47 protein-coding genes and 5 riboswitches (1 of these 52 only partly in view) are annotated in these 57,396 nt (G+C 74.0%); of the genes, 21 read left to right on the top strand and 26 right to left on the bottom strand.

Annotated features, from left to right (window positions below):
* From ACFCX4_RS04760 to ACFCX4_RS04740, 5 genes are all read left to right on the top strand, one after another.
* On the top strand, positions 1-583 hold part of the coding region annotated (locus ACFCX4_RS04760; RefSeq protein WP_376138992.1) for a FecCD family ABC transporter permease (this coding region is incomplete at its 5' end). Its footprint begins 473 nt before the window's first position; 583 of 1,056 annotated nt are visible.
* A complete protein-coding gene (locus ACFCX4_RS04755; RefSeq protein WP_376138991.1) occupies positions 580-1,398 on the top strand; it encodes an ABC transporter ATP-binding protein in 819 nt (272 codons plus the stop codon). The genes ACFCX4_RS04760 and ACFCX4_RS04755, both read left to right, overlap by 4 nt.
* Positions 1,395-2,135: a ferredoxin gene (locus ACFCX4_RS04750; RefSeq protein ID WP_376138990.1), complete on the top strand. Its 741-nt coding sequence runs from the start codon at positions 1,395-1,397 to the stop codon at positions 2,133-2,135. The genes ACFCX4_RS04755 and ACFCX4_RS04750 overlap by 4 nt, the downstream gene beginning before the upstream one ends.
* A 494-nt stretch (positions 2,136-2,629) precedes the next feature.
* Positions 2,630-3,082, top strand: a complete 453-nt coding sequence (locus ACFCX4_RS04745; RefSeq protein WP_376138989.1) for an NUDIX domain-containing protein — start codon at positions 2,630-2,632, stop codon at positions 3,080-3,082.
* Positions 3,083-3,191: 109 nt separating this feature from the next.
* Positions 3,192-3,938 (top strand): DUF5131 family protein, encoded by a 747-nt coding sequence (locus tag ACFCX4_RS04740; RefSeq protein WP_376138988.1) that lies wholly within the window; start codon positions 3,192-3,194, stop codon positions 3,936-3,938.
* Here the strand turns inward: ACFCX4_RS04740 and tcmP are convergent.
* From tcmP to ACFCX4_RS04705, 7 genes are all read right to left on the bottom strand, one after another.
* The gene (gene tcmP / locus ACFCX4_RS04735) at positions 3,928-5,079 is read right to left on the bottom strand and encodes a three-Cys-motif partner protein TcmP (RefSeq protein ID WP_376138987.1); all 1,152 of its coding nucleotides are present in this window, start codon (positions 5,077-5,079) and stop codon (positions 3,928-3,930) included. The genes ACFCX4_RS04740 and tcmP overlap by 11 nt on opposite strands.
* A 170-nt stretch (positions 5,080-5,249) precedes the next feature.
* Positions 5,250-5,540, bottom strand: coding sequence for a hypothetical protein (locus ACFCX4_RS04730; protein WP_376138986.1), 291 nt, complete (start codon positions 5,538-5,540; stop codon positions 5,250-5,252).
* Positions 5,541-5,600: 60 nt separating this feature from the next.
* A complete protein-coding gene (locus ACFCX4_RS04725) occupies positions 5,601-6,422 on the bottom strand; it encodes an ECF transporter S component (protein WP_376138985.1) in 822 nt (273 codons plus the stop codon).
* On the bottom strand, positions 6,419-8,062 hold the full coding sequence (locus ACFCX4_RS04720) for an ABC transporter ATP-binding protein (protein ID WP_376138984.1): 1,644 nt from the start codon (positions 8,060-8,062) through the stop codon (positions 6,419-6,421). The genes ACFCX4_RS04725 and ACFCX4_RS04720 overlap by 4 nt, the downstream gene beginning before the upstream one ends.
* On the bottom strand, positions 8,059-9,288 hold the full coding sequence (locus ACFCX4_RS04715; protein ID WP_376138983.1) for a CbiQ family ECF transporter T component: 1,230 nt from the start codon (positions 9,286-9,288) through the stop codon (positions 8,059-8,061). The genes ACFCX4_RS04720 and ACFCX4_RS04715 overlap by 4 nt, the downstream gene beginning before the upstream one ends.
* Positions 9,289-9,298: 10 nt before the next feature.
* Complete coding sequence (locus tag ACFCX4_RS04710; RefSeq protein ID WP_376138982.1) at positions 9,299-10,504, bottom strand: hypothetical protein; 1,206 nt, start codon at positions 10,502-10,504, stop codon at positions 9,299-9,301.
* Positions 10,501-13,380 (bottom strand): prenyltransferase/squalene oxidase repeat-containing protein, encoded by a 2,880-nt coding sequence (locus tag ACFCX4_RS04705; RefSeq protein ID WP_376138981.1) that lies wholly within the window; start codon positions 13,378-13,380, stop codon positions 10,501-10,503. Before ACFCX4_RS04705 ends, ACFCX4_RS04710 begins: the two co-directional genes overlap by 4 nt.
* 103 nt (positions 13,381-13,483) lie before the next feature.
* Positions 13,484-13,615, bottom strand: a riboswitch (cobalamin riboswitch).
* Between the two features lie 89 nt (positions 13,616-13,704).
* Positions 13,705-13,782, top strand: a riboswitch (cobalamin riboswitch).
* A 128-nt stretch (positions 13,783-13,910) separates the two neighbouring features.
* Here ACFCX4_RS04705 and ACFCX4_RS04700 point away from each other — a divergent pair.
* Positions 13,911-15,335, top strand: coding sequence for a hypothetical protein (locus ACFCX4_RS04700; RefSeq protein WP_376138980.1), 1,425 nt, complete (start codon positions 13,911-13,913; stop codon positions 15,333-15,335).
* Between the two features lie 95 nt (positions 15,336-15,430).
* Here the strand turns inward: ACFCX4_RS04700 and ACFCX4_RS04695 are convergent, their stop codons facing one another.
* The 9 genes from ACFCX4_RS04695 to ACFCX4_RS04655 form a co-directional block, all read right to left on the bottom strand.
* Positions 15,431-15,904 (bottom strand): flagellar hook-length control protein FliK, encoded by a 474-nt coding sequence (locus tag ACFCX4_RS04695; protein ID WP_376138979.1) that lies wholly within the window; start codon positions 15,902-15,904, stop codon positions 15,431-15,433.
* Positions 15,905-15,933: 29 nt separating this feature from the next.
* On the bottom strand, positions 15,934-17,007 hold the full coding sequence (locus ACFCX4_RS04690; RefSeq protein WP_376138977.1) for a prenyltransferase/squalene oxidase repeat-containing protein: 1,074 nt from the start codon (positions 17,005-17,007) through the stop codon (positions 15,934-15,936).
* A 97-nt stretch (positions 17,008-17,104) separates the two neighbouring features.
* Positions 17,105-17,234: riboswitch (cobalamin riboswitch) on the bottom strand.
* A gap of 168 nt (positions 17,235-17,402) precedes the next feature.
* Positions 17,403-18,179: an enoyl-CoA hydratase gene (locus ACFCX4_RS04685; RefSeq protein WP_376138975.1), complete on the bottom strand. Its 777-nt coding sequence runs from the start codon at positions 18,177-18,179 to the stop codon at positions 17,403-17,405.
* Complete coding sequence (mmsB, locus tag ACFCX4_RS04680) at positions 18,176-19,060, bottom strand: 3-hydroxyisobutyrate dehydrogenase (RefSeq protein WP_376138973.1); 885 nt, start codon at positions 19,058-19,060, stop codon at positions 18,176-18,178. The genes ACFCX4_RS04685 and mmsB overlap by 4 nt, the downstream gene beginning before the upstream one ends.
* Complete coding sequence (locus tag ACFCX4_RS04675; RefSeq protein ID WP_376138971.1) at positions 19,057-20,130, bottom strand: enoyl-CoA hydratase/isomerase family protein; 1,074 nt, start codon at positions 20,128-20,130, stop codon at positions 19,057-19,059. The genes mmsB and ACFCX4_RS04675 overlap by 4 nt, the downstream gene beginning before the upstream one ends.
* Positions 20,130-21,278, bottom strand: a complete 1,149-nt coding sequence (locus tag ACFCX4_RS04670; protein ID WP_376138993.1) for an acyl-CoA dehydrogenase family protein — start codon at positions 21,276-21,278, stop codon at positions 20,130-20,132. The genes ACFCX4_RS04675 and ACFCX4_RS04670 overlap by 1 nt, the downstream gene beginning before the upstream one ends.
* Positions 21,275-22,774, bottom strand: a complete 1,500-nt coding sequence (locus tag ACFCX4_RS04665) for a CoA-acylating methylmalonate-semialdehyde dehydrogenase (protein ID WP_376138969.1) — start codon at positions 22,772-22,774, stop codon at positions 21,275-21,277. Before ACFCX4_RS04665 ends, ACFCX4_RS04670 begins: the two co-directional genes overlap by 4 nt.
* A gap of 206 nt (positions 22,775-22,980) precedes the next feature.
* A riboswitch (cobalamin riboswitch) is annotated at positions 22,981-23,171 on the bottom strand.
* 208 nt (positions 23,172-23,379) lie between these two features.
* Positions 23,380-24,249: a CbtA family protein gene (locus ACFCX4_RS04660; protein ID WP_376138967.1), complete on the bottom strand. Its 870-nt coding sequence runs from the start codon at positions 24,247-24,249 to the stop codon at positions 23,380-23,382.
* Between the two features lie 17 nt (positions 24,250-24,266).
* On the bottom strand, positions 24,267-24,491 hold the full coding sequence (locus ACFCX4_RS04655) for a CbtB-domain containing protein (RefSeq protein ID WP_376138965.1): 225 nt from the start codon (positions 24,489-24,491) through the stop codon (positions 24,267-24,269).
* A gap of 61 nt (positions 24,492-24,552) precedes the next feature.
* Positions 24,553-24,639, bottom strand: a riboswitch (cobalamin riboswitch).
* A gap of 175 nt (positions 24,640-24,814) precedes the next feature.
* Here ACFCX4_RS04655 and ACFCX4_RS04650 point away from each other — a divergent pair.
* On the top strand, positions 24,815-25,423 hold the full coding sequence (locus ACFCX4_RS04650) for a histidine phosphatase family protein (RefSeq protein ID WP_376138963.1): 609 nt from the start codon (positions 24,815-24,817) through the stop codon (positions 25,421-25,423).
* 606 nt (positions 25,424-26,029) lie between these two features.
* Here the strand turns inward: ACFCX4_RS04650 and ACFCX4_RS04645 are convergent.
* Both ACFCX4_RS04645 and ACFCX4_RS04640 read right to left on the bottom strand, forming a co-directional pair.
* Complete coding sequence (locus tag ACFCX4_RS04645) at positions 26,030-26,716, bottom strand: phosphatase PAP2 family protein (protein ID WP_376138961.1); 687 nt, start codon at positions 26,714-26,716, stop codon at positions 26,030-26,032.
* Positions 26,701-27,318, bottom strand: coding sequence for a phosphatase PAP2 family protein (locus tag ACFCX4_RS04640; protein WP_376138959.1), 618 nt, complete (start codon positions 27,316-27,318; stop codon positions 26,701-26,703). The genes ACFCX4_RS04645 and ACFCX4_RS04640 overlap by 16 nt, the downstream gene beginning before the upstream one ends.
* Before the next feature lie 261 nt (positions 27,319-27,579).
* Here ACFCX4_RS04640 and ACFCX4_RS04635 point away from each other — a divergent pair, with 261 nt between their 5' ends.
* The 3 genes from ACFCX4_RS04635 (at position 27,580) to ACFCX4_RS04625 (ending at position 32,277) form a co-directional block, all read left to right on the top strand.
* The gene (locus ACFCX4_RS04635; RefSeq protein WP_376138957.1) at positions 27,580-28,257 is read left to right on the top strand and encodes a response regulator transcription factor; all 678 of its coding nucleotides are present in this window, start codon (positions 27,580-27,582) and stop codon (positions 28,255-28,257) included.
* Positions 28,250-29,719 (top strand): ATP-binding protein, encoded by a 1,470-nt coding sequence (locus tag ACFCX4_RS04630; RefSeq protein ID WP_376138955.1) that lies wholly within the window; start codon positions 28,250-28,252, stop codon positions 29,717-29,719. Before ACFCX4_RS04635 ends, ACFCX4_RS04630 begins: the two co-directional genes overlap by 8 nt.
* Before the next feature lie 935 nt (positions 29,720-30,654).
* Positions 30,655-32,277, top strand: coding sequence for a DUF4157 domain-containing protein (locus tag ACFCX4_RS04625; RefSeq protein WP_376138953.1), 1,623 nt, complete (start codon positions 30,655-30,657; stop codon positions 32,275-32,277).
* Positions 32,278-32,700: 423 nt separating this feature from the next.
* On the opposite strand, the gene ACFCX4_RS04620 is transcribed toward ACFCX4_RS04625, so the two are convergent.
* Positions 32,701-34,101: an NAD(P)-binding domain-containing protein gene (locus tag ACFCX4_RS04620; protein ID WP_376138951.1), complete on the bottom strand. Its 1,401-nt coding sequence runs from the start codon at positions 34,099-34,101 to the stop codon at positions 32,701-32,703.
* A gap of 142 nt (positions 34,102-34,243) precedes the next feature.
* Between ACFCX4_RS04620 and ACFCX4_RS04615 the strand changes: the two genes are divergently transcribed.
* Complete coding sequence (locus ACFCX4_RS04615; RefSeq protein ID WP_376138949.1) at positions 34,244-34,603, top strand: metalloregulator ArsR/SmtB family transcription factor; 360 nt, start codon at positions 34,244-34,246, stop codon at positions 34,601-34,603.
* A gap of 352 nt (positions 34,604-34,955) precedes the next feature.
* Here ACFCX4_RS04615 and arsB read toward each other — a convergent pair whose 3' ends face one another.
* Complete coding sequence (gene arsB, locus ACFCX4_RS04610; protein WP_376138947.1) at positions 34,956-36,065, bottom strand: ACR3 family arsenite efflux transporter; 1,110 nt, start codon at positions 36,063-36,065, stop codon at positions 34,956-34,958.
* A complete protein-coding gene (locus ACFCX4_RS04605; protein WP_376138945.1) occupies positions 36,062-36,394 on the bottom strand; it encodes an ArsR/SmtB family transcription factor in 333 nt (110 codons plus the stop codon). Before ACFCX4_RS04605 ends, arsB begins: the two co-directional genes overlap by 4 nt.
* Before the next feature lie 158 nt (positions 36,395-36,552).
* Between ACFCX4_RS04605 and ACFCX4_RS04600 the strand changes: the two genes are divergently transcribed.
* On the top strand, positions 36,553-36,981 hold the full coding sequence (locus ACFCX4_RS04600) for an arsenate reductase ArsC (protein ID WP_376138943.1): 429 nt from the start codon (positions 36,553-36,555) through the stop codon (positions 36,979-36,981).
* A 311-nt stretch (positions 36,982-37,292) separates the two neighbouring features.
* Positions 37,293-38,096 carry a hypothetical protein gene (locus ACFCX4_RS04595; RefSeq protein WP_376138941.1) on the top strand — a complete coding sequence of 268 codons (804 nt, stop codon included), beginning with the start codon at positions 37,293-37,295 and terminating at the stop codon, positions 38,094-38,096.
* A 397-nt stretch (positions 38,097-38,493) separates the two neighbouring features.
* Here ACFCX4_RS04595 and ACFCX4_RS04590 read toward each other — a convergent pair whose 3' ends face one another.
* The 3 genes from ACFCX4_RS04590 to ACFCX4_RS04580 all read right to left on the bottom strand — a co-directional run bounded on the left by ACFCX4_RS04590 (position 38,494) and on the right by ACFCX4_RS04580 (position 42,084).
* The gene (locus ACFCX4_RS04590; protein WP_376138939.1) at positions 38,494-40,128 is read right to left on the bottom strand and encodes an FAD-dependent oxidoreductase; all 1,635 of its coding nucleotides are present in this window, start codon (positions 40,126-40,128) and stop codon (positions 38,494-38,496) included.
* Between the two features lie 178 nt (positions 40,129-40,306).
* Positions 40,307-41,197 carry a helix-turn-helix domain-containing protein gene (locus ACFCX4_RS04585; RefSeq protein ID WP_376138937.1) on the bottom strand — a complete coding sequence of 297 codons (891 nt, stop codon included), beginning with the start codon at positions 41,195-41,197 and terminating at the stop codon, positions 40,307-40,309.
* Positions 41,194-42,084, bottom strand: a complete 891-nt coding sequence (locus ACFCX4_RS04580) for a helix-turn-helix domain-containing protein (protein WP_376138935.1) — start codon at positions 42,082-42,084, stop codon at positions 41,194-41,196. The genes ACFCX4_RS04585 and ACFCX4_RS04580 overlap by 4 nt, the downstream gene beginning before the upstream one ends.
* Positions 42,085-42,280: 196 nt before the next feature.
* Between ACFCX4_RS04580 and ACFCX4_RS04575 the strand changes: the two genes are divergently transcribed.
* From ACFCX4_RS04575 to ACFCX4_RS04545, 7 genes are all read left to right on the top strand, one after another.
* Positions 42,281-42,694 carry a cupin domain-containing protein gene (locus tag ACFCX4_RS04575; protein ID WP_376138934.1) on the top strand — a complete coding sequence of 138 codons (414 nt, stop codon included), beginning with the start codon at positions 42,281-42,283 and terminating at the stop codon, positions 42,692-42,694.
* A 162-nt stretch (positions 42,695-42,856) separates the two neighbouring features.
* On the top strand, positions 42,857-43,777 hold the full coding sequence (locus tag ACFCX4_RS04570; protein WP_376138933.1) for an alpha/beta hydrolase: 921 nt from the start codon (positions 42,857-42,859) through the stop codon (positions 43,775-43,777).
* 196 nt (positions 43,778-43,973) lie between these two features.
* A complete protein-coding gene (locus ACFCX4_RS04565; RefSeq protein ID WP_376138931.1) occupies positions 43,974-44,495 on the top strand; it encodes a MarR family winged helix-turn-helix transcriptional regulator in 522 nt (173 codons plus the stop codon).
* A gap of 169 nt (positions 44,496-44,664) precedes the next feature.
* Entirely contained in the window at positions 44,665-45,156 is a 492-nt protein-coding gene (locus ACFCX4_RS04560; protein WP_376138929.1) for a hypothetical protein, read from the top strand.
* Positions 45,157-45,344: 188 nt separating this feature from the next.
* The gene (locus ACFCX4_RS04555) at positions 45,345-46,211 is read left to right on the top strand and encodes an NmrA family NAD(P)-binding protein (protein ID WP_376138927.1); all 867 of its coding nucleotides are present in this window, start codon (positions 45,345-45,347) and stop codon (positions 46,209-46,211) included.
* Between the two features lie 521 nt (positions 46,212-46,732).
* Positions 46,733-51,007: a Pls/PosA family non-ribosomal peptide synthetase gene (locus ACFCX4_RS04550; protein ID WP_376138925.1), complete on the top strand. Its 4,275-nt coding sequence runs from the start codon at positions 46,733-46,735 to the stop codon at positions 51,005-51,007.
* Between the two features lie 111 nt (positions 51,008-51,118).
* Positions 51,119-52,462 (top strand): M1 family metallopeptidase, encoded by a 1,344-nt coding sequence (locus ACFCX4_RS04545; protein ID WP_376138923.1) that lies wholly within the window; start codon positions 51,119-51,121, stop codon positions 52,460-52,462.
* Between the two features lie 48 nt (positions 52,463-52,510).
* On the opposite strand, the gene ACFCX4_RS04540 is transcribed toward ACFCX4_RS04545, so the two are convergent.
* Positions 52,511-53,824, bottom strand: a complete 1,314-nt coding sequence (locus tag ACFCX4_RS04540; RefSeq protein WP_376138921.1) for a DUF3533 domain-containing protein — start codon at positions 53,822-53,824, stop codon at positions 52,511-52,513.
* A gap of 195 nt (positions 53,825-54,019) precedes the next feature.
* On the bottom strand, positions 54,020-55,693 hold the full coding sequence (locus ACFCX4_RS04535) for a carbohydrate binding domain-containing protein (protein ID WP_376138919.1): 1,674 nt from the start codon (positions 55,691-55,693) through the stop codon (positions 54,020-54,022).
* A gap of 246 nt (positions 55,694-55,939) precedes the next feature.
* On the opposite strand from ACFCX4_RS04535, the gene ACFCX4_RS04530 reads away from it, so the two are divergent.
* Positions 55,940-57,319 (top strand): serine hydrolase domain-containing protein, encoded by a 1,380-nt coding sequence (locus ACFCX4_RS04530; protein WP_376138917.1) that lies wholly within the window; start codon positions 55,940-55,942, stop codon positions 57,317-57,319.
* Positions 57,320-57,396 lie beyond the last annotated feature (77 nt).

Raw genomic sequence — 57,396 nt, 5'->3', positions numbered from 1 at the left:
GACCACCCGGACCGTGCTGGCGGGCATCGCCGTGGGACAGCTGTGCGGGGCCTACACCTCGTTCGCCGTGCTGGTCCTCGGGGACCGCAACGCGGCGCGCGGTGTCATGGAGTGGACGCTCGGCTCGGTCGCCGGGGTGCGGTGGCCCACCGCCGTCCTGCTGACCGCGGTCGCGCTGATCGGGGTCACGGTCCTGGCCTCCTCGGCCCGTGACCTGGACGCCTTCGCGTTCGGCGAGACCGCCGCGCGCTCGCTCGGCGTCCACGTCGAGCGCACCCGCTGGGTCCTGGTCGCCACCGCCGCACTGGTGACCGCCTGCCTGGTCGCGCACACCGGCGTCATCGGGTTCCTCGGCCTGGTCGTCCCGCATGTGGTCCGCCTCGTCTGCGGCCCGCGCCACGCCCTCCTGCTGCCCGTGTCGGCACTGGTGGGCGCGTCCCTCCTGGTGGGCAGCGACATCGTGGCGCGCTCGGTCCTCCCCGACCGGGAGATCCCCGTCGGCGTCGTCACGGCCGGGCTCGGAGCACCCTTCTTCGCCTGGCTCCTGTGGCGCCAGGGGCGGACCGACGGGAGGGGACAGTGACGGCGACGCCCCCCGTCGAGCTGCGCGCCGAGGGACTCCGGGTCCGGGCCGGCGGAGCCACCCTGCTGGACGCGGTCTCGCTCGCGTTCGCCCCCGGCCGGATCACCGGCCTGCTCGGGCCCAACGGCGCCGGGAAGACCACCCTGCTGCGCACGGTCGCCGGACTGACCAGGCCGAGCGCCGGACGGGTCCTCCTGAACGGGGAGGACCTCCACGCGCTCACCGCCCGCCGACGGGCCCGCGAGGTGGCCTTCATGGAACAGCAGGCGGACACCCGCCTGTCGCTGCCGGTCCGCCAGGTCGTCGACCTCGGACGCACCCCGCACCGCAGCCGCTGGCCCGTCCCGGCGAACACCGCCGCCGACGCCCACGAGCGGGCGGTGTTCGCCGACGCCGTCGCCGCGGCCGACGTCGGCCACCTGCTCGACCGGTCCTGGCCGACGCTGTCCGGCGGCGAGCGCCAACGCGTCCAGCTCGCACGGGCGCTGGTGCAGGAGCCGGGCGTGCTCCTGCTCGACGAGCCCACCAACCACCTCGACCTGCGCCACCAGCTCGGGTTCCTCGGCACCGTGCGCGGGCTGGGCATCACCACGGTGGCCGCCCTGCACGACCTCGAACTCGCCGCCGCCTACTGCGACGACATCGCCGTCCTGCGCGGCGGCCGGCTGGTCGCCCACGGGCCCGGCTCCGAGGTGCTCACCTCCCCCATGATCGCGAGCGTCTACGGCGTCGACGCCACCGTGGAACGACACCCCCGGCACGACCGCCCGCACGTCCGGTGGAACGGACTGCTCCACGAAGGGACAACGCCATGACCTCGCCGCCCCGGGAAGTCCCCGACCGGCGCAGTGCCGTCCTCCTGGTCGGCATGTCGATCGCGGAAGCCGTCCGCCGCGACGAGCTCCTCCGGGCGGCGGCCCCGCACCGGGCCTCGATCGCGTTCCTGCAGCAGGCGGACCCGTCCCTGTCGGCCGAGCTGACCAGACTGGCCGACGCGGGCACCGGGACCGTACTCGTGGTCGGCGTCCGCCTCGCGGCCACCGGCCCCGCCCACTCCTGGCTCCGGCGGATCGCCGCGCACTGGTGGCGCGAGCGCACGGGTCACCGGCCCGACCTGCTCGTCGCGACCCGCCTCGCCGACTCGCCCGACGCGGTCGCCGCGGTGGCCGCGACGACGAAGGCGATCACCGGCACGGAGCCCGGCCTCACCTCCGCGGCCTGGGAGGACGTCCCCGGTCACCGGCACCAGGTCCTGGTGTGCCGCGGGCCCCGCTGTGCGGCCATGGGCGCGGAGGAGGGCCTGCGCACCCTGGTGCGGACGCTGGCCGAGCACGGCCTCGGGGACGACGACGTGCTCGTCACCCAGACCGGGTGCCAGTTCCCCTGCAACCAGGCCCCCGTCGTCACCGTCCAGCCGGACGACGTCTGGTACGGGAAGGTCGACCCCGTCGCCGCCGGCCGCATCGTCACCGAACACCTCACCAGCGGAAGGCCGGTGGAGTCCCACCGCCTCCCCCGCCACCGGAAGGAGCAACCGGACGGCCCCGGCTGATCACGATCACCGGCACGGGAGCGGGGTGAACCCCGTTCCCGGCCCGCGGCGATCCGCCCACGGCGCGGTGAAGCAGCCTCGTCGGCATGGTCGGCCACGGCCCCGCCATCCGCCTCCTCGACCTCGGTATGGCGGCCTGGCGGTAGGGTGACCATCGATCTACGAAGCCGATTCGTCCTCGCCGAAGCCCCGCGGTGGATACGGCGAAGCTGCTACCGCCGGCTGCCAGGACACGTTTGACCGTCTTAGGTCCGATGGCGAGGCAACAACGCGGAACTCGTACCCACCGTATGACGCCGCGCCGAAGACCACCTCGACCGCAGAAGGGATCTCCCGATGACCGAGCCCGGCTCCCCCGCACCCGGCACAGCGGCGAAGGTCCGGCCCCGTGTGCAGGTGGTGGCCGGGTTGCTGCGGTCCGGGGATCACATTCTGCTGGTGCGTGAGGCCGTCACGGACGGGGGCCGCTCGCCTGGTCACTGCCCGGCGGTGGGGTGGAGACGGGCGAGCTGCTCCACGAAGCCCTGCGCCGCGAACTCCGCGAGGAGACCGGTCTGGAGGTCACCGCTCCCGAGGGGCTGGCCTTCGTCGTGCACCACGACACCCCCGAGTACCCGTCGGCAATCCTGTGTGCGCTGGAGTACGACTCCTGGGAGGGGGACATCACCGTGTCGGACGATCCCTCCGGTGACGTCGTCGAGGCACGGTTCTTCCCCCTCGACGAGGCCGTCCAGGAGATCACCGGGACCACCGGCCCGCCGCATCACCAGCCGCTCGTCGAGTACCTTCGCGGCCGGGCGCCCGCCGGAACCGTCTGGTATGTACCGACGGGCCGCGGGCGGCACCGACGAGCTGGTCGCACGCGTCGCGCCGGTCAGCCCGTGATCGACCGGCCACACACTCGGTTGCGGCCACTCTTCGGCATTCGTGGCGCAGTGACGCTGTGACCTGCCGGGCTCGACAGGGCTCCGTTCGACGGAGCAGGGTGGTTCCGAAGACGGAACACAGGCGCCAGCGGCCGACGGTCACAGCGCGCCTCAAGGGTCGGGAGCGGCAGTGGGCGAGCGCAGCGGGATCGAGTGGACGGAGGCGACGTGGAACCCCACGACCGGGTGTGACCGGGTGTCCGCCGGATGCGACAACTGCTACGCCCTCACACTGGCGAAGCGGCTGAAAGCCATGGGGGCCCCGAAGTACCAGAACGACGGCGATCCGAGGACGTCCGGGCCGGGCTTCGATCTGACACTTCACCGGGGCGTCCTGCGCGCTCCGTACGGCTGGCGCACCCCCCGGACGGTCTTCGTCAACTCGATGTCGGATCTCTTCCACGCCCGCGTTCCGCTCGACTTCGTCCGCCAGGTCTTCGCCGTGATGGCGGACACTCCGGAGCACACCTACCAGGTGCTGACCAAACGGAGCCGTCGGCTTCGGCGTGTGGCAGAGCGCCTGGAGTGGCCGCCCAACGTCTGGATGGGCGTGTCCGTGGAAGGCGCGGCGGAGCTCGCCCGTGCCGACGACCTCCGTACGGTCCCCGCCGCCGTCCGCTTCCTGTCCTGTGAGCCGCTGCTGGGCCCGCTGGACGGGCTCGATCTGACCGGCATCCACTGGGTGATCGCCGGTGGTGAGTCCGGCCCGGGGCACCGCCCGATGGAGGCGGCATGGGTCCGGGAGATCCGTGACACCTGCCTTCGCGACGAGGTGGCGTTCTTCTTCAAGCAGTGGGGCGGGCACACCCCCAAGGCCGGCGGGCGCCTGCTCGACGGGCGGACCTGGGACCAGCTGCCGCTGCCGGTCAGTGTCTGACCGGCGGACGCACCTCCAGGTTCTTGATCGTCGACGCCCTGCCGTCCCTGGCGATGAGCCCGGCCTCGTGGAGCTGCCGGATCGCCTTGCCGACCACGGTGTCGGGGACCTGGCCGTAGTAGTCGCCGAACACCTGGACCGTGTGGTCGACCAGTTTGAACGGTCGCCCCCGCTGTACGAGCTTGCGGATGTTCTCGGCGATGGCCGGCACCGCCTCCTTCTGCACCTTCGCAGGGTCCGGCCTCCGCATGGTCGCCACCGTGAACAAGGCGTTGTCGTTCGCCTCCTCCTCCAGCTCGACGCCCTCCCACCACGTGTCACGGGCGCGTGCGTGCGCGTCGCCGAACACCCACAGTCCGTGGTTGCTCCGCGTTCCGAACACCAGGTTGTAGACGGCCTTCTGCCCCGGGCCCCTGGTGACCGGGACCGAGACCATGCGCATCCCGGTCTTCTTCCCCAGCCGCAGGCTGTACTCGGCCGCCACCCTCTCGTCCGCGTCCTGGGTGTACCCGTCGGCGAAGTAGCGGCGCCACCAGGTGCCGCCGCAGACCGCGTCCAGCCGCTCGTTGGTGCGTTCGTTGCCTTTCGGGGAGTGCGAGTTCCCACCGATCCGGCGCACGGCCATCATGCTGAAGTTGAGCAGCAGCTCGGTGGGTGGCCACCTCGCCGTGCTCCGGCGACGCGCGAGGATGTCCACCAGGCGCTCGAACGGCAACGCGAGGCCGCACGGGTCGAGGAACAGGAACAGCGGCCTGCCCACCGCCGCGGCGAGGACCTCGTCCACCAGCCCGTGGACGTCGCCGTGGAACGCCCGGGCATCCACCCCTCGGGACCGGTACTCGTTCACCAGTGTTTCGAGCTGGACGAACGACTCGGCGGACCTCTCGGCGAAGAAGCACGTCCAGCGGACCTGTCCTCGGTCCTGGTGCGCTGCCGCGACCCTGAGCACACGGTCGGCCGACCCGGACTCGCCGTTGAGATAGCGTCCCTCTCCCGCGTACCCGTCCAGGTAGACCACTTCACCCCCCGGTGAGCCGGTCATTCCGCCGAACTTCGGTATGTACCGGCTCAACAGGTCGTGCTTGAACCGGCTGGGCAGCGCCGGCGCGGTCCAGTACTCCCCCGAGGTGCCCTTCGACATCCGTCCCTCCCGGCCCGAGACCCGCACGACTCGTCGACCGTTCCAGGGTGGGCGAGCCGCAGCCCGTCCGTAAAGACCGCCGTCCGGTCCAGTACCACGTGCGACAGCCGACTCACCGGTGGTCAACGCGGTTCCGGCCGCTCCGGCTCGGCCGACGGGGCCACGCGGCGTCACTCCCCGGGCGTGTCTGAGCTTCCGGACGACGCGGCGCCGGCCGACAGTGCCGCACGGATGTCACCGAGCAGCTCGGAGAGCCCGCGACCCGGATCCATCCGGTCCTCCAGGTCCGCGAGCAGCTCGGCGGGAAGCTCCGCCAGCAGCTGCTCCACCTCCCTCAGCAGCCCGCGCCCGTGGCGCAGCTCCTGTTTCATCCGGGCGACCAGGGTCTGCAGGCCCCCGACCCTGCGCCGGTTGGCCTCCAGCCCGTCGTACTGCTCCGGGGACAGGACGACGACCTGCACACCGTCCACTGTCTCCGTCCGGGGCTTCCCGGCCTTCGGCATGGTGATGACCCTTTCCGACTACCGGGCTGGTTCCGCGGCCGGCCTGCCGGTGGCCTCCGGCTTCTCGAAGCGCACGGTGGGCTCGAAGTTGGCGCGCCGGGCGGCGCGGCGGAAGACGGTGAGGACGGCGGGGCCGACGACGAGGACGGCGGTGAAGGTGGTGACGGCGCGGCCGGTGTCCCAGCCGAGGGAGGTGGCCAGGTCGAAGAGCAGGTATCGGTGCCACTGCTCGGTGAAGGGGAGGCCGGGCAGGTAGGCGACGGAGCTGTTCGGGTCGGTGGAGAACGGCCAGAAGGAGAGGTTCAGCAGGAATCCGAAGAGGTAGCCGGAGAAGGCCCCGTAGGCGGCCAGCATCGGGACCTCCCAGCGCCGCCGGGTTCGCGGGAGCAGCCCGGCGAGCAGGCCGACGAAGGCGCAGCCGAACATCTGGTAGGGCATCCACGGCCCGACGCCCCCGGTGAGGAGGGCCGAGGCGAACAGGGAGGTGCAGCCGAGGGTGAAGCCGAAACCGGGGCCGAAGACACGTCCGGCGAGGACGAGGACGAAGAAGACCGTCTCGACCCCGGCGGTGCCGGCACCGAGCGGCCGGAGTGCGGCGTTGACGGCGGAGAGGACGCCGAGCATGGCGAGGGCCTTGGCGTCGATGCCGCCGGAGGCGATCTCGGCGATCACGACGGCGAGGACCAGGACCAGCAGGGCGCCGAAGATCAGCGGCGGGGCGTAGTTGGAGCCGAACTTCCCGGGGGCGACGACGAACGGCCAGGTGAAGGCGACCAGGCCGACGAAGGCGGCGAGGGCGACGACCACGCGGGCCCGGCCGGGGATCCGGACGGCGGTCATCGGGCGGCCTCCGCGGTCTCCAGCCCCTTCGCCACCTGGGCGACCGTCAGGTAGGGCAGTGGCGCCAGGATCTTGGCGGTCTGGGGGGAGAAGGTGGGTGAGGCGACGATGACGTCGGCGGTGGGACCGTCGGCGACGATCTCGCCTTCGGCCATCACCACCACGCGGTCGGCGGCGGAGGCGACGAACTCGACGTCGTGGGTGGAGACCATGACCGTGCGTCCCTCGGCGGCCAGGGCGTCGACGATGCCGACGAGCGCCTCCTTCGCGTGGTGGTCGAGCCCCCGGGTGGGTTCGTCCAGCAGGACCACCCGGGGTGCCGCGGCCAGCTGGATCGCCAGGACAAGGGCCAGTTTCTGGCCTTCGGAGAGGTCACGGGGATGGCTGCCGTCGGGGATCCCGGGGGCGAGACGGTCGAGGATCTGCCGTGCGGTCGCCCCGGCGGCCCGGCCGGACTCGCGGTCACCCTGGCCGAGTTCCTCGGCGACCGTCTCCAGGTACAGCAGGTCGGTGGGGGTCTGCGGTACGAGTCCCACCAGCCGGCGGGCCTCCGCCGCGGAGCCCCGTCTGGGGTCCTGGGGCCGCCCTCCGCCGGTCCCCGTGACCCGCACGCTGCCGCCCTGCCGGGGCCCGGAGCCCTGGAGGGCCCAGAGGAGGGACGACTTGCCGGAGCCGTTGCGCCCCATCAGGGCGGTGACCTCGCCGGCCCGCAGCTCCAGTCCGGCCTCCCGGACGGCGGTCACCGGACCGTGGCGGACGACCACCTTGCGGGCCTCCAGCACGGTCTCCCCCGCTGTGGCCGCCGGACGCGGCGGGGGGACGCGCACGGCGGTGAGCCGCTCGCGCAGCGGCGCGGCGGCGCGGCGGGCGTCGCGGACGGAGAGCGGCAGCGGCTGCCAGCCGGCCAGGCGTCCGAGGTCGACGACGGGCGGTGCGACCGTCGTGCGCCGGAAGACCTCGGCGGGCGGGCCGTCCACGACGGTGCCGTCACCGGGCAGGTAGGCGACCCGGTCGGCGTACTGGACGACCCGCTCCAGGCGATGTTCGGCGAGCAGGACGGTGACGCCGAGGTCGTGGACCAGCCGGGTGACGGCGGCGAGCACCTCCTCGGCCGCGGTCGGGTCCAGGGCCGAGGTCGGCTCGTCCAGGACCAGGACCCGGGGGTGCGCGGTCAGCACGGAGCCGATCGCGACGCGCTGCTGCTGACCGCCGGAGAGCTCGTGGAGCGCGCGGTGGCGCAGGTCGGCCAGGCCGAGCAGGTCGAGGGTCTCCTCCACGCGCTTGCGCATCACCTCCGGCGGGACGGCCAGCTGCTCCATGACGTAGGCGAGCTCCTCCTCCACCGTGTCGGTGACGAAGCCGGCCAGCGGGTCCTGGCCCACCACGCCGACCACGTCGGCCAGTTCACGCGGCGGATGCCGGGCGGTGTCCCGGCCGTCGACGGTCACCCGGCCGCGCAGGGTGCCGCCGGTGAAGTGCGGGACCAGGCCGTTGACGGCGCCGAGCAGGGTCGACTTGCCGACGCCGGTGCGGCCGACCACCAGGCAGAGCTCCCCCTCCGGGATGTGCAGGTCGACGTCCCGCAGGACCGGAGTGGTCGCGCCGTCGTACACCACGCCGACCTGGTCGAATCGGATCACTTGGTCACCTCGGTGGACGGGCGGTCGGCACTGCCGGCACGCGTGGGCGCGGGTGTCCCGCCCCGCGGACGGGGCACGGCGCCGGGCACCGTCGGGCGGCCGGGCGGCGGGGCGATGACACCGGCGGCGCCGGCCAGCAGCAGGGCGAACACCGGGACCGGCGGCAGCGTCGGCCAACTCAGCGGGTAGAGGGAGGGGTTGAGATCGGTGGCGTCGTAACCGACCGTGGCGAACAGCAGGACGGCGGCGGCCACCCCGCAGCCGGCGACCCCGAACTCGGCGGCCCGCCAGCGGTCCGGGCGGTAGGTGGTGCGCCGGACCCGGCGCCCTCCGAACAGCAGCCCGGCCACGCACAGCCCGGCACCGATGACGAAGGCGGGCAGTCCGAGCGCGGCGGGGGCGGTTCCGTCCAGCAACCCGTACACCCCTGCGCAGAGCCCGCACATGCCGAGCAGCATCAGGGCACCGGTGGTCCGGCGGGAGCGGCGGGTGACGGTGCCCGAGCGTCCGTAGCCGCGCGAGTCCATCGCGGCGGCCAGGTGGAGCGAACGCTCCAGGGCGTCCTCCAGGACCGGGACGACGATGCCGCGCAGGGCCCGCACGCCCTTGGCCCGGCCCGCCCGCAACCGCCGTGCCCGCGCGACCCGTTGGACGCTCTGCACCAGCTGCGGGGCGACGCTGAGCGAGACCGTCACGGCGACGCCGAGCTCGTAGAGCGCGCCGGGCAGGACACGAAGGGCGCGTTTGGGGTTGGCGAGGGTGTTGGCGGCGCCGATGCAGCAGATCAGGCAGGCGAGCCGCAGTCCGTCGAAGGCCGCCGAGAGGGTGGCCTCCAGCGAGACCGGGCCGCCGATCCGGATGCCCGCGTACCAGGCGGGGGTCGGGATGTGGGGCAGCGAGAAGAGCAGGTGGTCGTGCGGCGTGATGCCGGTGGCGAAGACGCAGCGGAACACCACCCGGATCGCCACCACCGTGAGTGCCAGCACCAGGTAGTACTTGAAGCCCCGGGCCCACGGAGCCTCCGTGCGGCGGGCGGTGACGACGTGGCCGAGGACGGCGAGGACGAGCAGGAGCAGCAGCGGGTTGGTGGTGCGGCTCGCGGCGGTCGCCAGGGCGAGCGCCCAGGTCCACCAGGCCAGGGGGTGGAGGTCGCGCGGGCTGCGCCGGCCTCCCCCGGCGCGCCCGGGGGCGGGTCGGGGGAGGCCGGTGCCGGGTGCGCCGGGCATGGTCACCCGGTCACTCGGCCCGGCGGCGACGGCGCGCGACGCCGAAGGTGACCAGCCCCAGGAGCACCAGGAGGGCACCGCCGACCACGGCGGGGACCATCGACCCGGCGTCGTGCGGGGCCTCGGCCGCCGGGGCCGCGTCCACCACCGGCGGCCCTGCGGCGTTCACGGACGCCGACGGGGCCGGTGTCTCGGTCGGGGACTCCGGCGCGGGAGCGGTCTCGACGGCCGCAGGCGTCTCCGACGGCGCCGGAGCGGGCGGATCGGTGCTCTCGCCGCTCGGGGCCGAGGGCTCCGTGGGCTCCGGTACCGGCACCACCGCTGTCGGCACCTCGGCCGGCGGGGTCGCCGGCCGGGGAGGAGCGGCGCCGGAGGTGGCGCTCGGGGCCGCGGTCGGCCGTTTCGGCGCCGTGCCGCCACCGCTTGCACTGCCGCCGCCGGAGGATCCGCCCGGTCCGGTGCCACCGCCGGAGGATGTCGAGCCGCCGGTGGAACCGCTGCCTCCGGTGGATCCGGTGCCACCGGACGAGCCGCTCCCGCCGGACGAGGTACCACCCCCGGCTGCCGCACCGCCGGTGGAGCCACCGGTGCTGCCGCCGGTGCTGCCGTTTCCGGGGTCGGTCGGCGGCGGGGGCTGGGCGGGGGTGGTGGCCGTTCCACCGCCGGGCACCGTGTTGTGGGCGCGCACGGTGTCCGGCGAGAAGGTGGGCCGCCCCTCCGTGCCCTCGATGTTCGTGCCGCCGAAGATCCACAGGTCGACGCTGCCCGGTTTCGGCTGATAGCTCATCGCGCCCAGTTGGCTGTACGACCACTCGTTCTGGCCCGGGTCGGCGTGCCAGTACGACCAGTAGGCCGTGGCCGGGGGCGTCAGCACGCACTTCTCCTGGTCCGGGGCGGGGAACTGCTTGCCGCCCTGGAACCCGCTGTAGCCGATCCGGCAGATGAACGCCGGTCCGTCGTGCCCGGTACCCGCGGTCTTCCAGCCACCCTGGTTGAGCAGCGCGTAGCCGGTGGTGGGGGTCGTGCCGCAGGAGCGCAGCAGCGGCCCGCCCCACCTGCTGAAGTCCACGGCGAGCACCGCACCGGAGCCGGTGGTGCACTGCCCGATCGGCTGCGGCGCCGCCACTGCCGGAGCGGGAACGGCGGTGAGCCCGCCGAACGCGAGGGCGAGCGTCCCGCCGGCGGCTCCGAGCAGCCGGCCGAGCAGCCGGGTCACCGGTGACGCCCCGGGGTCGATCCCGCGCGGCGGCGGGCGATCAGGACCGCGCCCGCTCCGACGGCGGCCAGCACGGCCGCGGCGGTCGCCGGACCCAGCGTCTCGGCTCCGGTGCGTGCCAGGCTTCCGGTGTTCGTCCCGGCCGGCGTGGCATCGACCGGCACCCCGCCGCCCCGGCCTGCGCCGCCTGCGGCACCCGGGACCGGGGCACCGGTGGGCACGTCCCCGGGGGTGGTGGCGGCCGCGGACGTTCCGGTCGGTGCCGGGGAGGCGGTGACCGTCGGGGACGGCGAAGGGCTGCCGCTCACGGTCGGGGTCGAGGTCGCCGTGGGGGCCGGAGAGCCGGTCGGCGTCGAGGTGGCGGTGGGGGTCGGGGTAGGGGTCGGAGAGCCTCCGAGGTCCCGGCGCAGGGTGCCGAAGGAGATCCCGGTGGCGCCTCCGACCGCCTGGGCGGAGGCCCGCACGTCCGAACCCCGCTGGCCCTCGGAGGCGACGTTGAAGCCGCCGTCGCCGTTCTGCTGTCCGGCGAGGAAGTCGAGCGCCTTCGCGATCCCGGGGGCGTACGCGGCCTGGCGCAGACCCATGCCCTGGACGGCGAGCGCGGCCGAGTTGGTGGAGTTTCCGGCCGCGCCGGGGAAGCCCCCGTCCGGCAGTTGCCGACCCGCCAGCCAGGAGATGCCCTTGTCGACCGCCCGAGCGGCCTCGGTGCCGGGGACGAGCGCGAGCGCCATGGCCGCCATCGCGGTGCTGTCCACGTCGGAGTCGCCGGTGGCGGGGATCAGGCTCGGCCAGGAGCCGTCGGCGTGCTGGAGGCTCTTCAGGTAGGCGACCGCGGAGTCGGCGTTCGCGGTGTCGCCGGCGCGCAGTTGCGCCATGATGCCGAGCGCCTGGGAGAACACCGAGGTGGCGTAGGTGTAGTTGCCGGGGCCGGCGCAGCCGGTGGCCGCGTCGGCCCCGGCGCAGACGGCTGCGGCGAGGGCGGCGATCAGGTCGTGTCCGCCGAAGGCGCGCGGGTCACGGCCGACGACCTCGGCGAGCAGCGCCTCCTTGGCGATGGAGCCGCCTCCGGCGTACTCGGTACCGATCGCGGTCCAGTCGTTGACGGTGCGCCCGCCGCCGTCCTTGGCCTGCCCGTCGAGGAAGTCCACGATCCGGCGCAGGGCCGCGTCGTCCGTGCCCGTGGCGGCGAGCGCGAAGGCTCCGTCGAGGGTGAGGCCGAAGTCCGCGAAGTCCGGGAAGCCCTCGTAGTAGTGGCCGCCGACCAGGTTCGCGGGGGCGGTGAGGTAGGCGCTGCCCCTGGCGAGGTCGGGGGTCCGGCCGGCGGGCGTGGTCGGCGGGGTGGTGACGCCGTCCGGATCGTGGCGGACCGTGGTCGGGTCGGTGCCGGTCAGGGCCAGGATCGCCTGTTCGGTGGTGGCCGGGTCGGACTCGGTCGTCGACTCGTCGGGGCCGAAGCCGCCGTCCGTGTTCTGCCGTGCGCTCACCCACGCCTTGGCGGACGCCTCCTTGGACCCCTGGCCGGTGGCCCGCAGGACCTGGGCCGCGGCGGCGGTGCTCACCGTGTCCCCGGCGGCACCGGCGTACGGGGCGTAGGAGCCGTCGGCCCGCTGGCTCGCCGTGAGCCGGTCCGAGGCCTTCTTCGCGACGGCTTCGCCCCCGGCCGTGCCACGGAGCGCGAGGACGGTGAGGCCGGTGGCCACCGGGTCGGACTCGCAGTGGCCCCCGGCCGTGATCATCGAACCGGCGGTCCCGCCGTCGGCGCACTGGAGGGCGGTGAAGCGGGCGAGCGCCTGGGGCGGCGGCGTGACACCGGCGCGCCGCAGGGCGATCACGGCCCAGGCCTGGACCCACGGCGAGGCTGCGCCGTGGAAGTCCCCGGCGGCCGTGCACTTCCCGTTCTCGCCCTGCGCGGTGCACAGGTGGTCGGTGAGCGCGGCGATCAGGTCGCGGCCGCCGAAGTCCCGGGGGTCGCCCTCGGTGCTCTCGGCGACCAGCGCCAGCAGGGCTGCGGCTTTGGCGTCGGGCTTCCCGGCGGGTCCGTCCGGGTACAGGAACGCGTCGGCGTGCGCCGCGAGGTAGCCGACGACCTTGCGCAGGGCCGGGTCCTGGGTTCCGGCCGCGGCCAGGGCGATCGCGGTGAGGGAGGTCCGGGGGAAGTCGGGGCCTTCGAAGGCCCAGTTCCCCATGTACTCGCCGTCGACCAGTCGGCCGGCCAGCCAGGACGCCGCGGCCTTCGGGTCGCCCTCGGAGGACGTCGGGGCGGTCGGGCCCGGGGAGGCGGTCGGGGTCGCGGTGGGCGACGGTCCGCCGTTCCTGGCGCGGACGGAGTCCGGGGTGAAGGTCGGTTTCCCGCTGGTGCCGCCGATGTCGGTGCCACCGTAGACCCAGGCCTCGACCTCGCCGGGCCTGGGCTTCTGGGTGGCGGCGCCGAACCGGCTGTAGGACCAGGTGTCCTGGCCGGGCTCGGCGATCCAGTAGGACCAGTAGGCCGTCGCCTGCGGGGTGTTGGTGCAAGGCTCCTCGGCGGCGGTCGGGTACTGGGTGCCGCCGTTGAAGCTCCCGTTGCCGAGTCGGCAGACGAAGGCCGGGCCGTCGTGCTCGGTGCCGGTGGTGCTGAAGCCGGCGTTGTGCAGCAGGTTCATCCCGGTCGTGGGCCGGGCGTCGCAGCCGCGGAGGACTCCGCCGCCCCAGTGGCCGAAGTCGACGGCGACGATCGCGCCGGTGGTGGCCGTGCACTCCTCGATCGGGTCGGCGGCGGCCCGGCCGGGGTGGGCGAGCAGGACGGTGCCGCCCGCGGCGACCGCGACGGCAGTGGTGGCGAGAAAGGACGTGAACCCTCTGGATCCGCGGCTCGTACGGCTGTTCCTGGCCCTCACTGGCGACTCCCCGATCGGTCACCGGGTCCGCACGGCGCAGCCGACGGCTCCCCCCAGGAGGAACCGCCCCGACCGCGTCGTAGTCCACGACGACGCAAGCACTTCTGTGACAAGGCCCCGGTACAGGCATTCCGGCTCATCCGCCGCTGGGGCGGATCTACGGTTGCGGGTCAGCGCCGGATTCGGACCGGCTTCCCCTGATGCCGAGGATGAAAAACCGGTTCATCTGACCACGTCTGCGAGTCGGAGTCAACGGTGCGTCATGTCGCCTTCCCCACCTCGTGGAACGTCCGGCGGTGCGGTAGCGTCCGCGGTGGCCGAGCGGGGGAACCCGGTGCGAATCCGGGGCTGACGCGCAGCGGTGTGGGGTGGTGTCCTGCGGCACCCCGAGCCCGAATGCCCGCCCGGCCGAGTACTACGGCGAAAGCCTGCCCACGCGATCCGGGCGGCGGCCGCTCGGGCCGTCGCGCTCCCCCGGGAGCGCCGGGGCCGGGGCCGGGTCGGCGCCCGCCACCCCAAGGAGCCGTTCCGTGACCCTCCTCACGACACCCCGCACCTCCTCCCGCCTCGCCTCCGCCGTGACCGTGTCGCTGGCGGCCGGGGCGCTGCTGCTGTCGGCCGTCCCCGCCCACGCGACCGCCACCCCGGCCCAGATCGCCACCTCGAAGAGCACCGGCGTCACCTACCTGAAGTCCCTCCAGGCCGCCGACGGCAGCTACGTCACCGGCGGCGGGCTCTCCAACGAGTGGGCCTTCAGCGCGCTGGCCGCGGCCGGCGCCGCGGCGGCCGACGTGACGCCCGGCGGCGACGTCACCAAGAACGCCCGTCTCGTCTACCGCAACCAGCTCGCCGCCGCCGGCTGGCCGGGCGCCTCTCCGGTCGCCACCGACTACCAGCGGGGCATCCTGAACGCCTACGCCGCCGGCGTCGACCCCGCGCGCGTCGGCCCCGGTCGCAACCTGATCGCCGACGCGGTCTCCTACTGGCAGACCGCCGAACCCGGCTACTGGGGCCCGTCCGCCAACTTCAACGGGACCGTGTTCGGTCTCCTCGCCCTCGGCGGCGCCAGGACCCAGGGCGGCGCCAAGCGCGTTCCGCAGGCCCTGCTGGACGCCTCCGTCACGGCTGTGCGGGCCAACCAGCACACGGACGGCGGCTGGAACTACACCAAGGCCGCCGGTGACCCCACCGAGATCGGCACGGGCAGCGACATCGACATGACCGGGGCCGCCATGGCCTCCCTGTGCGTCGGCGGCGTGCCCGGCACCGACCCGGCGGTCGTCGCCGCCAAGAACTTCCTCAAGGGCAAGCTGCTGGCCTCCGGCGCGTTCAACGCCATGTGGGGCGTCAACACCGACTCCAACGGCTGGGCCGTCTCCGGCCTCAACGCCTGCGGCATCAACCCCCAGGGAGCCGACTTCACCAGCGGCACCGGCAAGACCCCGGTCGACTTCCTGATCGCCCAGCAGTTCAAGCCCGGCGGCGGGTTCAAGTACCAGCCCACCGACACCACGCCCTCCCCCTACGCCTCCGTCGACGGCCTGCGCGCCGTCGCCGGTGCCGGGTTCACCGCCGCCCCGCCCGCTCCGGTCACGGCCGGGGAGCCGACCTGGTCTGCCACCATCGCGTTCGCCTCCGGCACCGCCGCCCGGCTCGCCCTGGTCGTCGACGACGGCACCGGCGCGCTCAAGGTCTGCGCCGTCACCGTCAACCCGACCGGCACCACCGCGACGCTCGGCGACGTCCTCGACGCGGCCGCCACCGCCACCCCGGGCGGCTGCGTCACGTCCGTCACCCCCGCCACCGGCGGCGGGACGATCACGGCGCTCAACGGCACCGCCAACAGCGGCTCCGCCGCCTGGAAGGTGAGCCTCGACGGCGCCACCGCGACCGCCGCCACCCGGGCCACCACCGTCCACCTCGGCGACACCGTCTCGCTGCGCTACGGCAGCTGATCCGGCGGCGGCCGCGCCTGACGGCCTGAACGCCCCAGGACCCACCGGTGCCCCGGTCTCCGTCGCGGAGGACCGGGGCACCGGTGCACCGGGGGTCAGGGAGCGGTGATGCCCGGCTGGGCGCCGGCGCCGAAGGCCCAGCCCTCGACGTCGCCGGGCGCCGGGTCGTAGCTGCCCGCCCCCAGGCTGCTGTACGACCAGGGGCCGCCGTGCTGGGCGTGCCAGTACGACCAGTAGGCGCTGCCGGTGGGGTTGGTGCACGTCGTCGGCAGGGCGTTGATGGTGCAGACGAAGCCGGGGTAGCGCGGGTGGAAGGTGTACGGGAAGCCGGCTCCGGTGAGCGCGGCGAGTCCGCTGGCCGGGTCGCCGGGCGCACAGCCGGTCTGGATGCCGCCGCCGACCGCCGTGAAGTCGACCACGACGGTGACGCCGCTGGTGCCGGCGCAGGCGGCGGCCCGGGCCTGCGGGGCCTGGACGGCGGAGACGCCGAGCAGGCCGGCGGTGAGGGCCGCCGCGGCGGCGATCGAGCCGAGCGTGCGGCGGGCCGGGCGGGCCGGGGTGTCGGTCATCTGGTCTCTCCTCTGCTGGTCGTGGGTCGTCAGTGGCCCGCGGGCGCGGGGCAGGCGAGGGTGGGCGCGTCGGGACGGGCGCCGGCCGCGGAGAGGGTGGCCAGCGGGGTGCCGGCCAGGCCGAGGACGGCCTGCGCGGTGGCCCGGGTGCCGGTGCCGGGGTTGAAGCCGGAGGCGTCGTAGGCGATCGCGCCGCGCACGGCCGGGTCGGCGTCGCAGCGCTGCTGGAACTTGACCAGCCGGCTCCAGCCCTTGAGTCCGGCGCCGAAGCGGGCGTTGGAGAGCAGCGCCTGGGTCGCGAGGCCGGTGGTGTTGGCGTTGGAGGTGGTGGCCCCGGCGGCCGCGAAGCCGCCGTCGGCGTTCTGGTGGGCGGTCAGCCAGCCGAGCCCGGAGGCCGCCTTGGCGGGGCGTCCGGTGGCGGCGAGGGCCTGGACGGCGAGCGCGGTGGCGTCCGCGTCGGCGGTGCAGGTGGCCTGGCCGAAGGAGACCGGGAAGCCGCCGTCGGCGCACTGGCTGCCGGCCAGGAAGTCGACGGCGGCGGCCGGGGCACCGCCGGGGGTGCGGTGGAGGGCGATCAGGGCGAGCGACTGGCCGAAGGCGTTGCTGTAGTCGCCCCACTGGGAGCGGTCGGAGAACCGGCCGCTCGGGGTCCGGAGCGAGCGGAGCCGGGCGGGCAGGTCGACGCCGCCGAAGGCGGTCGGGTCCTCGCCGCGCACCTCGGCGGCGAGCAGCAGCTTGGCGGTGGCGCCGGCGTAGGCCTCGGTGGTGCCGTCACCGAGGTAGCCGGCGAGGACGCCGGGCTCGGCCAGCCAGGCGGTCGCCCGGGCGGCGGCCCCGTCCGAGCTGCGGGCGGCGGCGAAGGCCAGTACCGCGTCGATGGTCAGGCCCTGGTCCGGGTAGGCGGTGTCGTCGAAGACGGACTCGAAGTGGTCGCCGTCGACGAGCTGACGGGCGAGCCAGCCGGCCGCGGCGGCGTCGGGGCGGATCGTGGACGACGAGCCGGTGGCCGGCGTGGCGTGCGCGGCGGTGGCGGCCGGGAGTGCGGTGGCGAACGCCAGGGCGGGTGTCGCGAGAAGTCCGAGGGTGCGGCGGAGCGGGGCCATGAGGAGCCTTTCCGGGCCTGGACGCAGGGGCCCGGAGGAGCGCCGCCGTGTGCCGGAGCAGCCCTCGGAGCTCCGGCCCGCAGACCACGACGGGAGGAGTGGACACACCTCCGCCGACGGGTACTCGGGCTCGCCTCCGACACGGGGTCGACGGCCTACCGTTGCGGGTCAGCGCCGGATTCGGACCGGCTTCCCCCGACGGCGGAGTCAGAACATGACGGTCCATCATGGCGAGGCGTGAAACGAGAGGTCAAGGGGTCGGAGCGCCCGATCGCGGGGCGCCCGGTCAGGTCGTCGACGACCGGTCTCCGGGGGGCACCGGGCCGGTCCCGGATGCCCCCCGGATGTCCCCCCGGCCGTCCCTCCGGCCGTCCCTCCGGCCGGGGGGCCGGGTCTCAGCGGTGCCTGAACTCGGGCGGGCGCTTCTCGGCGAAGGCGGCCATGCCCTCCTTCTGGTCGGCGGTGGCGAACGCCGCGTGGAAGAGGCGGCGTTCGAAGCGGACGCCCTCGGCGAGGGTGGTCTCGAAGGCGCGGTCGACGCTCTCCTTCAGCATGATCGCCGCCGGGGTGGACATCGCGGCGACCTTCTCCGCCGTGGCCAGCGCCTCGGCGAGGAGCCGGTCGGCGGGCACGATCCGGGAGACCAGGCCGGCCCGCTCGGCCTCCTCGGCGCCCATCGTCCGGCCGGTCAGACAGAGCTCCATGGCCTTGGCCTTGCCGACCGCCCGGGTCAGCCGCTGCGAGCCGCCGATGCCCGGGATCACGCCGAGCCTGATCTCCGGCTGGCCGAACTTCGCGGTGTCGGCGGCGAGCAGGATGTCGCAGAGCATCGCCAGCTCGCAGCCGCCGCCGAGCGCGTAGCCCGCGACCGCGGCGACCACCGGCTTACGGATCCGGCCGAGCTCGTCCCAGGCGGCGAACCAGTCGCCGAGGTAGGCGTCGACGAACTCCAGCGAGCGCATCTCCTTGATGTCCGCGCCGGCCGCGAAGGCCCTCTCCGAGCCGGTGACGACCAGGGCGCCGATCTCCGGGTCCCGGTCGAACGCGGTGGCCGCGGCCACGACCTCGTTCATCAGCCGGGTGTTGAGCGCGTTGAGCGCCTCCGGCCGGTTGAGCGTGATCAGGCCGACCCGGCCCGCACGCGCCACCAGGATCGTTTCGTGGTCGCTCACGCGCGGGCCTCCCTGAGAGTGGTGACGATCGCCGAGAAGTCCAGGCCCGCGCCCCCTCCGGCAGCAAACTGCGCGTACAGCTCCGCCGCCCTGCTGCCGAGTTCCGCGGGGACCGCGTGCGCGGTGGCGGCGTCGGCGGCGAGGCCGAGGTCCTTGGCCATCAGGGCGGCCGCGAAGCCCGCCGCGTAGTCCCGGTTGGCGGGGCTGGTCGGGACGGGCCCGGGGACGGGACAGTTGCTGGTGAGGGCCCAGCACTGACCGGAGGCGGTGGAGGCGACGTCGAAGAGCGCCTGGTGGCTCAGACCGAGGCTCTCGCCGAGGACGAACGCCTCACCGACCGCGATCATCGAGATCCCGAGGATCAGGTTGTTGCAGATCTTCGCGGCCTGCCCGGCACCGGAGGCGCCGCAGTGGACCACCTTGCGGCCCATCGCGGCGAGGACCGGCTCGACCGCGGCGAAGTCCGCGTCCTCCGCGCCGACCATGAAGGTCAGGGCGGCGGCCCCGGCCCCGGTCACGCCGCCCGACACCGGCGCGTCGACGGCCCGGTGCCCGGCGGTCCGGGCCAGGTCGGCGGCGACGCGCGCGTCCCCGACCGCGACGGTCGAGCAGTCCACGAACAGCGCGCCCCGGGTGACGGTGACCAGCTCCCGGTAGACCTCCAGGACATGGCGCCCGCTCGGCAGCATGGTGAACACCACGTCCGCGTCCGCGGCGGCCCCGGCGGCCGTGGCGGCGGTGCGGACGCCGTACCCGGCCGCCCGGTCGACGGCCTCCGGCACGAGGTCGTACCCCGTGACGGTGTGCCCGGCCCCGACGAGGTTGGCGGCCATCGGGCCGCCCATGTTGCCGAGTCCGACGAATCCGACGGTGAGGGTCACCAGCGCTCCAGGGGGGTGAGGTCGGCGAGGCCGAGTTCGCGCTCGCCCAGCGGGGCGAACCAGCGGGCCACCGCGGCGGGTCCGACGGCGTCCAGGGTGGCGGGGTTCCAGTGCGGAGTGCGGTCCTTGTCGATCACCTGGGCCCGGATCCCCTCGGCGAGGTCCGGGGTCGCCAGCGCCGCGCAGGAGCTCCGGTACTCCTGGTCCAGCACGGCCTCCAGCGGCCCGAGGGCACGGGCCCGCCGGAGGGCGGCGAGGGTGGCCTTGACCGCGGTCGGCGCGTTGGCCCCGATCCGGTCGGCGGCCTTCCTGGCCTCGGGCTCGCCGCTGTCGCCGAGCCGGCCGAGGATCTCCTCGACGCTGTCGGCCGCGTAGCAGTCGTCGATCCACTCGCGCTGCCGGGCCAGCACGCCGGGCGGCGCCGGCGCGACGTGCCGGGCGAGGGCGTCGTGGACACTCGATTCGGCCAGGTCGTCGAGCAGGGCGGGAAGGCGCTCGGCGGGGACGAAGTGGTCGGCGAGGCCGCAGAGCAGGGCGTCCGCCGCACCGGCCGATCCTGCCGTGAGGGCGAGATGGGTGCCGAGTTCGCCGGGCGCCAGGGCGAGCAGATAGGTTCCGCCGACGTCGGGGACGAAGCCGATGCCCGTCTCCGGCATCGCGACCCGGGTGCGCCCGGTGACGATCCGGACGCTGCCGTGGGCGGAGACGCCGACCCCGCCGCCCATCACGATGCCGTCCATCACCGCGACGTAGGGCTTGGGGTAGCGGGCGATCCGGGCGTTGAGCCGGTACTCGTCGCGCCAGAACTCCTCGACGGCGGCCGGGTCGCCGCCGGTGGCGGCCCGGTGGATGGCGACGATGTCGCCCCCGGCGCAGAAGGCCCGGTCGCCGGCTCCGGTGATGACGACGGTGGCGACCCGGTCGTCGTGCTCCCAGGTGTCCAGGGCCTGCGCGATCCGCCCCACCATGGCGTGGGTCAGGGCGTTCAGGGCCGACGGCCGGTTGAGGACGATCAGTCCGGCCCGGCCCTCGCGGTGGACCAGGACCTGGTCGGTGGCGCTGTTCCCCATCACGCGGCTCCGGTCAGGCCGCGGGCCACGATGACGCGCATGATCTCGTTGGTCCCTTCCAGGATCTGGTGCACCCGCAGGTCGCGGACGATCTTCTCGATGCCGTACTCCGCCAGGTAGCCGTAGCCGCCGTGCAGTTGGAGCGCGGAGTCGGCGACCTCGAAGCCGGTGTCGGTGGCGTGGCGCTTGGCCATCGCGCACAGCTGCGGCGCGCGGGCGTCGCCGCGGTCCAGGGCGTCGGCGGCCCGCCGGACCAGGGCCCGGGCGGCCTCCAGTTCGGTGGCCATGTCGGCCAGCCGGAACTGGAGCGCCTGGGCGTGGAGCAGCCGGGTGCCGAACGCCTCCCGCTCGGCGAGGAAGGTCATGGTGCGTTCCAGCGCGCTCTGGGCCCCGCCCAGCGAGCAGGCGGCGATGCCGAGCCGGCCGCCGTTGAGTCCGCTCATGGCGATCCGGAAGCCCTCCCCCTCCGTGCCGAGGAGGCGGTCGGCGGGCAGCCGGACGCCGTCCAGGACCACCTGGCGGGTGGGCTGGGCGTTCCAGCCCATCTTCCGCTCGTTCGGGCCGAAGGACAGCCCGGGGTCCTCCCGGTCCAGCAGGAAGGCGGAGATGCCCCGCGGTCCCGGGCCGCCGGTGCGGGCCATGACCAGGTAGACCCGGGAGGTGCCCGCGCCGGAGATGAACTGCTTGACCCCGTCCAGGACGTAGTGGTCCCCGTCGCGCCGGGCCCGGGTGCTCAGCGCGGCGGCGTCCGAGCCGGCCCCCGGCTCTGTGAGGCAGTAGCTGCCCAGTTGCTCGGCCGCGCAGAGCCCCGGCAGCCAGCGGCGGCGCTGCCCGTCGGTGCCGTAGCGGTCGACCATCCAGGCGACCATGTTGTGGATCGACAGGTAGGCGGCGATCGAGGGGCAGCCGGTGGCGAGCGCCTCGAAGGCCACCACCCCGTCCAGCCGGGTGAGTTCTGATCCGCCGGCGTCCTCCCGGACGTAGACGCCGCCCAGGCCGAGGTCGGCGGCCTTGCGCAGCACGTCGACGGGGAAGTGCTTGGCCTGGTCCCACTCCACCGCGTGCGGGGCGAGGTGCTCGTCGGCGAAGGCCCGGACGGCCCGGGCGACGGCACGCTGTTCCTGGTCGAGATCGTGCACGGCGCTCAGCCCATCGTGGGGATGGTGAAGCTGGCACCCTCCTTGACCCCGGAGGGCCAGCGGGAGGTCACCGTGCGGGTGCGGGTGTAGAAGCGGACGGAGTCCGGGCCGTGCTGGTTGAGGTCACCGAACGCGGAGCGCTTCCAGCCGCCGAAGGTGTGGTAGGCGATCGGCACCGGGATCGGCACGTTGACACCGACCATGCCGGTGTCGACGCGGCGGGTGAAGTCACGGGCGGTGTCGCCGTCGCGGGTGTAGATGGCCACGCCGTTGCCGAACTCGTGCTCGCTGGGCAGGCGCAGCGCCTCCTCGTAGTCGGCGGCACGGACGACCGTGAGCACGGGGCCGAAGATCTCCTCGCGGTGGATCCGCATGTCCGGTGTGACCCGGTCGAAGAGCGAGGCCCCCAGGAAGTAGCCGTCCTCGTGCCCCTCCAGCCGGAAGTCCCGGCCGTCGACGACGAGTTCGGCCCCCTCCCGGACGCCGAGGTCGAGGTAGCCCCGGACGCGTTCCAGCGCGTCCCGGCCGACCAGCGGTCCGAAGTCGGCCTCCGGGTCGTCCGAGCGGCCGACCCGGAGCGCGCCGATCCGCTCGACCAGCTTGGCGACCAGGGCGTCGGCGGTCTCCTCCCCCACCGGTACGGCGACCGAGATCGCCATGCAGCGCTCGCCCGCGGAGCCGTAGCCGGCGCCGATCAGCGCGTCCGCGGCCTGGTCGAGGTCGGCGTCCGGCATGACGATCATGTGGTTCTTGGCGCCGCCGAAGCACTGCGCGCGCTTGCCGTGCGCGGCGGCCGTGGCGTAGACGTACTGGGCGATCGGGGTGGAGCCGACGAAGCCGACCGCCTGGACCCGCGGGTCCTCCAGCAGGGTGTCCACGGCCTCCTTGTCGCCGTTGACCACGTTCAGCACGCCCGGCGGCAGTCCCGCCTCCAGGAACAGCTCGGCGAGCCGCAGCGGCACCGAGGGGTCGCGCTCGGAGGGCTTGAGGACGAAGGCGTTGCCGCAGGCCAGCGCCGGTGCGGCCTTCCAGAGCGGGATCATCGCCGGGAAGTTGAACGGGGTGATGCCGGCGACGACGCCGAGCGGCTGGCGCATCGAGTACACGTCGATGCCGGTCCCGGCGTTGTCGGTGAACTCGCCCTTCAGCAGGTGCGGGATCCCGGCGGCGAACTCGACGACCTCCAGGCCGCGCTGGAGGTCGCCGTGGGCGTCGGCGACGGTCTTGCCGTGCTCGGCGGAGAGCAGCCGGGCGAGCCCGTCCCGCTCCTGCTCGACGAGTTGGAGGAAGCGCAGCAGCACCCGGGCGCGGCGCTGCGGGTTCCAGGCCGCCCAGCCGGGCTGGGCCTGTTCCGCGTCGGCGATCACGGCCTCGACCTCGGCGCGGGACGCCAGCGGCACCCGGGCCTGGACGCGGCCGGTATTGGGGTCGTACACGTCTCCGAAGCGGCCGGAGGTGCCGGCGGCGGGCTTGCCGGCGATGAAGTGGTGCAGTTCACGGACCATCACGAACCTGCTCTCGTCAGGGCGTCAGGAGGATCCGAGGGAGGGGCGCACGGCGTCCGCCCGCACGGCGCCCGGGCGGGCGCGGGCGTGGGGGCTGCCGGGCGCGGCGAGCCGTCAGGGTGACGGGCGGGCCGCGGCCGTCGCAGGATCACCAGGGTCGGGAAGAGCGCAGACCGGTGCCATGCGTGTTTGCTCCATCCTCGTGGACAACACGGAACACCCGCAGTCGGTATCCTGACTCCCGGATCGGCGCGCGTCGCCCGGCCTTCCCGGCCAGCGGCCAGTGGCTGGTACTGCGGCGACGAACTCCCCGGTCACAGTGGCGGGACCGTGCCGGATTCACACCGGCTTCCCTGCACTGCGGGCCTTGTCCACGACCATATAGTCGGACGTCCTAGTAAGTCCAGAGCGCCACCCGCCTCCCGCCTTCCATCGCCCGTCACCCGTCACCCGTCACCCGTCACCCGTCACCGGACGTCCCGCCCCGGTTCCGGTTCCGGCGGGCGGGGCGACGGGCAGGTGCCGTGAAAGCGGGAAAGCGCACGGTTCGACCCCGCCGGCGCGCCTTCGGCAGGGTCGAACCGTGCGCTTTCCGGAACTGTCCGTCAGACCGCCGGAGCGGGGGCGGCCGTGCGGTCCCCGACGGGCGCGGCGGGGGTGAGGGCCCGCTGTGCCAGGGCGCCGAAGACCAGGGCGAACCCGGTCCACAGCACGGCCTGGAGACCGATCGAGGCGAGCCGGAAGTCCCACATCAGCCCGGCCGGGAAGCCGTCCGGGATCGCGTCGTCGTTGGACGGCAGGACGAGCGCGAGCAGCGCCATCACCGCGGCGTAGCCGACACCGGCCGCGACGACGGCGTTCCAGGTGCCCAGACGCGGAGCCAGGCGCCTGCCGAGGATGACCGCGGCGACACCGATCAGCACGCTGAGCGCGATCATCAGGAAGAACAGCGACGTGCGCTTCCCGATGGTGTCCGGGTTGCCGACCGCGGGCGGCATCGCCGGGTACTTGAGGAACGGCACCAGGTAGACGGTGGCGAACGCGGCGCCCGCGACCAGCGCGGCGGTGGCCCGGGGGCCGAACCGGCCGATCCGGCCGAGGGCGAAGCAGAACGCCAGCGCCGCGATGCCGCCGACGGCGACGCCGTAGACCAGGACCCCGGTGGCGAGGCCCGCGGTGGACTGGAGGTCGCGGCTGACCAGTTCCTCCTCCTCGTCACCGGAGCCGGCGGCGTCGGCGGTGCCGGCGGCCCCGTGGGAGTCGGCGTGGTCGCCGGCGGGTTCCGCCGCCTCGCCGTGGTGGTGCCCGGCGCCGGCGGACTGGGACTGCTCCTGCGCGATGGCGTCCGAGACGGGGCCCTCGCCGACGGTGTAGGCGAAGACGAAGGCCACCAGTCCGGCGATCAGGCCCGCGATCAGGCCCCGCAGCAGCAGCTTTCCGACGGTGCCCGAGGAGACGGTTGCGGAGTTGTTCATCGGTGCCCGGTCTCCGCTCAGTGGCACGGGAAGCCGAGCAGGTGGCGGCCGTCGTGCACCCACTCGTGCACGGTGGCCCCGGAGATGAGGGAGGTGGCGCCCTGTTCGGCGCCGACGAAGTAGAGCAGGACCAGCATCAGGGTGCCGAGGAACAGCGCCCAGGGCAGGATGGCGCGGATCGGCAGCGCGGCCGGGGCGGAGCCGCCCGCGGGCAGGCTGGGTGAGAGGACGGACTGGGCCATGGCAGGACCTCCTGGGGGAAACACGCGTCCCGTTCGGTGGAGCTCTGACGACGGCGGTCGGGTCTGACTCGCCGGACCCCGCCGTTGCGTGAGGCGGCCGGTTCCGGCTTACAGTGGCGCGACCGTGCCGGAGTTCCACCGGGCTTCCGTCTCGCCGTCGTCTTCAGTTGTCGCAGCAGACCGTAGCGCCCGGCGACGGCGGCGCCAAGGGCGTGCACCGAATCGTTGCCGCGCGGTCACCTGCGCATTTGTCCGCGAGCGGGTGTGGAACGCGGTACTCCGAAGAGCCCGCAAGGGTGACAGGTGTACGAAGGGGGAAGGGCATGACGGTACGGGTGATCTTCGTCGCACCGGCGATCGGACCCGCGCTGCGGCAGGCCCGGTTCGGCGGCGAAGGCTCCGTGGACGGGAGCGATCCGCTCGACGCCGCCGGGGTGCGCGCCGCCCGCGCGGCCGCTCCGGGTCTGCCCGCGGCCGCCCACCGCTACGTCTCGCCGACCGACCGCTGCCGCCGCACCGCCGAGGAACTGGCCGTCCCCGATGCCGTGGACGAGCCCGCGCTGCACGGCTGCGCGACGGGCCGCTGGAGCGGGCGGACCCTCGACGAGGTGATGGCCGAGGAACCGCAGGCGGTGCTGGAGTGGCTGGCCGACCCGGCGGCCGCGCCGCACGGCGGCGAGTCCGTGCGGCAGTTGTGCGCCCGGGTGGGCAGCTGGCTCGACGGCACCGCGGCCGCGCTGGGTGGCCGGGTACTGGTGGTCGCCGAGCCGGACGTGGTCCGGGCCGCCGCCGTGCACGCCCTCGGCGCCCCGGACGGGGCCTTCCGCCGGATCGACGTGCCGCCGCTGTCGGGCGTCGAGCTGACCGGGCGCGCGGACCGCTGGAACCTGCGGCTGGGCCTCGTCCGGCCGCTCACGGACCGAGCCGGATGACCGGCGCGGCTCCTGCGGCGGCGCCGGGGCACCCGGTCACCGCGGCCGCCGGGTGACCGCGTCCGCCCGGTGACCGGGTGCGGGCGCGCGACCGGGTGCGGGCGCGCGACCGCCCGGCCGGCACCACGGCGTCCGTCCGACGGGTCGGCTCCTCGGCCGCTCCGGTGACGGCGCCCTCGTGATCGGCGCGTTCGTCCGGCGTCCGGGGCCGTCCCCGCCGGTGCACGACGACGAAGGGCGCTCCGGGCCGGGTGCCGCTCCTCGTCGCCCGGTCCTCGGCCGGTCCTCCGCCGGCACCCCCGACGACCTGTACGTCCTCCGGGGCTGTCACCGCCGCCTCGGCGCGCAGGGTGTCGACGCTCGCCGGAACACCGTCCCGGCCGGCGGGCACCGGCCGGGACGGATTCGGGTGCGGTGCCGAGAACCTGGCACTCGGCGCCGGGTCGGCCTGCGCGGCCGGCGGCGAGGAGGCGGGCGGGCCGTCGGCGCCGGACACGGCGGGAGGGTGCGCCCGCCTCCTCGCCCGTGGTCACCGGGCCGCGGCCGTCGGCGGGGACGGCGGGGGTGGCGCCCGCGTCGGACTCCGTCGCGCACCCGGCGCGTGCGTCACCCGCCACGAGGAGGACGAGGAGGGTCGCTGCGCCGGGCCGGTGGCGGCAGGAGGGCCGCACCGAGGAGGAGCCAGGCGACGGCGAGGAGCCAGCCGGCGACGACGTCCAGGGGCCAGTGGACGCCGAGGTAGACCCGGGTGGCGCCGATGACGACGGCGAAGGCCAGGGCGAGTGCCGTGGCGGCGCGGCGGGCCCGGGGGTGGGTGCGGGCGACGGCGACGGCGAGCAGTCCGGCGCAGGTGGCGGCGGTGAAGGCGTGGCCGGAGGGGAACGCGAACCCGTCGGGCGTGAACGCCCAGACCGTGGCGGGCGGACGGGGGCGGCCGAAACCGTGCATCAGGCCCCGGCGCAGGAGCTGGCCGGCGGCCAGCCACAGCGCGGGGGCCAGCAGCAGCCCGGCGGCGGCCCGGCCGGAGCGGTGCGGCCGGCCCGCCCGGGCCAGGACGACGCCTGCCGCGAGGGCGACGAGGTAGGGGAAGGCGTCGGTGCCGAGCGCGGTGACGGCCTCGGCGGCGGTGACGGCGCCGGCCGGCCGGTGCGCGGCGGCCCAGTCGACGGCCGACCGCTCGAAGCCGACGGGGGCCCATCCGTCGGCCCCCAGCAGCACGGCGATCACGGCGAACGCCACCACGCAGACGGCGATCCACGGCGACGGCCGCCGCGGGGTCATGCGGTCAGCCATCGGCGCAGCCTTCCTTCACGGGCCCTTTCGACCAGCGGTGCGGCGCGGTCGGCGAGCATCCCGAGTCCGTGGCCCGCGGCGAGGCCGACCACCGCACCGAGGACCACGTCGTGAGGGTAGTGGACGCCGACCAGCACCCGGGAAACGCCCATCGCCGCGGCGAGCAGCAGGCCGAGCGCGCCGAGGCGGCGGTCGGCCCGCCACAGGACGGCCGCGGCGGCGAAGACGACGACGGTGTGGTTGCTGGGCAGCGACCAGTCGCCGGAGGCGGGGCAGGCTTCCAGGGTCCGCCCGGCGTCCAGGACCTGACAGGGCCGGGGCTCGCGCAGTACGGACTTCAGCAGGGTGTCGGCGGCGAAGGCGGCGACCACGACCGCCGGTGCGGTCAGCACCCGGGCCAGCGTCACGCTGTCGGCGCGCCGCGCACGCCACCAGGCGAGGAGCGTCAGCACGGCCACCAGGCCCAGACCGTAGGCGGAGAACGCCGCGACGAAGTGCTGCACCGACGCCGGCAGCTGCTGCGCCCACTGGTCGATGCGCTGGTAGAGGCCGCCGTCGATGCCGCGGCCGTCGAGGGCGAGCAGGGCCGGGGAGGAGAGCATCGGCGGGCGCCTTTCCGGGGATGGTGTCGGCCGGCGAACGTGTCGGCCGGCGACGGCCCGTCCGTCGGCCGGGCGGGCCCGTTCCGGCGGTGCCGGCCTCGGGTCCGGCCGGCGGGGTCCGGTCGGCCGGGTCCGACGAGCAGGGTTCGACGAGCGGGGTTCGAACAGCCGGGTCCAGCATGGCCGAGCGGGACTGAAGGGTTGCTGAAGACCTGAAGACGTCTTCAGCCGGCCGGGGCGGCGACCTGCGACGCTGGGGACATGCGCGTACTGGTGGTGGAGGACGAACGGCGGCTCGCCCTGGCGATCAAGCACGGACTGGAGGCCGAGGGGTTCGACGTCGACATCGTCCACGACGGCCTGTCCGGCCTCACCCGCGCCACCGACCACGCGTACGACGTGATCATCCTGGACATCATGCTCCCCGGACTCAACGGCTACCGGGTCTGCGCCCGTCTGCGCGCCGCCGGCAGCGACACGGGCATCCTGATGCTCACCGCCAAGGACGGCGAGTGGGACGAGGCCGAGGCACTCGACACCGGCGCCGACGACTACCTCTCCAAGCCCTTCTCCTTCGTCGTCCTCGTGGCCCGCCTCAGGGCGCTCGCCCGCCGGATCGGCTCCCGCGCCCCGCAGCGCACCGTCCTCGGTGATCTGGTGGTCGACTCCGCCGCCCGGACCTGCACCAGGGCCGGCACACCGGTCGCACTCACCCCGCGGGAGTTCGCGCTCCTGGACCACCTCGCCCGCCGCGCCGGCGAGGCCGTCTCCAAGCGCGACATCCTCGACGAGGTCTGGGACAGCGGCCCGGACAGCACCCCCAACACCGTCGAGGTCCACATCAGCGCGCTGCGGCGCAAGATCGACGCGCCGTTCGGGCGCGCCGCGGTACAGACCGTCCGCGGGTCCGGCTACCGGCTGGCGGCGGACGGTGGCTGACCGGCGCACCGGGCCGGTCCGATCCGCGCGCCGCCGCGCCACGGCCGCGGTCCGGCGGCTCACGGCCGGCCCCCGTACGGCGGCGCTGATCGCCCGGCTGGCACCCCGGTCGGTCCGCACCCGCACGACGCTCGCGGCCTGCGCCGGCGTCGCCGCGGTCCTGCTGGTGGCGTCCGCGGGCGTGCTGCTCCTCCTGCGGGCCGACCTGGTGCGCAGCGTCGAGGCCGGCGGCCGGGAGCAGGCCCGGGTGGTGAGCAGCCTCGCGGCCGACGGCCGGCTGCCGAACCCGGTCCCCCTCGACCACGGCAGCGACTTCGTCCAGGTCACCGACGCCCGCGGCACCGTCGTGGCGGCCAGCGGGAACCTCGCCGGCCGGCCCGCGCTCACCCCCGCCGAAACCTCCGACGGACACGGCACCTTCGACCTCGACGTGCTCGGCGACGAGCACCACCAGCGCGTCACCACCCTCACCACCGACACGCCGAACGGCCCGGTCACCGTCCGCGTCGGTGCCTCCCTGCACACCGCCGACACCGCCGAGGACGTGACCACCGCAGCCCTCGCCCTCCTCGGCGGCCTCCTGGTCGCCACCGTCGGCGCCGTCACCTGGAAGGCCACCGGCCGCGCCCTGCGGCCCGTCGAGGTGATCCGCTCCGAGGTCGCCGCCATCGGCGGCCGCGCCCTCGACCGCCGCGTGCCCGAACCCGGCAGCGACGACGAGATCGCCCGCCTCGCCCGCACCATGAACGCCATGCTCGACCGGCTCGAATCCGCCGGCGCCCGCCAGCGCCGCTTCATCGCCGACGCCTCCCACGAACTGCGCAGCCCCCTCGCCGTCCTGCGTACCCAGCTCGAAGTCGCCCACACCCATCCGGACCCCGCCGTGCGCGCCGAGATGGTCGCCGGAGCGCTCCAGGACACCGACCGGCTCCAGTCCCTCGCCGCCGACCTGCTGCTGCTCGCCCGCCTCGACGTCACCGGTCGGAGCGGGCCGACGGAGGACGTCGACCTCGCCGAGCTCGTCCGCGGCACCGCCGGGGGCCGCGACTCCCGACCGCACCACGTGGAGCTCGACCTCGCCGCCGGCTGCACCGCCGCCGGCAACCCGATGTGGCTCGGCCGCCTGCTCACCAACCTCCTGGACAACGCCCAGCGCCACGCCCGCGGCACCGTCACCGTCCGCCTCGCCTTCGACGCCGCCGCCGGGCAGGCGGTCGTCGACGTCACCAACGACGGTCCCGCGATCGACGCCGGGGACCGCGAGAAGGTCTTCGAACGGTTCACCCGGCTCGACGACGCCCGCAGCCGCGACGACGGCGGCACCGGCCTCGGCCTGTCCATCGCCCGCGACATCGCCGCCCTCCACGGCGGCACCCTCACCATCGAGGACGCACCCGTCGGCTGCACCTTCCGCGTCCGCCTCCCCGCGCGCCAGGCGCCCCGCACCGGCACCGGCCACTGACCCGGGCGGGGCCGACCCCGTCCCACCTGCGCGGAGGAACGGCGCCACCGAGGCACTCCGGCGCGCCGCCGGGCGGCACGGTCGAAACCCTGCCCGGCACCGGCCGACGACATCTCCTGCCGCCGGCCCGGCCCCGTCGCCCTCGTCCTGCTCCACCTCGGCCGCACCACGACCTGCACCGGCTCCCCCGCCCTCCGGCCCGCCACCACCAACGCCGGCCCATCCGCATCGGCTGACCCCGCACCGGCATCACGGGGCCACCACCGCACCGGTCGGTGGCGGCCTCCGCCGTGAACGCCGCGCCGCCGGAGGGCCGTTCGTCGCCGGCTCCGCTCAGAAAGTGTTGGGTAATTGATCAACTGTGCCGTGATGCGCTGGTGGTGATCTTCGCGGGCCTGGTGTCCGCGAAGATCACCACCATGTGTGTCTGTGCGTGCAAGCCTTCCTACGACTCGTCGTTGACGGACTCCCAATGGGCGGTGATCGAGCCGCCACGACCAATCAGTGGAGTCGGCCACATCCGAACGCACCTCCTCACGCCGTTCGCCGCGGTCCGAGCGGCTGGCGGGCTCTCCGGTCCTCCGCCGGGGCGGCCAGTGGCGGTTCGTCACCGGCACCGGGTCGATCCTCGCGACCGACCCGACGTTCACAGGATCCGAGCCGTCTCATGAACTGCCCGATGGGGCACCTTCGTTGCCGTCGCCGCTGCCCCTTCTCCTGTGGCGTGGGCTCACCGGGCCGGGCTATCCAGAAGCAAGGCTCAACACACTCCGGAGGCGCCGATGCGGTCCCGCGAAACCAGCGGCAGGACGGAAAGCAGAACCGACAGCAACGGCCCCCAGCACACGGCTCGCCCGGCCCCGCCCACTGCTCCGGTACCCGTGCAGCACCTGCTTGCCCTGCAGACCACCGCGGGGAACGCCACCGTCGTACGGATGCTCCAGCGGCAGGCGACGGGGCGCCCCGCTCAGCCCGAGGGCGGTGGGGACAGTGCCGCCCGCGCCCGGAACTCCGCCGTCCACGACGTGCTGCGCAGCCGCGGACGCCCGCTCGACGACACCACCCGCACCGACATGGAAGCCCGCCTCGGCGCCGACTTCTCCGACGTCCGCATCCACGACGACAGCGCGGCCCAAACCTCCGCGGCAGACCTCGGAGCCCGTGCCTACACCTCCGGCAGCCATGTCGTCCTCGGCACCGGCGGCACCGACCCGCACACCCTCGCCCACGAACTCACCCACGTCATCCAGCAGCGCCAGGGCCCCGTCGCGGGCACCGACAACGGAACCGGGCTGCGGGTGTCCGACCCGTCGGACCGCTTCGAGCGCGCGGCGGAGGCCAACGCGGCGCGGGCGCTGGCGACACCACCGCCGCAGTCCGCGCACACGGACCACCCGGAACGTCCCGGTGAGCACCGGGCGGACACCGCGGTCCAGCGGGCTCCGCGCGAGGGCCTCCGGCAACTCGGTGACGGGCCGGCCCCCGCCGCCCCGCAGGGCAAGATGGTCGACGAACTGCTCACGGAGCTGAAGAACCACGGTGCTGCGTACGGCCGCTGGATCGATGAGTACGACGACAGCTTCGACGAGATCAAGCGGGTCCTGCCGCATTTCCGGGCCACGTCCGGCGAAGAACGCACCGCCTACCTCGAACTGTCCACGGAATACACCATGAAAACCACTGGTGTGTCCGACCGGAAGAACCCCGTCCAGGCCATCATCGACTACCTTCTGAACGGTGGCACCGCAGCACCCGGACTCGGCGGTTTCGGCACCCTGCGCGTCAACGACGCAGAGCTGGAAGGCAGGCCGAGCTTCGCCAGCGACCTGCAGAAGGACCTGCCGCTGAAGCCGACGCAGCACCGGCGGCACATCACCGCCTGGCACAACATCCGCGGCCTTCTCAACCGCGCGTACGCCACGGATGGTGACGGCCTGATCACCTACCTGAACGGAAAACTCGGCGCCGGGGTGCACGAGGGGATGGGCGACGAGGCAGACGGCTTCCTCAGGCGGATGCCCCCCGCCCAGTTGGGGAACGAGAACCGCATTCCCCGTGACCACGCACAGGTGCTCATGAAAGCGGCGTACCTGATGAACAGTTCCGCCGAAAACCTGTGGGCGGGCGGCGGAGCAGAGAACTCCGAGATCAACACGATGAGCATCGCCCTCCAGAACGGTTGCCGGGAGATCGTGGAGACGCCCACACCGGAGGTACTGACCGCCTGGTGGAACCGGCTCAGCAACTCCACGGCATCGACCCCCAAGGCCAAGAACGCAGCGGTCGCGGTCATCAAGGAGATCAACAAGGCGTTGCCGCTCATGACGAACGCTCCGGCGGACCGGAGGATCATCGCGGAACAGCTGAAGGACGATGTCACCAATAACGTGATCAGGCACCTGGAGGTCGACGAGCCCGATGCGGCGAACCGGCGCACGACGACACCTCAGGCCCTCGACGTGGCGAACGACACGTTCGACCTGCTGTTCCTGAACACCACGGACCAGATCACCCTCAGCCAGGCCACAGCCGCCATCGACTTCCTCTGGACCCCCTGAGAAGACATGGGTTCGACAGTGGGAACCCGGTCGGGTGGTCATGCCGCGTGCCGGGCATGAAGACAGGGCCTCTGGTGCGGCTCGGGGTCGTCGAGACCTTGAGCACGCCAGGAGGCCCTGTTGTCGCGGTCGTACGCCTTCATGCCGGCCGGCTCCGACCCGGTCGCCCGGGGGCCTGATCGTCCCGCCCACCGGTTCGGGAACGCCGGGAACGACTCGCCCGGGCGTCCGAGGTGTCCGTCGGGCATGACGGATCCGGAACGGGCCGTCATGCGGGACGCGACCCCCGTGCCCTCCTGACCGGAAGACAGCGGCGGGCAGCCGGAGGAGCACTGCCACCGGCAGCTGGTCGACACGGTGCGCCACCTGGCCGCGGGCGGCATCACCCGGAGGGCGATGCCCGCGGACTTCCCCCGCCCTGGGTCAGCAACCGCCGGCCGAGGACTGCGTGGGCGCCCCCAGGCCGATGGTCAGGACCTCGGGCGCGGCCGGGACGGAGCAGCAGCCGCCGCCGGCCTGCTCGTCCTCGGGCTGGTCGAAGAGGCCGGCGCCGCCGCACACCCCGGTCTCGGGGAGGGCGAGCTCGACGCGGGCGGCGGCCTCGTGGTCCCCGGCGAGGGCCGCGGCGATCGAGCGGACCTGCTCGTAACCGGTCATCGCGAGGAACGTCGGGGCGCGGCCGTAGGACTTCATGCCCACGAGGTAGACGTCGCTCTCCGGGTGGGCGAGTTCGGCGGCGCCGTGCGGGTAGACGGTGCCGCAGGAATGCTGGTTGGGGTCGATCAGCGGGGCGAGCGCAGTCGGGGCCTGGAGGCGCCCGTCGAGGCCCAGGCGCACCTCGGACAGGAAGGAGAGATCGGGGCGGAGGCCGGTGAGGACGATGATCTCGTCCACGGGCTCGCTGCGGCGTCCGTCCTCGGCGACCAGCACCAGCTGCTCGCCCTGCGCCTCGACGGCGGCGGTGCGGAAGCCGGTGAGCGCGGAGGCGTGCCCGACGGCGACGGCCTTCTTGGCCCGCAGGCCGAGCGCACCACGGGCGGGCAGCTCGTCGGCCTCCCCGCCGCCGTAGGTCGAGCCGGTGATGCCGCGCCGCAGCACCCACACGGCGTGCGTGCCGGACTCCTCCTCGGCGAGGTCCGCCAGGTGGGCGAGCGCGGTGAACGCGGAGGCGCCGGTGCCGACGACCGCGGTGCTCCTGCCCGTATACCGGGCGCGCACGGCGGGGTCGTGCAGGTCGGGGATCCGGTAGGAGATACGGCCGTTGGCCGCGCGCTCGCCGAGGGCGGGCAGGCCGTTCGCGCCCAGCGGGTTCGGGGTGGCCCAGGTGCCGGAGGCGTCCACGACCGCCCGGGCGAGGACACGCTCCTCGCTGCCGTCGGCGTGCTCGACGTGAACGGTGAAGGGCTGCTCGTCACGGCCCGAGTCGACGATGCGGTCCCGTCCGGCGCGGGCGACGCCGGTGACCCGGGAGTCGTAGCGCACGCACTCGCCGAGGACGTCGGCGAGCGGCTGCAGGTACAGCTCCGCCCAGTCGCCGCCGGACGGGTAGGCGGCGCCGTCGGGGCGGACCCAGCCCGTGGGGGCGAGGAGCTTCTCGGCGGCCGGGTCGACGACCTCGGCCCACGGCGAGAACAGCCGCACATGGGCCCACTCGCGCACCGCCGTCGCGGCCGAGGGCCCGGCTTCCAGGACGAGGGGCTCGATGCCCTGCTCGATCAGGTGCGCGGCGGCGGCCAGGCCGATCGGGCCGGCTCCGACCACGACGACGGGCAGCTCGGACCCGGCAGCGGAGGTGTTCACGGCGATTCTCCCTTGATTCGACATCTGTCGATGTCTTGCTGTGCCGCCAGCTTGGCACTCGCTTCGACAGGCGTCAACATAGGCATTCATCGAATCAATGGTTCGGCTCCACCCGCCCCGACGGGCCCCGCTTCCCTCTTGATTCAACAAGTGTCAATATTGATGCATGTCGAATGCGAAGACGCTGCCGTTGGCCGAGGCGGCCGAGGCGGTGCCGTGCTGCCCGCCGCTGACCTCCACCGACCTCTCCGAGGCCGACGCGATCACGATGGCCGCCATGTTCAAGGCGCTCGCCGACCCGGTTCGACTGCGGCTCTTCTCCCGGGTCGCGTCCCATCCGGACGGTGAGGCGTGCGTGTGCGACATCCAGGACGTCGGGGTCTCGCAGCCCACGGTGAGCCACCACCTGAAGAAGCTGCGCGACGCCGGCCTCCTCTCCTCCGAACGGCGCGGCACGTGGGTGTACTACCGCGTCGAGCCCGGCGTCCTTGCCGCCATGGCCGCCCTTCTCGCCGACCGGACGTGACCCGCGGGGCCCGTCTCCCGACACGGGCGGAGGCCGTCGTCCCGGCCGGGCTCCCCGATCACCGGCACGTCACCGCCGACCGGGATTCGACGTTCGGGGCCGTGCCCGGGCGCGGGCGTCGAGGCGGGTGACGGCGCCCGCGATGAGTCGGCGAGCGCTCTCTTCGTCGGCAGCAGCCGCCGGCGAGCCCGGCCCGACCGCCGCCGGCCACGAAGACCTGGACGCACCGGTCAGGGCCGGTCACCGGTCCGCCCCGGCGAACGGCGCGCAGCAGCCGCGGTGTGCCACGAAGGCATCCGTGCCCGCTGCCGGTGGGAACCGGCGGCGGGCACGGATGCGCGGTCGAGGCAGTTCACCGCTGCGCCTCCACCGCCGGGGTGACCGTGGCGGTGAACTTGCGGCGCCAGGCGAGTGAGACGTACACGAGGCCGATGAGGACGGGGACCTCGATGAGCGGGCCGACGACTCCGGAGAGGGCCTGGCCGGAGGTGACACCGAAGGTGGCGATGGCGACGGCGATGGCGAGTTCGAAGTTGTTGCCGGCGGCGGTGAACGCGAGCGTGGCGGTGCGGTCGTAGGCGAGACCGATGGCCTTGCCGAGGGCGAAGGTCCCGAACCACATCACGGCGAAGTAGACGAGCAGCGGCAGCGCGATCCGGGCGACGTCGCCGGGCCGGCTCGTGATGGTCCTCCCCTGGAGGGCGAAGAGGATCACGATCGTGAACAGCAGCCCGTAGAGCGCCCAGGGACCGATCCTCGGCAGGAACTTCCGCTCGTAGGTCTCGCGGCCGAGCTTCTGCTCTCCCAGACGTCGGGTGAGGAACCCGGCCAGCAGGGGGATCCCGAGGAAGATCAGCACGTTGACGACGATCTTGCCGACCGAGAAGTGCAGGTCGTCCTGGGCCAGGCCCAGCCAGCCCGGGAGGACGTCGAGGTAGAACCAGCCGAGCAGGCCGAACGCGACGACCTGGAACACGGAGTTGAGGGCGACCAGGACGGCGGCGGCCTCGCGGTCGCCGCAGGCGAGGTCGTTCCAGATGATGACCATGGCGATGCAGCGGGCCAGGCCGACGATGATCAGGCCGGTGCGGTACTCGGGCAGGTCGGGCAGGAAGATCCAGGCCAGGGCGAACATCACGGCGGGGCCGAGCACCCAGTTGATGACCAGACTTGAGGCCATCAGCTTCCGGTCGCCGGTGACGGTGTGCAGCCGGTCGTAGCGGACCTTGGCGAGCACCGGGTACATCATGATCAGCAGGCCGACGGCGATCGGCAGGGACACACCCCCGACCTCGACCTTCGCGAGGACGTCGTTCAGGCCGGGGATCAGCCGGCCCAGGCCGATGCCCAGGCCCATGGCGATCAGGATCCACACCGCGAGGAACCGGTCCAGGAAGGAGAGCTTGCCGACCAGCCCTGCCTCGGGGGATTCCGGAGGGGCGTCGGCCTTGGTGGCGGTCACGGGCAGGACCTCTTCGTGTCGGCGCACGCGGTGGCACGGGCGGTGGCGGCGAGGTCGCCGAGGAAGCCGGCGAGGCCGTCCAGGGCGTCGGGGCGGAGCTTGTAGTAGGTGAAGCGGCCGCAGGGCTCGGTGTCGACCAGTCCGGCCTCGCGCAGGATCCTGAGATGGTTGGACAGATTGGTCTGCCGGGCGCCGGTCTCCTCGACCAGGTGCGTGGTGCACAGGGCCTCGCGGGCGAGCAGCGTGAGGATCCGCATCCTCAGCGGATCGGCCACGGCCTTGAGCACGTCTACCGCGCCATTCACATCACTGTCGACTGACATCACCATGTGGTGATACGTTAGCCGACGTCGGCGGAAGAGCCAAGCCCGCCACCGCAGAACAGCACTGCAACGGGCCCGCGCCGCTCATGCCGCAGGCCGCGTCCGAGAACCGGCCGAGCCGATCGGACGCGCAGTGCGGTCACTCCGTCCCGAGGAAGAACGAGATGACGACCCCCTCCCCCGCCGCGTCCGTCCTGTTCGTCTGCGTCCACAACGCCGGCCGCTCGCAGATGGCCGCGGGCTTCCTGCGCCACCTCGCCGGCGACCGCGTCGAGGTCCGCTCCGCCGGCTCGATCCCGGGCGACCGGATCAACCCCTCGGCCGTGGCCGCGATGGCCGAGCTCGGCATCGACGTCTCGGACCAGAAGCCGAAGGTGCTGACCACCGAGGCCGTGCAGGCATCCGACTACGTGATCACCATGGGCTGCGGCGACGCCTGCCCCTACTTCCCCGGCAAGAAGTACCTGGACTGGAAGCTTGAGGACCCCGCCGGCCAGGGCGTCGAGGCCGTGCGCCCCATCCGCGACGAGATCAAGCGCCTGATCGAGGCCCTCATCGCCGAGATCGACGCCAAGCAGCAGACGGGCAGCTGATCGGCTCAAGGCCGTCCAGAACCGCGCGTTCGCCGACCCGAGGATCACCTTCGCCCGCACGCCGGTGCGATCGGACCATCACATCCGGGTTCGCCCACAACCACCTCCCGACGGGCCGGAGCGCCCGCCCATGCGCCACCGAACCCACCATCGAGTCCGTATGCGCGTTTACGCCGAGTCCGGGTCCGCGGACGCAGGACTGGCGTCCGAGTTCACTCGACCGGGCGGCACAGCGGCGCGTTCCCGTACAGCGCGGTGTGATGCGAGGCAGGGTTCGTACCGGAATCGACCACTGGAGGGAGCTGGTGCGAGTGGCGGCGACGGAGACGGCCGAGCAGCCGGCCGACGCGAACGGACCGTTCCTGTTCGCGTTAGAGGACGCGTTCAACGTCCCCGAGCGGGGCGTCGCGGTGACCGGCACGATCGATCGCGGCACGGTCACCACGGGGAGCGGGATCGAACTCGTCGGGGTCGGCGGGACCCGGACGGTGACCTGCGTCGGGATCGAACAGCGCAACAAGGCACTGGAGCAGGCGCGGGCGGGTGAAGCGGTGGGCCTGTTGCCGACCGGAGTGACCACCGATCAGCTGGCGCGCGGCCAGGTGCCGGCCGCGCCGGGCAGCATCAAGGCGCATGCCGCGTTCGAGGCGGATGTCGAGCTGCTTGCCACCGAGGCCGGTGGCCTGAAGGACCCGGTCGCCGGTGGCAGCCGGCCCCGCTTCCACGTGCACACAGGCGAGTTCGGCGGGACGCTCGAACTACCGGCGGGCACCGATGCCCTCAAGCCCGGTGACACCGCCCGGGTGACGGTGACGCTGGAGGTCGCGGTCGCCGTCGAGGAGGAGACGAGGTTCTGGCTCCGACAGGGCGGACGCACCGTGGGCGCCGGTGCGTTCACACGGATCGTCGAGCAGCACGCCCATCCCCGGTCGGCATCAGGCCGGACCCGGCGCGACGGCCCTACAGAGAACGAAATCCAGACACATGCTCGCACGACGTGCCGTCGCGACCCTGCTCACCGCAATCTTTGCGGCGGGCCTGGTCACGGCCCCGGCAGAGGCCCAGATCCAGATCCAGACCCGCGCCGCTTCACGCGACGTTCCGCAGCTTCCTGAAGGCGTTGATCTGCCGGAGGGGCAGTGGCTCAACTGCCACCCCCACAGCTTCCGTGACTGGTGCCCGGTTCTGGGGCCCGAGTGGCACGCACTGTACTGGCAGTACTGCGACAGCATCTTCGGAAAGCAGGAGTACTGCGTCAAGGTTCCTGCCCCTGTGGCCCCCGCCGACCCGGCTCCGCCGGCCCGGGTCTGACCCCGCCGCCGACCGGCCGCACCTGACGCAGGTGCGGCCGACCGACTTGGCAGCAGCTCACTCGCCGCCGGCACAGGGCGAGCCCAGCGGCTCGTGGACCTGCGCCGGGACGTGGGTACCGCCTCCTGCCTGTGCGGCACCGGCGGGGCAAGGTACGTGGAGCCGTTGCTGTTCGCGGATGCCCGGATCGAGCTCCGCCCGTCAGGACGGCAGGGTGATCGACTGGGCGTGGTGGAAGACGTTGCCCGCGTCCCAGGTCTTCTTGGCCTTCTGGAGGCGGGCGTAGTTCTGCTTGTAGTAGAGCCGCTGGTAGGCAGGGGTGCGGTCGGCGGTGGTGCCGAGGTCGGTGTCGGGGTAGTTGACGTAGGCGCCGTCGGTGTCGGTGCCGGTCTCGGGGATGCCGCCGGTCGCGCGGTAGGTGTCCTGGTAGAGGCCGCGGAGGTAGGCGAGGTGGCCTGCGTCCTGGGCGGGGTCGGTCCAGTAGGTCTGGTACTGGATCTTCATGACGGAGTCGCGCTGCGGGGCGGCGGTCTCCGTGGGGCCGCGATCGTTGACCGCGGCTCCGTAGGAGTCGATCTGGACCAGGGTCTGGGTGAGGTCGATGCCGTCGACGTCCTTGGTGAGCCACGTCCACCAGGCGTCGATGTGGGCGGACGTGAAGGCCTTGCGGTGGTAGGCGGACTTGTACTTGCCGCGCTGGTTGGCGCCGGAGCCGTTGACCGTCATGGTCGCCTGGAACCAGGGCAGTTGGCGCCGCTTGTCGGGGTACGGCAGGAGGAGGCGGCCGGCGCGGGCGGTCTGGACGGTGGACCTGGTGCGCATGCCGGACTCGACGTGGGCGAGGAAGGCGTCCAGCGGGGCCGGGTCGTCCTCGTCCCACTGGCTGAACAGGACGACGTTCCCGTTCGAGTGGTGGGTGAGGTGGATGATGGAGAACAGGCCCCGGTAGACACGCTCCGCACGCCCGCCGTGCTCGGCGAAGAAGGAGCCGAAGTTGGTGAGCAGGGTGCGGAAGTCCTCGGGGTGCTTGAGCAGGTCGCTCCACTTCCAGGCGACGCTGCTCAGCCAGACGCGGGGCGGCGGCTTCGGGATGTCGCGGGCGAAGTGGTAGCGCACCACGACGCCGAAGTTGCCGCCGCCTCCCCCGGTGTGGGCCCAGAAGAGTTCGCGTTCGGGCGAGCCCTCGGCGTCGCGCCGGTGCGCGCGGGTCAGCTCGGCCCGGCCGCCGCGCACGGTGGCCACGTCGACCTGGACGAGGTGGTCGACGGTCAGGCCGTGGCGGCGGGAGAGGAGTCCGTACCCGCCGCCGCAGATGTGCCCGCCGGCGCCGACCGAGTAGCAGGAGCCGGCCGGTAGCGTCACCCCGTACCTGCGGAACAGGCCCGTGTAGACGTCCCAGTTGGTCGCGCCGCCCTCGACGGCGTAGGTGGTGCCGCCGAACTTGTCGGTCGCGGCGGTCACCCCGCGCAGGGTGCTGAGGTCGAGGATGACCCCGTTGTCGTTGTCGACGAACCCCTCGTAGCAGTGACCGCCGCCGCGCACCGTGGGGCGCAGGCCGTGGTCGAGGGCCGACCGCAGCTCGGCGACCGCGTCGGCCTCGTTCCCCACCAGCCGGATGTACGCCGGGCGGCTTCGCCACCGCTGGTTGAAGCCCTGGCTGAGCGTCTCGTAGCGGGAGTCCGGAGGGAATACCGTCACCCCCTCGGGCTGCTCCACCGGCTCGGCGGAGGCGTGCCCCGAGGCTCCGGCGGCCAGGCCCAGCGAAGCGGCGGAGACGCCGGCGGCGGCCATTCCGGTACTGCCGATGAATCCACGGCGGGAGAATTGCTGTCGCATTCCAGGGACCCTCTCTTCCCAGCTCCGAGCAGCCGGCGGGCGCACGGTAGCACGGAATTCGAGGGGTTTCCAAAGAATAGGAATTAATCTGAAAGTATGTAGGCGAATTCGAGATGCCGGGAATACTGCCGCCGGGAATTCCGGGGGCGACCGCCGGTACGCGATCGGGGCCCGCGGGTCAGGTGCGGCGGTCGGCACCGCGCGCCGTCGCACGGGCCGCGGTGGCGTCCGCCTCGACCGCGAGCCGGTGGAGGCGGTGGAGGCGGTGCTCGGACGGGCTGCCGGGCCGGGCGGTCCAGACCACGATGTACTGGTCCGGGGCGGTGGCGCTGGTGAGGGTGTCCCAGTCCAGGGTGAGATCGCCGACGACCGGGTGGCGGAAGAGCTTGTCGCCACTGCCCTGGACGGCGACCTCGTGGGCCCGCCACCACTCCTGGAAGTCGCCGTGGTCGGCCAACTGGGCCAGGAGTCGGTGCAGGCGGGGGTCGTCGGGGCGGCGGGCGGTGTGCATCCGCAGGTAGGCCACGCAGGAGCGGGCACCGCCCTCCCAGTCGCCGTAACGGGCGCGCATTTCGGGGGCGTTGAACAGGAGCCAGACGTAGTTGCGCCGGTCCTCGGGGTACTGCCCGAAGTCGGTCAGCAGGGCCGCGGCCAGGGCGTTCCAGGCGAGGACGTCCATGGTTCCGGTCAGGACCACGGCGGGGCTGGTGGCGAGTTGGCCCAGCAGGCGGCGGTTGTGCTCGGTGACCTCCGTGGTCGGGCGGGCGGGCGGTTCGGCGGGGCGCCGTCCGGCGAGGCTGAGCAGGTAGGTGCGCTGGTCGGCGGTGAGGCGCAGGGCGCGGGCGAGGGCTTCGAGGACGGGGGCGGAGGCGGGCATCCGTCCCTGTTCGATGCGGGTGTAGTAGTCGGTGCTGATGGAGGCCAGCCGGGCGACTTCCTCGCGGCGCAGACCCACCACCCGTCTCGGCGTCCCGGTGGCGGGGAGTCCGACCTGCTGCGGGTCGAGTTCGGCCCGGCGGGTCTTGAGGAAGGTGCCGAGTTGCTTCGGGTCGCCGGCGCGGCTGTTCATGGCTCCAGTGTGGCAGCGGTGGCGCCTCCGGCGGGACGGGACGGGACGGCGGCGTCCGTCCAGGAGGCGAGGATCCGCAGAGCGTCGTGCGAGGGGGTACCGGGTTCGGCGGACCACACGACGAGCTGCTGGTCCGGGTCGGTGGTGGTGGCGAGGGTGTCCCAGTCGAGGGTGAGGTCGCCGACCACGGGGTGGCGGAGGGTCTTGGTGCCGACACCGCGGACGGCGACGTGGTGGGCGGCCCACCAGCGGCGGAAGTCGGCGTCCTGGACGGACAGTTCGCCGACGAGGGCGGCGAGGCGGGGGTCGGCCGGGTTGCGGGCGGCCTCCATCCGCAGTTGGGCGACGCAGGTGTGGGCGACGTTCTCCCAGTCGGCGTAGAGGTCGCGGATACCGGGGTCGGTGAAGACCAGCCGTATGTAGTTCCGCCGTCTCGCGGGAATCTTCGAGAAATCGGTCACCAGGGCGGCGGCGAGGGGATTCCAGGCGAGGACGTCCATGCGCCGTCCGAGGACGACGGCGGGGGTGGCGCCGAGGTCGTCCAGCAGCCGGCGCAGCCCCGGCCGGACCCTCTGCGAGGTACGGCGCGGGGTACGGGCGGCGGGGCGCCCGGCGAGGTCGAGCAGGTAGGTGCGCTGGTCGTCGTCGAGGTGCAGGACGCGCACGAGGGCGTCGAGCACGGGGGCGGACGCCTGGATGCGGCCCTGCTCCAGCCGGGTGTAGTAGTCGGTGCTGATGGCCGCCAGGCGGGCGACCTCCTCCCGGCGCAGCCCGCTCACCCGGCGCCGGGAAGTGTCCGCGGGCAGGCCCACGGTGGCCGGGCTCAGCTCGGCCCGCCGGGCCTTGAGGAAGGCCCCGAGTTCGCCGGGGCGGGCATCGCTGTTCATACCTGCCAGTCTCGGCCGCCGCGCGGGCCGGGTGGGAGGGAGAGTCTCCTCCCCGGATGAATCCCTCCGGGGACGGATCTCTCCCCTTGTCGGGGGGATCCGGCGCGTGTGACCGTCCTTGTGCGGCCCGGAGGAGCCTTCGGGTCGGATTGCCGACGAACCCCACCCGGCACCACGGACCCTTCGGAAGAGCACCATGGAATTCGGCAAGCAGCAGGCCACCGGCAAGGCACCGGCCGAGTGGTTCACCGGCGACGTCCGGTGGGACGAGATCCACCCGGGCCCGGCCCCGTCGCGGATGCGCGTCAACCTGGTGCGCTTCGCCCCCAGCGCGCGCACCCACTGGCACTCCCACGTGCGGGGCCGGAGCCTGCACGTCGTCTCCGGGACCGCGCTGGTCGGCACCCGCAACGGTCTGCTCCTGGAGGCCCGTCCGGGTGAGCTGGTGGTGTGCCCGCCGGGCGAGGAGCACTGGCACGGTGCCTCCCCGGACCGGTTCATGGAGCACCTGGCGATGTGGGAGGGGACCGGCGACGGCAGCCCGGAGACGACCTGGCTGGAGCCCGTCACCGACGAGCAGTACGCCCTCGCCCGCACGACGGCCCGCTGATCCCCACCCCGCTTCCCGGCAGGCCCGACGCCCCCGGCGCACCGGACACGGTCGAGGACCGCGCGAACCCGCCGCTCGACCACGGGCCGGCTCGCGTCCGCCAGGACGTCGACGCGCTGCGCGCCCACTGACCCCGCAACAGCAGACCCCGAGGAGCACCCCGTGCAGTCCACCACCTTCCCCAACGGCCCGATCACCATGGCCGGCAACCTCTTCCTGCCCGAGGGCTTCGACCCCGACGGCAGCTACCCGGCGGTCGTCACCGTCCACCCCGGCGGCGGCGTCAAGGAGCAGACCGCCGGCCTGTACGCGGCCGAGCTCGCCGCGCAGGGCTTCGTCACGCTGGCCTTCGACGCCTCCTACCAGGGTGCGAGCGGCGGCGAGCCGCACTTCCTGGAGGACCCCGCGCGACGCGTCGAGGACGTCCACGCCGCCGTCGACCACCTCCAGTCCCTGGGCTACGTGGACGCCGACCGCGTCGGCGTGCTGGGCGTCTGCGCAGGCGGCGGCTACGCCGTCAACGCCGCGATGACCGACTCCCGGATCAGGGCCCTGGCCACCGTCAGCGCCCTGAACATCGGCAGCGCCTGGCGCAAGGGCTGGTACGGCACCGACCAGGACTCCGCCGCCGTCGCCGTGCGCGACGCCGCAGCCCAGGCCCGGCAGGCGCAGGCCACCACCGGCGGCGAGCCCGTCATGGCGCCCTACGTGCCCGTCGAGCTCGACGGGAACGTCCCCCACGACCTGGCCCGGGCCCACGACTACTACCTCACCCCCCGGGCCCGGCACCCCAACGCGCAGAACCAGTACCTGCTGGGCCTGAGCATCCCGCGCATCCTCGCCTTCGACGCCTTCCACCTGGTCGGGGACCTGCTCACCCAGCCGATCCTGATAGTGGCCGGCAGCGAGGCCGGCTCGCTCTGGCACAGCACCGAACTGCATGCCGGGGTCCGCAGCCCCAAGAAGCTCGTCGTCGTCGAGGGCGGCACCCACATGGACTTCTACGACGTCCCCGAGTACGTGGAGCGCGCGGTCGAGGAGGCCGTGCCGTTCTTCGACGAGCACCTCGCCCCGCGCGGCTGAGCCTCCCTGTCGCACGCGGCGGCCGTGACCGGGTGCGTACGACGGGGGCGCTCGGCCGCGGCCCCTGTTCCGCACCGGCTTCCCGGTCCCCCGGCTTCCCGGTCGATCCCCCGATCCCCCGGGGAGGGACACCGCGGCCACCGGCCGACCCGCGGCCGACTTGACGGGACATCTGGTTAGGCGCCATATTACTTACATGCTTCAGCAGCCCGCGACCGGAGACGGCGCACCCACGCTCGACCAGGCCCGGCGGCAGCTCTCGCGGTACGGCCTGTCGGCCGACCCGCAGGCCGTCCTGGTCGCGGCACGGCTGATGACCGCCGGCGCCAGGCTCGGCCAGGCCGGCGAGGCGCACTTCGCCCGCTTCGGCCTGTCCACCGGGCGCTACCGACTGCTGGCCGAGCTGGAGGACCACGGCGGCGAGAAGTCGCCCTCCCAGCTGGCGACGGCGCTCGGGGTGTCCCGGGCGACGGTGACCGGCCTGGCCGACGGGCTGGAACGGGACGGCCTGGTCGCCCGGCGTCCGTCCACCGAGGACGGACGGGGCAACGTGGTGATACTCACCGCACGCGGCGCCAAGCGGCTGCGCGACATGGCACCCGAGCACTTCGAGCGGATGCAGGCGATGGTCGGCGGACTCTCGGTCGAGGAGCGCACGGTCTTCCTCGACCTGCTGGCCAGACTGGTCGCGGGCATGTCCGCCCTGACCGACGACTGACCCCGCGCACCCCGACACACCCCGGAATCACCCCCGCCCCACCCCGCCCTCCCCGCAGTCCGACACCGAGCCCCGGCGCCCCGCCAGAGGTCGCGCCGGGTGCCCCACGCCCCAGTAGTTAGCTTCCTTAGCACTAATAGTTAGCCTCCTAAGCACCTTGGAGTCGCACATGCCCGGCGAAACCCTGCAGAAGCCCACCGCACCCACGCCCCCCGACACGACCGCGCCCGCCGCCCCGCCGCCCTTCGTCCTCTGGCGCGAGGTGCTGGTCTCCTACGCCATGCCCTCCGTCATGGCCGGAATCAGCGGGTTCGCCAGCGGCCAGCCGGAGCTCCGGATCGCGGCCTTCACCACCATCGGCGGCACCTCCGCCCTGGTCGCCACCATCATCGGCGCCCGGCACCGCCGCCGTCGGGCCGGCTCCTGGGTGGAGCGCGGACCGCGGTTGCTGCTCTCCCTCCTGTTCGGCATCGGCGCCGCCGCCCTCGCGCTGGGGGTGGGCATGGCGGGCTGGCAGCTGCTGCCCCGGATCCCGGCGCTCGCCGACAGCCCGTGGCCGGGCCGGCTCCGCTTCGACCTGCCGATCTCCGCCGCGATCGCGGGAACCATGGTCACCTGGCGCTGGCGCGCCTCCCGCCCGCGCCGCCGCAGGGCGCGCTGACCTCCCGCGCCGCCGCAGGGCGCGCTGACCTCCCGCAGCCCCACCGGACCACCTCACCCGGCGACACCCGGAACCACCCGGCACCGCCTCGAACCACCCGGCGACCGCCGGCACCACCCGGCAGCACCGGGCGGCGCCGGCCAGAGCCGGCAGCACCCAGTACCGAAGATCCGAGGAGAGAACCCCGCATGATCACCATCATGGGAGCGTCCGGCGCGACCGGCGGCGCCACCCTGCGCAGCCTCACCGCGCTCGGCATCCCCGTCCGCGCACTGAGCCGCGACCCCGCCCGGCTGCTGGCCGGCCTGGACGAGCGCACCCGGCTGCTGGTCGAGGCCGTCGCCGCCGACGCCGCCGACCCCAACGTGCTGCGCGCCGCCCTCCGGGGCACCCGGCAGCTCTTCCTCACCATGGAGAACGGCCCGCGCCAGGTCGAGTACGAGCTGCGCACCATCGACCTCGCCGCACTCGAAGGCGTGGAGCACATCGTCAAGGTGTCCGCCCCGGCAGCCGAGCCCCACTCCCCGGTGGTGATCTCCCGGGGCCACCACCACGTCGAGGAGCGGCTGCGCGCCTCCGGCGTCACCGCCACCGTGCTGCGCCCGTACGCCTTCATGCAGAAGCTGCTGCTGCTCTCCCCCGGCATCGCCGCGGCCGGGCTGATCCAGGGCTCGATGGGGAACGCCCGGTGCAACTACGTCGACTGCCGGGACATCGGCGACGTCGCCGCCGCCGTGCTCACCCGCCCGGCGGCGGCGGGCGGCACCTACGCACTGACCGGCGGGCAGGCGTACAGCTACCAGGAGCTCACCGAGCTGCTGACCACGCTGCTCGGCCGGCCGGTGCACTACGTGGACCTGCCGCCCGAGGCGATGCGGGCCCACCTGGTCGCCCGGGCCGGGATGCCGGAGTGGCTGGCCGCCCACGTGGTCGAGATCCAGCAGCTCGCCGTCGCCCGCCCGGAGGCTCCGGACGACACGGCGACCAGGCTGACCGGGCGCCCCCCGCGCACCCTGGAGGCGTTCCTGCGCGAGCACCTCGACAGCTTCCGCTGACCGGTCCGGGCCCGCCCGCACACCCTCCGCGAGCGGGCCCTCCGTGCGGCTCCGCAGGACCCCCCCCGCGCGGCTCCGCAGGACCGTCCGTGCGGCCCCTCCGCACGGCCCCGACCGCCCGACGCAGGGCCCCGGCGGCCCCGCCGCGCCCCCGCGCGGCGGGGCCGTCGCCCGTCCGTCACGGCGTGTCGCCTCTCCGTTCACCCCGAGGGAGCAACCCGGAATGTGGCATGGGTCACGGTCCGAAAATCGATCTGACGGTTCGTCAGAACTGCTGACGACCCGTCACATATGACCGAAGGAGCACCAGTTGTGGCCTGACGATCCGTCAGATTCGGCCACTCCAGGGCAAGTTGGGCGGAGTTCCGATCGGACCCCAGTTCACCGCAGCGGGCTACCATCGGTCGGGTTGTCCGCTCCGGCCCCGGAGTGGGGTCACCCGGAAAGGACGAGTGCTCCCACCGCCCCCAAGGGTCGGACATCGATCGGGACGGGGCGAGGACAAGGAGCACACGGCAGCCATGACAGCCGAACCCAACCGGGAAACGGTCCCGGGCACGCCGGCCGGCCCCGCCCCGGAAGCCGCCGAGCAGGCCCACCGGACCCAGCAGGTGCAGCGCACCGAGCAGGTCCGGCACACCGAGCAGGTCCGACCGGCCCGGCAGCCGGAACCGGCCGCCCGGCCGGAGCAGCCCGCCCCCACGGCACAGGCCGCCCCGCCCGCGCAGGACGAGCAGGCCCCGCAGGACGAGCACGACGCACGGCCCACCGCGGACGCGCAGTGCGCCCCCGCGGACCAGGACACCCCTGCGGACCAGGACACCCCCGCCGAGCAGCACGCCCCCGCCGAGCAGGCCGACCGGCCCGCGCAGCCCGAGCAGCAGCCCACGCCGCCCACACAGCCCGCCCGGGACCCGGACCCCGCCCAGGACCCGCAGGCCGAGAAACAGGCCCGCTACCCCGGCCGCCCCGCCCCCGCCCCGCGCACCCTGGTCGACCTCCTCGACGCGACCGCCCGGCAGCACCCCGCCGAGCCCGCCCTCGACGACGGCACCACCGTGCTCAGCTACCGGGCACTGGCCACCGAGGTCGAGCAGCTGCGCCGCCGCCTGGCGGCCGCCGGCATCGGCCGCGGCGACCGGGTCGGCGTCCGCGTCCCCTCGGGCACCAACGACCTCTATGTCTCCGTCCTCGCCGTGCTCGCCGCCGGCGCCGCCTACGTGCCGGTCGACTTCGAGGACCCGGACGAGCGCGCCCAGCTGGTCTTCGAGGAGGCCGCCGTCGCCGCCGTGCTCGGCGCCGGGCGCGCGCTGACCCCGGTCGGCCCGGCCCGCGAGCCGCTCGCCGACCAGACGCCCGCCGGGCAGCGCCCGACCACCGCGGACGACGCCTGGATCATCTTCACCTCGGGTTCGACCGGCCGCCCCAAGGGCGTCGCCGTCACCCACCGCAACGCCGCCGCGTTCGTCGACGCCGAGGCCGCGCTCTTCCTCCAGGAGGAGCCGATCGGCCCCGGCGACCGGGTGATGGCCGGCCTGTCCGTCGCCTTCGACGCCTCCTGCGAGGAGATGTGGCTGGCCTGGCGGCACGGCGCCTGCCTGGTGCCCGTCCCCCGCTCCCAGGTGCGCAGCGGCGCCGACCTCGGCCCGTGGCTCGCCGAGCAGGAGATCACCGTGGTCTCCACCGTGCCGACGCTGGCCGCGCTGTGGCCCGCCGAGGCGCTCAACGAGGTCCGGCTGCTGATCTTCGGCGGCGAGGCCTGCCCGCCCGAGCTGGTGCAGCGCGTGGTGACCGAGGGCCGGGAGGTGTGGAACACCTACGGCCCCACCGAGGCGACCGTGGTCGCCTGCGGGGCGCTGCTCACCGGTGAGGGCCCGGTGCGGATCGGTCTGCCGCTGGACGGCTGGGACCTCGTCGTGGTGGACGAGGCCGGCGAGCCGGTGGCGCCCGGCGGCACCGGTCAGCTGGTGATCGGCGGGGTCGGTCTGGCCCGCTACCTGGACCCGGAGAAGGACGCCGAGAAGTACGCGCCGCTGCCCTCGATGGGCTGGGAGCGCGCCTACCGCAGCGGGGACCTCGTCCAGGCCGACCCGGAGGGCCTGCTCTTCCTGGGGCGCGCGGACGAGCAGATCAAGCTCGGCGGCCGGCGGATCGAGCTCGGCGAGGTCGACGCGGCGCTGCAGGCGCTGCCCGGCGTGGCCGGCGCGGCGGCGGCGGTGCGGACGGCGCGCGGCGGCAACCAGCTGCTGGTCGGCTACCTGGTGACCGGCGAGGGCTTCGACCGCGAGGAGGCGGTGCGGCGGCTGCGCTCCGAGCTGCCGGCCGCGCTCGTCCCGCTGCTCGCCCCGGTCGACACCCTGCCGACCCGTACCTCCGGCAAGGTGGACCGCAACGCGCTCCCCTGGCCGTTGCCCGACCTGGAGACCGCCGGGCCGACCGAGCAGCTGTACGGCACCGAGGCCTGGCTGGCCGAGCAGTGGACGGAGATCCTCGGGGTGCCGGTGAGCGGCCCCCGGGAGGACTTCTTCGCGATCGGCGGCGGCAGCCTGGCGGCCGCCCGGCTGACCACCCTGCTGCGCACCCGCTACCCGAACGCGGCGGTGCTGGACATCTACCAGCAGCCGACGCTGCGCAAGCTCGCCCGGCACCTGGAGCGCACCGCGGCGGAGTCCGGCGAGGCCCGCACGATCGAGCCGGTGCCGACCCGGGCCAAGCTGCTGCAGGTGCTCCTGCTGCTGCCGCTGTTCACCGTGGTCGGACTGCGCTGGACGGTGGCGCTGCTGGCGCTGGGCAACCTGCTGTCGCACCTGGACGGCTTCGCCTGGGCGCCGACCGCCTCGTGGTGGGCGCTCGGCGCGGGCGCGGCCGTGCTGTTCACCCCGGCGGGCCGGCTGGCGATGGCGGCGGGCGGCGCACGGCTGCTGCTGCGCGGCCTGCGGCCGGGCAGCTACCCGCGCGGCGGCTCCGTCCACCTGCGGCTGTGGACCGCCGAGCGGCTGGCCGAGGTGAGCGGCGCGACCTCGCTCTCGGGTTCCTGGCTGACCCGCTACGCGCGGGCGCTGGGTGCCAAGGTCGGCGAGGACGTGGACCTGCACTCGCTGCCGCCGGTGACCGGCCTGCTCAAGCTGGGCCGGGGCTGCGCGGTGGAGGCCGAGGTGGACCTCAGCGGCTACTGGCTGGACGGCGACCGGCTGGAGGTCGGGCAGCTCAAGGTCGGTTCGGGGGCCGTGGTCGGCACCCGGTCGACCCTGCTGCCGGGTGCCCGGGTCGGCAAGCGGGCCCAGGTGGTGGCCGGTTCCAGCGTCACCGGGCACGTGCCGACGGGCCAGCGCTGGGGCGGCGCCCCGGCGGTGAAGCTGGGCCGCGCGGAGCGGACCTGGCCGAAGGACCGTCCGGAGCGCCGGGCCCGCTGGTCCGTGCTGTACGGGCTGAGCGGCGCGGTGCTGAGCCTGCTGCCGCTGCTGCCGGCGGTGGCGGGTCTGGCGGTGCTCGCCCCGTTCGTCGACCCGGCGGCCGGTCTGGGCGGCGCGCTCGGCGGTGCCCTGCTGGGTCTGCTGCCCGCCACCCTGGCGTTCGGCGTGGTGTACGCGGCACAGCTGGTCGCCGCGGTGCGGCTGCTGTCGATCGGCCTGAAGCCGGGTGTCCACCCGCTGCACGGCAGGGTCGGCTGGCAGGCGTGGACGGTGATGCAGCTGATGGACCAGGCCCGGGAGATCCTCTTCCCGCTGTACGCGGGGCTGGTGACCCCGCTGTGGCTGCGGGCGCTGGGCATGCGGGTCGGGCGTCACGCGGAGGTGTCCACGGTGCTGGCGCTGCCGAGCCTGACCACGGTCGGTGACGGCGCGTTCCTGGCGGACGACACCCTGATGGCGCCGTACGAGCTGGGCGGCGGCTGGGTGCGGCTGGGCGAGGCGAAGGTCGGCGACCGGGCGTTCCTGGGCAACTCGGGGATGACCGCGCCGGGCCGTGCGGTGCCCAAGCGCGGTCTGGTGGGCGTGCTGTCGGCGACGCCGGAGAAGGCGAAGAAGGGCGGCTCGTACCTGGGCATGCCGCCGATGCGGCTGCCGCGCTCGGCCGACGAGGCGGACCAGAGCCTGACCTACGAGCCGCCGGTGCGGCTGCTGTGGGCGCGCGGTCTGGTCGAGGTGGGCCGGCTGTTGCCGGTGCTGGCCTCGGGTGCGCTGGGCGCGCTGACGCTGGCGGCGCTGGCGTGGCTGTCGGTCACGTGGTCGCCGGCGGCGGCGGCGCTGCTGTCCGGCCCGGTGCTGCTGGCCGCGGGTACGGTGGCGTGCGCGGTGGCGGTGGCGGCGAAGTGGGTGCTGGTCGGCCGGTTCCGGGCGGTGGAGCACCCGCTGTGGAGCGGTTTCGTGTGGCGCAACGAGCTGGCGGACACCTTCGTCGAGGTGCTGGCGGTGCCGTGGCTGGTGGGCGCGGTGCCCGGCACCCCGGTGCTGAACCTGTGGCTGCGGGCGCTCGGCGCGGGCGTGGGGCGCGGCGTGTGGTGCGAGAGCTACTGGCTGCCGGAGGCGGACCTGGTGACCCTCGGTGACGGTGTGACCATCAACCGTGGCTGCGTCGTCCAGACCCACCTCTTCCACGACCGGATCATGCGGATGGATACTGTCGTCCTCCGCGAGGGTGCCACCCTGGGGCCCGGCGGCATCGTGCTGCCCGGCAGTACGGTGGGCGCGCGCAGCACGCTCGGCCCGGCCTCGCTGGTGATGCGCGCCGAATCCGTGCCCGCCGACTCCCGGTGGCTCGGCAACCCGATCGAGGTGTGGCAGACCACCTCCTGACCGCCGTCCCCCGGGGGGCCGGCCGGGGTCCGCCCCGTCCGGCCCCTCGGGCGTCCGCCCGTCCGTCCCCTCCGTCCCCGTCCACCCCCTGTTCCAGGAGCGTACGACCCGGTGAACCCCCGCCCGGCGCAGTCCCCGCAGCCCCCTCAGCCCGCCACCCCGCCGGATCCGTACTTCCCGAACAGCGGTGATCCCCGCTACCGGGTGCACCGGTACGAACTGGCGCTGGACTACCGGCCCGGCCCCAACCGGCTGGGCGGCACGGCCCGGCTGAGCGCCGTCGCCGTGACGACGCTGAGCGACTTCGCACTGGACCTCGCGGAGTTCCGGATCGGCCGGGTCCTGGTGGACGGCAGGGCCGCCCGCTACACGCACCGGGCGGGCAAGCTGCGGATCCGTCCGGCGAAGCCGCTGCCGGCCGGGGCCGCGTTCACGGTCGACGTGCACTACACCGGCAACCCCAGGCCGGTGCGCAGTCCGTGGGGCGGCCTGGGGTGGGAGGAGCTGACCGACGGCGCGCTGGTGGCGAGCCAGCCGATCGGGGCGCCGTCCTGGTTCCCGTGCAACGACCGGCCGGCGGACAAGGCGACGTACCAGATAGCGGTGACCACGCCCTCCCCGTACACGGTGGTGGTCGGCGGCCGGCTGCTGACCCGCACGACCGGCTCCTCCAGCACCACCTGGGTGTACGAGCAGTCGGCGCCGACCTCGACGTACCTGGTGACGGTCTCCATCGGGCCGTACCGGCCGGTGGTGCTGGCCGAGCACCCGCAGGTGCCGCAGACCGGGTACGTGCCGGAGCGGCTGGCGGGTTCGTTCGCGACCGACTTCGGGCGGCAGCCGAAGATGATGGCGTACTTCGGCGAGGTCTTCGGCCCGTACCCGTTCGGCGAGTACACGGTGGTGGTCGCGGACGAGGAGCTGGACGTCCCGGTGGAGGCGCAGGGGGTGGCGACCTTCGGCACCAACCACCTGGGCGGCGGCTGGGAGCGGGAGCGGCTGGTCGCCCACGAGCTGGCGCACCAGTGGTTCGGCAACAGCGTCTCGATCGGCGACTGGAGCCACATCTGGCTGAACGAGGGGCTGGCGAAGTACGCGGAGTGGCTGTGGTCGGAGCGCTCCGGCGGGCCGACCGCGGACGCCCGGGCACTGTACGCGCACCGGCTGCTGGCCGGGCTGCCGCAGGATCTCCGGCTGGCCGCCCCGGGCCGCAAGCTGATGTTCGACGACCGGCTGTACCAGCGCGGCGGCCTGGTGGTGCACGCGCTGCGGCTGACCCTGGGGGACACCGCGTTCTTCCGGATGCTGCGGGACTGGGCCGCGTTCCACCGGCACGGTGTGGTCACCACCGCGGACTTCCTCGCCCACGCCGCCCGGTACGCGCGGACGCCGCTGGACGAGCTGTTCGACGCCTGGCTCCGGCGGCCCGAGCTGCCGCCGCTGCCGGCCGGCTGACCCGCGGGCGGCCCGCCCGCGGCACCGTCTCCGTCTCCGTACCCGGGCTCAGGCGAGCTCGGGTACGGCGCGGTGCAGGCCCTTGCGGTCGTAGTAGCGGGTCATCGCGAACCCGAAGAGCAGGGCCGCGACGGTGCCGATGCCGATCCAGACCCAGGCCCGGGTGAGGCCGGCGTCGGCCTGTGCGTCGAAGAACAGGATGGCCCGGACGCCGTCGGTGAGCTGGCGCATCGGTTCGAACAGGGCGAGGAACCGGTAGAAGGGCGGCACCGCGTCCAGCGGCACGGTCGCACCGGAGGACGGCAGCCCGAGGACGATGAACACGAACATGCTGACGAGCAGGCCGAGGCCGCCGAAGGCCGCGTTGATCGCCTGGACGCCGAGGCCGACCGCGCTGCTGGCGCAGACCGAGAAGACCCAGAGCAGCGGCAGGTGCGCGGCGTCCATGTCCAGGACCACCACCCCGGCGAGCATGATCAGCGACGAGGTGAGCAGCGACAGGCCGACCGACATCACGCACTTGACGGCGAGGGTGCTGGTGCGGCTGATCGGCACCACCGGGTGGCGGGCCCGCCAGGGGCCGATCTCGTTGTCGGCGTAGCCGAGTGCGACGTCCACGCCGTTGCCGATGATGTTGGCACCGAAGAAGCCCGCCAGGACGAGCAGCAGGGTGTAGTAGAACGCGGTGAGCCCGAGTCCGCTGCGGTCGCCGATCGGATGGCCGACGGTGGTGGAGACCGTGACCGGGTCGGCGATCAGCAGCCGGGCCGCGTCGTTCATCCCCTGGGCCTGCGGGAGGGCCAGGAGCCGGCCGCCCAGGGCCAGCGAGGCCTGCTCGACGGCCTGCCGGCCGATCTGGGCGGCGAGCGAGGAGCCGAGGCTGCCGACGCCCGGGTTGGTGTACTGGAGCACGGTGGGGCGCTCGGGCCGCTCGCTCGCGCCGCCGAGGGCGGCGACGGCGGCGGTGAACCCGGGCGGCACCTGGAGCACCCCGTAGAGCTTGCCGGAGGCCATCTGCTCCCGGGCCGCCGCCTCGTCGAGCCGCCGCCAGGAGACCGCGTCGCCCTGGCCGGGGGCGGTGGCGATGCCGGTGACGAGCTGTTCGCCGAGGTTCTGCCGCTGTCCGGCGACGGTGGCGCCGCGGTCGGTGTCGACGAGCGCGATCGGCAGGTCGTGCAGGTCGCCCCGGGGGTCGAGGATGCCGCCGAGGTAGAGCAGCGACATCAGCAGGCTCAGCAGGCCGACCAGCACGGCCGGGACGGCCCAGACCCGGGGGTTGCGGAGCACCCGGCGGGCCCTGACGCCGGTGGGCGGCTCGGGCCGGCGGGGCTCGGGAAGGGTCGGCTCGGGGTGCGAGGGCATGACGCTCCGTAAAGGGGGGCCGGTGATCGCACAGACCCTAGGAGCGGGGCGCGGACCGGGGACGGCGCCACGCCGCCGGGGTCACCCGCCCGCACCGCGCCGTCCGTCCCGGGAGGAGCCCCCGCGGGGGCCGGGGGAACGGCACGGCCCGGCCCCTCCGCCGAGGGGCCGGGCCGCGGTCACGCGGAGGGTGCGTCAGCCGGTGAAGCCGGCCGTGATGGAGGTGAACTGCCAGTCGCTCTGCGCGGTGCCGGAGCAGGTCTCCTGCTGGCCGCCGCCCGGGCAGCCGCGGTCGCGGTTGACCGACCAGAAGGCGAGCCGGGCCAGGTGGTGGCTGTTGGCCCAGTCGCGGATCGCCGTCCAGTTCTGGACGGAGGTCACCTCACCGGTGTCGCTGAGGCCGTTCATGCCGGAGATGCCGATGTGCGCGTAGGCGGTGGCGTCGTCCCAGCCGAAGACGGACTTCAGCTTGTTCTTCAGGCCCTCGGTGGCGCTGACGGTGGCGGCGTACATGTCGGTGGACGCGTTGCCGAAGTCGAACGGCATGATCGTGAACACGTCGATGTCCGCGTTGAGCGCCTTGGCCTGCTCGATCAGCCGGTTGCCGTAGTAGGTCGGGCCGGAGGTCGCGGTGCCGAAGGTCAGGATGGTGCGCAGACCCGGGTTGTTCTGCTTGACGATCTTCAGCGCGCCGAGGACGCGGTCCTGGACGGCGGTGTTCTCGAACTCGTCGGTGTTCTCGATGTCGACGTCGATCGCCTTCAGGGCGTAGGCGTCGATCACCTTCTGGTAGGCGCCGGCGAGGTCGGCGGTGGTGGCGCAGTTCGGGCCGAGCTTGTTGCCGCTCCAGCCGCCGATCGACGGGACGACGTCGCCGCCGGCCGCGCGCACCGCGTTGATGGTGGCCTGGTCGACGCCGTTCAGCAGCGGGCGCTGGCTGTCCCAGGTGGGGTTGCAGCCGTTCTGGGCCAGGATGAACGCCAGGGTGAACCACTTGATGCCGGTCGCGTTCATCACGGTGGCCGGGGCCGGCGGGTTGCCCCAGCCGTTGTACAGGTACGGCGCCGCCTGCTTGAAGCCGCTCGGCGCGGGGCCGCCGGCGTCGGTGGTCACCGTGACCGCGGTGGAGGCGGCGGAGGCGTTCCCGGCCGCGTCGCGGGCCTTGACCGTGAAGGTGTAGGCGGTGGACGCGGTCAGGCCGGAGACCGTGGCGGTGGTGCCGTTGGCGGTCGCGACCTTGGCGGTGCCCTGGTAGACGTCGTAGCCGGTGACGCCGACGTTGTCGGTGGCGGCGTCCCAGGCCAGGTTGACGCTGTTGGCGGACTTGCCGGCCGCCCGCAGGTTGCCCGGCACGGTGGGCGCCTGGGTGTCGGTCGGGGTGCCGCCCCCGCCGGGGCCGTCGAAGACGATGTCGTCGGCGTAGTACGTGCCCTGGCCGTACCAGCCGTTGACGTAGACCTCGGCGCTGGTCTGGGTGGCGCCGGTGGTGAAGGAGACGCTGAGCTTCTTGTAGTCGGCGCCGGAGGTCCAGGCGGACCCGCCGCCGGTGACACCGAGGTACACGTAGGTGCCGCGGACCCAGCCGGACAGCGTGTAGGTGGTGCTCGGCTTGACCGCGACGGTCTGCACGCACTTGGCGTTGTCGCTCGCGGTGGCGGCGCCGGCGAGGGCCTTGCCGCCGCCGTGCACGGGGGTGGCGACGACGGAGCCGAGGCCGCCGGAGCAGGTCCAGCCGGACAGCGAGCCGGACTCGAAACCGCCGTTGGTGAGCTGGTCGGCCGCGTGGGCGGCGGTGGGCGCGGTGAACGCCGCGGCGGCTGCGAGCAGCACGGCGGCGCCGGCGGCGGGCAGTCGGGTGCGCTTGTGCACCGTTGACCTCCAGTGGGGGATGTGGGGGGTGGAGGTGCGGGGAGAGCCCCCAAAATGGACTGGACCAATTGCTCATGTCAAGTCGCGTCCGCCGGAAGGGCGGTGAGGGAGCGTCGGCGGCACGCGCACCGATCGGGAGAAAATGGGTGGAACGCCCCGGCCGGAGCGAACTAGGTTGGGCCGGCAGTGCCATGGCACTGCGGACCGAACCCGACGGAAACCGCCCGAACGACCTCAGAGGACCAGATGACCGACCTGTCCGACGAACTGCTGCCCACCACCCGCCGCGCGCTGCTGCACCGTCTGGCCGTCGCCCAGTCCGAGGGCCGCACCCCCTCGGTGGTCGCCACCGTGCTCCGGGACGGGCGGCCGGTGTGGCACGGTGCCCGCAGCATGGTCGACGGCCACGAGCCCACCGCCGACGTGCAGTACCGGATCGGCTCGATCACCAAGACCTTCGTCGCCGTCCTGGTCCTGCGGCTGCGCGACGAGGGCCTGCTCGACCTCGCCGACCCGGTCGAGCGCCACCTGCCCGGCACCCCCGCCGACGGCGCCACCGTCGCCCAGCTGCTCTCCCACTCGGCCGGCCTCGCCTCCGAGACCCCGGGCCCCTGGTGGGAGCGGACCGACGGCGCGCTGCGCCCCGGGCTCGCCGACGTCCTGGAGGCCGAGCGGCCCCGCCGGCACCCCGCCGGGCGGGTGCACCACTACTCCAACCCGACCTTCGCCCTGCTCGGCGCGCTGGTCGAGCGGCTGCGCGGGGAGCCCTGGGGCGAGGTGCTGCGCCGCGAGGTCCTCCAGCCGCTCCGCATGACCCGCACCACGCTGCTCCCCGAGCCCCCGCACGCCGGCGGCTTCGCCGTCCACCCGTGGGCCGACGTCATGCTGCCCGAACCGCTCACCGACACCGGCCTGATGGCGCCCGCCGGACAGCTGTGGTCCACCACCGCCGACCTCTCGCGCTGGGCCGCCTTCCTGGCCGGCGGCCACGAGAAGGTGCTGTCCGCCGACACCCTGACCGAGATGCGCCGCCCCGCCGTCGGCCCCGAGGCCGGCGACTGGACCGAGACGTACGGCCTCGGCCTCCAGCTGATCCGGCACGGCGAGCGCACCCTGTACGGGCACTCCGGCTCGATGCCCGGCTTCACCGCCGGTCTCTGGATCAGCGAGGCCGACGGTCTGGCCGCCGTCACGTTCTCCAACGCGACCAACGGCCCCGGCACCGCGCAGCTCACCGCCGAGCTGATCGCCGTCACGGCGGAGCACGAGCCCCGGATCCCCGAGCCCTGGCGCCCACTGGGCGAGGTCGACGAGCAGCTGTTGGCGCTCACCGGCCCGTGGTACTGGGGCGCCGCCCCGCACACGCTGCGGCTGAAGGCCGACCGGGCGCTGGAGCTCTCGGTGCTCGGCCGGAGCGGCCGCGCCTCCCGGTTCCGTGCCGAGGACGACGGCACCTGGACCGGGCTGGACGACTACTACGCCGGCGAGACCCTGCGCGTGGTGCGGGCGGCCGACGGCTCGGTCGGCCACCTGGACATCGGCTCCTTCGTGTTCACCCGCGAGCCCTACGGCCCGGCCGACGCCGTGCCCGGCGGCCTCGACCCGGAGGGCTGGCGCGCCTACTGAGCCCCGCCGGGCCGCCGGCCCGCGGCCGCGTCACCCGCCGCGTCGCCCGCCGCCGCATCACCCGCCCGCGCCCGGGC

The organism is Kitasatospora sp. NPDC056327 (assembly GCF_042261735.1).
Lineage (GTDB): Bacteria > Actinomycetota > Actinomycetes > Streptomycetales > Streptomycetaceae > Kitasatospora.
The sequence above is the reverse complement of the archived record's forward strand: the minus strand, read 5'-3'. Positions and strand labels throughout refer to the sequence as shown.

Coding starts and splice junctions, on each gene's coding strand:
- ACFCX4_RS04750 (WP_376138990.1), top strand. CDS start 1,395: ATGACCTCGCCGCCCCGGGAAGTCCCCGACCGGCGCAGTGCCGTCCTC.
- tcmP (WP_376138987.1), bottom strand. CDS start 5,079: ATGTCGAAGGGCACCTCGGGGGAGTACTGGACCGCGCCGGCGCTGCCC.
- ACFCX4_RS04725 (WP_376138985.1), bottom strand. CDS start 6,422: ATGACCGCCGTCCGGATCCCCGGCCGGGCCCGCGTGGTCGTCGCCCTC.
- ACFCX4_RS04715 (WP_376138983.1), bottom strand. CDS start 9,288: ATGCCCGGCGCACCCGGCACCGGCCTCCCCCGACCCGCCCCCGGGCGC.
- ACFCX4_RS04695 (WP_376138979.1), bottom strand. CDS start 15,904: ATGACCGACACCCCGGCCCGCCCGGCCCGCCGCACGCTCGGCTCGATC.
- ACFCX4_RS04690 (WP_376138977.1), bottom strand. CDS start 17,007: ATGGCCCCGCTCCGCCGCACCCTCGGACTTCTCGCGACACCCGCCCTG.
- ACFCX4_RS04675 (WP_376138971.1), bottom strand. CDS start 20,130: ATGGGGAACAGCGCCACCGACCAGGTCCTGGTCCACCGCGAGGGCCGG.
- ACFCX4_RS04665 (WP_376138969.1), bottom strand. CDS start 22,774: ATGGTCCGTGAACTGCACCACTTCATCGCCGGCAAGCCCGCCGCCGGC.
- ACFCX4_RS04660 (WP_376138967.1), bottom strand. CDS start 24,249: ATGAACAACTCCGCAACCGTCTCCTCGGGCACCGTCGGAAAGCTGCTG.
- ACFCX4_RS04655 (WP_376138965.1), bottom strand. CDS start 24,491: ATGGCCCAGTCCGTCCTCTCACCCAGCCTGCCCGCGGGCGGCTCCGCC.
- ACFCX4_RS04650 (WP_376138963.1), top strand. CDS start 24,815: ATGACGGTACGGGTGATCTTCGTCGCACCGGCGATCGGACCCGCGCTG.
- ACFCX4_RS04645 (WP_376138961.1), bottom strand. CDS start 26,716: ATGGCTGACCGCATGACCCCGCGGCGGCCGTCGCCGTGGATCGCCGTC.
- ACFCX4_RS04640 (WP_376138959.1), bottom strand. CDS start 27,318: ATGCTCTCCTCCCCGGCCCTGCTCGCCCTCGACGGCCGCGGCATCGAC.
- ACFCX4_RS04635 (WP_376138957.1), top strand. CDS start 27,580: ATGCGCGTACTGGTGGTGGAGGACGAACGGCGGCTCGCCCTGGCGATC.
- ACFCX4_RS04625 (WP_376138953.1), top strand. CDS start 30,655: ATGCTCCAGCGGCAGGCGACGGGGCGCCCCGCTCAGCCCGAGGGCGGT.
- ACFCX4_RS04620 (WP_376138951.1), bottom strand. CDS start 34,101: ATGTCGAATCAAGGGAGAATCGCCGTGAACACCTCCGCTGCCGGGTCC.
- ACFCX4_RS04615 (WP_376138949.1), top strand. CDS start 34,244: ATGTCGAATGCGAAGACGCTGCCGTTGGCCGAGGCGGCCGAGGCGGTG.
- ACFCX4_RS04605 (WP_376138945.1), bottom strand. CDS start 36,394: ATGGTGATGTCAGTCGACAGTGATGTGAATGGCGCGGTAGACGTGCTC.
- ACFCX4_RS04600 (WP_376138943.1), top strand. CDS start 36,553: ATGACGACCCCCTCCCCCGCCGCGTCCGTCCTGTTCGTCTGCGTCCAC.
- ACFCX4_RS04590 (WP_376138939.1), bottom strand. CDS start 40,128: ATGCGACAGCAATTCTCCCGCCGTGGATTCATCGGCAGTACCGGAATG.
- ACFCX4_RS04585 (WP_376138937.1), bottom strand. CDS start 41,197: ATGAACAGCCGCGCCGGCGACCCGAAGCAACTCGGCACCTTCCTCAAG.
- ACFCX4_RS04580 (WP_376138935.1), bottom strand. CDS start 42,084: ATGAACAGCGATGCCCGCCCCGGCGAACTCGGGGCCTTCCTCAAGGCC.
- ACFCX4_RS04575 (WP_376138934.1), top strand. CDS start 42,281: ATGGAATTCGGCAAGCAGCAGGCCACCGGCAAGGCACCGGCCGAGTGG.
- ACFCX4_RS04565 (WP_376138931.1), top strand. CDS start 43,974: ATGCTTCAGCAGCCCGCGACCGGAGACGGCGCACCCACGCTCGACCAG.
- ACFCX4_RS04560 (WP_376138929.1), top strand. CDS start 44,665: ATGCCCGGCGAAACCCTGCAGAAGCCCACCGCACCCACGCCCCCCGAC.
- ACFCX4_RS04555 (WP_376138927.1), top strand. CDS start 45,345: ATGATCACCATCATGGGAGCGTCCGGCGCGACCGGCGGCGCCACCCTG.
- ACFCX4_RS04550 (WP_376138925.1), top strand. CDS start 46,733: ATGACAGCCGAACCCAACCGGGAAACGGTCCCGGGCACGCCGGCCGGC.
- ACFCX4_RS04540 (WP_376138921.1), bottom strand. CDS start 53,824: ATGCCCTCGCACCCCGAGCCGACCCTTCCCGAGCCCCGCCGGCCCGAG.
- ACFCX4_RS04530 (WP_376138917.1), top strand. CDS start 55,940: ATGACCGACCTGTCCGACGAACTGCTGCCCACCACCCGCCGCGCGCTG.